Origin of the sequence: Bradyrhizobium pachyrhizi (assembly GCF_001189245.1) — a bacterium.
Taxonomy (GTDB): domain Bacteria; phylum Pseudomonadota; class Alphaproteobacteria; order Rhizobiales; family Xanthobacteraceae; genus Bradyrhizobium; species Bradyrhizobium pachyrhizi.
The window spans coordinates 68,090-123,368 of record NZ_LFIQ01000051.1 but is presented as its reverse complement, the minus strand read 5'-3'; the positions used below and the strand labels follow the sequence as shown (position 1 = coordinate 123,368).

The 55,279-nt window shown below is 61.4% G+C and carries 58 protein-coding genes and 2 pseudogenes (1 of these 60 only partly in view); 47 read left to right on the top strand and 13 right to left on the bottom strand.

What is annotated here, in order from left to right; genetic code table 11:
• The 16 genes from AKL29_RS08890 to AKL29_RS08815 all read left to right on the top strand — a co-directional run.
• Positions 1-65: the 3' portion of a phage adaptor protein gene (locus AKL29_RS08890; protein WP_050383963.1), read on the top strand. Its footprint begins 589 nt before the window's first position; the window shows 65 of its 654 coding nt (coding positions 590-654); its start codon lies beyond the left edge, outside the window; the stop codon is at positions 63-65.
• An 11-nt stretch (positions 66-76) separates the two neighbouring features.
• A complete protein-coding gene (locus AKL29_RS08885; protein WP_050383873.1) occupies positions 77-508 on the top strand; it encodes a hypothetical protein in 432 nt (143 codons plus the stop codon).
• Between the two features lie 88 nt (positions 509-596).
• Positions 597-1,328, top strand: coding sequence for a complement C1q domain-containing protein (locus tag AKL29_RS43620; protein WP_050383872.1), 732 nt, complete (start codon positions 597-599; stop codon positions 1,326-1,328).
• Between the two features lie 350 nt (positions 1,329-1,678).
• A complete protein-coding gene (locus AKL29_RS08870) occupies positions 1,679-2,317 on the top strand; it encodes a hypothetical protein (RefSeq protein ID WP_050383870.1) in 639 nt (212 codons plus the stop codon).
• Between the two features lie 91 nt (positions 2,318-2,408).
• Entirely contained in the window at positions 2,409-3,884 is a 1,476-nt protein-coding gene (locus AKL29_RS08865) for a hypothetical protein (protein ID WP_050383869.1), read from the top strand.
• Complete coding sequence (locus tag AKL29_RS08860; RefSeq protein WP_050383868.1) at positions 3,881-4,195, top strand: hypothetical protein; 315 nt, start codon at positions 3,881-3,883, stop codon at positions 4,193-4,195. The genes AKL29_RS08865 and AKL29_RS08860 overlap by 4 nt, the downstream gene beginning before the upstream one ends.
• 1,158 nt (positions 4,196-5,353) lie before the next feature.
• Entirely contained in the window at positions 5,354-5,788 is a 435-nt protein-coding gene (locus tag AKL29_RS08855; protein WP_050383962.1) for a hypothetical protein, read from the top strand.
• Positions 5,789-5,823: 35 nt separating this feature from the next.
• Positions 5,824-6,699: a hypothetical protein gene (locus AKL29_RS08850; RefSeq protein ID WP_152977482.1), complete on the top strand. Its 876-nt coding sequence runs from the start codon at positions 5,824-5,826 to the stop codon at positions 6,697-6,699.
• Between the two features lie 699 nt (positions 6,700-7,398).
• Complete coding sequence (locus tag AKL29_RS08845) at positions 7,399-8,400, top strand: tail fiber domain-containing protein (RefSeq protein WP_244481856.1); 1,002 nt, start codon at positions 7,399-7,401, stop codon at positions 8,398-8,400.
• A gap of 561 nt (positions 8,401-8,961) precedes the next feature.
• Positions 8,962-10,161 (top strand): hypothetical protein, encoded by a 1,200-nt coding sequence (locus tag AKL29_RS08840; protein ID WP_050383865.1) that lies wholly within the window; start codon positions 8,962-8,964, stop codon positions 10,159-10,161.
• Between the two features lie 82 nt (positions 10,162-10,243).
• A complete protein-coding gene (locus tag AKL29_RS08835; protein WP_050383864.1) occupies positions 10,244-10,684 on the top strand; it encodes a hypothetical protein in 441 nt (146 codons plus the stop codon).
• Positions 10,685-10,803: 119 nt separating this feature from the next.
• A complete protein-coding gene (locus AKL29_RS08830) occupies positions 10,804-11,442 on the top strand; it encodes a hypothetical protein (protein WP_050383863.1) in 639 nt (212 codons plus the stop codon).
• Between the two features lie 15 nt (positions 11,443-11,457).
• Positions 11,458-11,721, top strand: a complete 264-nt coding sequence (locus AKL29_RS08825; RefSeq protein WP_050383862.1) for a hypothetical protein — start codon at positions 11,458-11,460, stop codon at positions 11,719-11,721.
• Between the two features lie 8 nt (positions 11,722-11,729).
• On the top strand, positions 11,730-12,221 hold the full coding sequence (locus AKL29_RS08820; RefSeq protein ID WP_193395195.1) for a hypothetical protein: 492 nt from the start codon (positions 11,730-11,732) through the stop codon (positions 12,219-12,221).
• Positions 12,193-12,393, top strand: a complete 201-nt coding sequence (locus AKL29_RS40410; RefSeq protein ID WP_082190518.1) for a hypothetical protein — start codon at positions 12,193-12,195, stop codon at positions 12,391-12,393. The genes AKL29_RS08820 and AKL29_RS40410 overlap by 29 nt, the downstream gene beginning before the upstream one ends.
• Positions 12,394-12,455: 62 nt before the next feature.
• Positions 12,456-13,433, top strand: coding sequence for a phage tail protein (locus tag AKL29_RS08815; RefSeq protein ID WP_050383861.1), 978 nt, complete (start codon positions 12,456-12,458; stop codon positions 13,431-13,433).
• Here AKL29_RS08815 and AKL29_RS40405 read toward each other — a convergent pair.
• Entirely contained in the window at positions 13,412-13,957 is a 546-nt protein-coding gene (locus AKL29_RS40405) for an acyltransferase (protein ID WP_082190517.1), read from the bottom strand. The genes AKL29_RS08815 and AKL29_RS40405 overlap by 22 nt on opposite strands.
• A gap of 212 nt (positions 13,958-14,169) precedes the next feature.
• On the opposite strand from AKL29_RS40405, the gene AKL29_RS08810 reads away from it, so the two are divergent.
• The 8 genes from AKL29_RS08810 to AKL29_RS08775 all read left to right on the top strand — a co-directional run bounded on the left by AKL29_RS08810 (position 14,170) and on the right by AKL29_RS08775 (position 19,260).
• Positions 14,170-14,874: a hypothetical protein gene (locus AKL29_RS08810; RefSeq protein WP_050383860.1), complete on the top strand. Its 705-nt coding sequence runs from the start codon at positions 14,170-14,172 to the stop codon at positions 14,872-14,874.
• Complete coding sequence (locus AKL29_RS08805) at positions 14,871-15,233, top strand: hypothetical protein (protein ID WP_244481854.1); 363 nt, start codon at positions 14,871-14,873, stop codon at positions 15,231-15,233. The genes AKL29_RS08810 and AKL29_RS08805 overlap by 4 nt, the downstream gene beginning before the upstream one ends.
• A 3-nt stretch (positions 15,234-15,236) precedes the next feature.
• On the top strand, positions 15,237-15,620 hold the full coding sequence (locus AKL29_RS08800) for a hypothetical protein (RefSeq protein WP_050383859.1): 384 nt from the start codon (positions 15,237-15,239) through the stop codon (positions 15,618-15,620).
• Between the two features lie 4 nt (positions 15,621-15,624).
• Positions 15,625-15,918, top strand: coding sequence for a hypothetical protein (locus AKL29_RS08795; protein ID WP_193395194.1), 294 nt, complete (start codon positions 15,625-15,627; stop codon positions 15,916-15,918).
• Between the two features lie 82 nt (positions 15,919-16,000).
• On the top strand, positions 16,001-16,429 hold the full coding sequence (locus tag AKL29_RS08790) for a GNAT family N-acetyltransferase (protein ID WP_050383858.1): 429 nt from the start codon (positions 16,001-16,003) through the stop codon (positions 16,427-16,429).
• A gap of 407 nt (positions 16,430-16,836) precedes the next feature.
• Positions 16,837-18,012 (top strand): acyl-CoA dehydrogenase family protein, encoded by a 1,176-nt coding sequence (locus AKL29_RS08785; RefSeq protein WP_152977491.1) that lies wholly within the window; start codon positions 16,837-16,839, stop codon positions 18,010-18,012.
• 10 nt (positions 18,013-18,022) lie between these two features.
• On the top strand, positions 18,023-18,577 hold the full coding sequence (locus AKL29_RS08780) for a flavin reductase family protein (protein ID WP_050383856.1): 555 nt from the start codon (positions 18,023-18,025) through the stop codon (positions 18,575-18,577).
• The gene (locus tag AKL29_RS08775; protein ID WP_028336872.1) at positions 18,574-19,260 is read left to right on the top strand and encodes a TetR/AcrR family transcriptional regulator; all 687 of its coding nucleotides are present in this window, start codon (positions 18,574-18,576) and stop codon (positions 19,258-19,260) included. The genes AKL29_RS08780 and AKL29_RS08775 overlap by 4 nt, the downstream gene beginning before the upstream one ends.
• Before the next feature lie 5 nt (positions 19,261-19,265).
• Here the strand turns inward: AKL29_RS08775 and AKL29_RS08770 are convergent, their stop codons facing one another.
• Positions 19,266-20,141: a polysaccharide deacetylase family protein gene (locus tag AKL29_RS08770; protein ID WP_050383855.1), complete on the bottom strand. Its 876-nt coding sequence runs from the start codon at positions 20,139-20,141 to the stop codon at positions 19,266-19,268.
• A gap of 12 nt (positions 20,142-20,153) precedes the next feature.
• Entirely contained in the window at positions 20,154-21,251 is a 1,098-nt protein-coding gene (locus tag AKL29_RS08765; RefSeq protein WP_050383854.1) for an LLM class flavin-dependent oxidoreductase, read from the bottom strand.
• 169 nt (positions 21,252-21,420) lie between these two features.
• Between AKL29_RS08765 and AKL29_RS08760 the strand changes: the two genes are divergently transcribed.
• From AKL29_RS08760 to AKL29_RS08725, 8 genes are all read left to right on the top strand, one after another.
• Positions 21,421-22,302, top strand: a complete 882-nt coding sequence (locus AKL29_RS08760) for an FAD binding domain-containing protein (RefSeq protein ID WP_028336869.1) — start codon at positions 21,421-21,423, stop codon at positions 22,300-22,302.
• Positions 22,299-22,784, top strand: a complete 486-nt coding sequence (locus AKL29_RS08755; RefSeq protein ID WP_028336868.1) for a (2Fe-2S)-binding protein — start codon at positions 22,299-22,301, stop codon at positions 22,782-22,784. Before AKL29_RS08760 ends, AKL29_RS08755 begins: the two co-directional genes overlap by 4 nt.
• Entirely contained in the window at positions 22,781-25,171 is a 2,391-nt protein-coding gene (locus tag AKL29_RS08750; RefSeq protein ID WP_050383853.1) for a xanthine dehydrogenase family protein molybdopterin-binding subunit, read from the top strand. Before AKL29_RS08755 ends, AKL29_RS08750 begins: the two co-directional genes overlap by 4 nt.
• A gap of 66 nt (positions 25,172-25,237) precedes the next feature.
• On the top strand, positions 25,238-26,491 hold the full coding sequence (locus AKL29_RS08745; RefSeq protein WP_050383852.1) for an ABC transporter substrate-binding protein: 1,254 nt from the start codon (positions 25,238-25,240) through the stop codon (positions 26,489-26,491).
• 53 nt (positions 26,492-26,544) lie between these two features.
• Positions 26,545-27,429, top strand: a complete 885-nt coding sequence (locus AKL29_RS08740; RefSeq protein WP_038377831.1) for a branched-chain amino acid ABC transporter permease — start codon at positions 26,545-26,547, stop codon at positions 27,427-27,429.
• Positions 27,430-27,438: 9 nt separating this feature from the next.
• Positions 27,439-28,425 carry a branched-chain amino acid ABC transporter permease gene (locus tag AKL29_RS08735; RefSeq protein WP_050383851.1) on the top strand — a complete coding sequence of 329 codons (987 nt, stop codon included), beginning with the start codon at positions 27,439-27,441 and terminating at the stop codon, positions 28,423-28,425.
• A complete protein-coding gene (locus AKL29_RS08730; RefSeq protein ID WP_050383850.1) occupies positions 28,422-29,192 on the top strand; it encodes an ABC transporter ATP-binding protein in 771 nt (256 codons plus the stop codon). Before AKL29_RS08735 ends, AKL29_RS08730 begins: the two co-directional genes overlap by 4 nt.
• A gap of 3 nt (positions 29,193-29,195) precedes the next feature.
• The gene (locus tag AKL29_RS08725) at positions 29,196-29,900 is read left to right on the top strand and encodes an ABC transporter ATP-binding protein (RefSeq protein ID WP_050383849.1); all 705 of its coding nucleotides are present in this window, start codon (positions 29,196-29,198) and stop codon (positions 29,898-29,900) included.
• Here AKL29_RS08725 and AKL29_RS08720 read toward each other — a convergent pair.
• On the bottom strand, positions 29,875-31,146 hold the full coding sequence (locus tag AKL29_RS08720) for a zinc-dependent alcohol dehydrogenase (RefSeq protein WP_244481852.1): 1,272 nt from the start codon (positions 31,144-31,146) through the stop codon (positions 29,875-29,877). The two genes, AKL29_RS08725 and AKL29_RS08720, sit on opposite strands and share 26 nt — an antisense overlap.
• Positions 31,147-31,283: 137 nt before the next feature.
• On the opposite strand from AKL29_RS08720, the gene AKL29_RS08715 reads away from it, so the two are divergent.
• The 7 genes from AKL29_RS08715 to AKL29_RS08685 all read left to right on the top strand — a co-directional run bounded on the left by AKL29_RS08715 (position 31,284) and on the right by AKL29_RS08685 (position 37,271).
• Positions 31,284-32,291 (top strand): ABC transporter substrate-binding protein, encoded by a 1,008-nt coding sequence (locus AKL29_RS08715; protein WP_050383848.1) that lies wholly within the window; start codon positions 31,284-31,286, stop codon positions 32,289-32,291.
• Positions 32,292-32,329: 38 nt separating this feature from the next.
• Positions 32,330-33,145, top strand: a complete 816-nt coding sequence (locus AKL29_RS08710; RefSeq protein ID WP_050383847.1) for an ABC transporter permease — start codon at positions 32,330-32,332, stop codon at positions 33,143-33,145.
• Positions 33,146-33,149: 4 nt separating this feature from the next.
• The gene (locus AKL29_RS08705) at positions 33,150-33,935 is read left to right on the top strand and encodes an ABC transporter permease (protein ID WP_028336858.1); all 786 of its coding nucleotides are present in this window, start codon (positions 33,150-33,152) and stop codon (positions 33,933-33,935) included.
• On the top strand, positions 33,932-34,996 hold the full coding sequence (locus AKL29_RS08700) for an ABC transporter ATP-binding protein (RefSeq protein ID WP_028336857.1): 1,065 nt from the start codon (positions 33,932-33,934) through the stop codon (positions 34,994-34,996). Before AKL29_RS08705 ends, AKL29_RS08700 begins: the two co-directional genes overlap by 4 nt.
• 3 nt (positions 34,997-34,999) lie before the next feature.
• Positions 35,000-35,836 (top strand): phosphodiesterase, encoded by an 837-nt coding sequence (locus tag AKL29_RS08695; protein WP_050383846.1) that lies wholly within the window; start codon positions 35,000-35,002, stop codon positions 35,834-35,836.
• Positions 35,837-36,131: 295 nt separating this feature from the next.
• A complete protein-coding gene (locus AKL29_RS08690; protein WP_050383845.1) occupies positions 36,132-36,869 on the top strand; it encodes a Crp/Fnr family transcriptional regulator in 738 nt (245 codons plus the stop codon).
• Between the two features lie 132 nt (positions 36,870-37,001).
• Complete coding sequence (locus tag AKL29_RS08685) at positions 37,002-37,271, top strand: hypothetical protein (protein WP_028352146.1); 270 nt, start codon at positions 37,002-37,004, stop codon at positions 37,269-37,271.
• Positions 37,272-37,335: 64 nt separating this feature from the next.
• On the opposite strand, the gene AKL29_RS08680 is transcribed toward AKL29_RS08685, so the two are convergent.
• From AKL29_RS08680 to AKL29_RS08670, 3 genes are all read right to left on the bottom strand, one after another.
• Positions 37,336-38,430 carry an amidohydrolase family protein gene (locus AKL29_RS08680; RefSeq protein ID WP_050383844.1) on the bottom strand — a complete coding sequence of 365 codons (1,095 nt, stop codon included), beginning with the start codon at positions 38,428-38,430 and terminating at the stop codon, positions 37,336-37,338.
• 103 nt (positions 38,431-38,533) lie between these two features.
• Entirely contained in the window at positions 38,534-39,526 is a 993-nt protein-coding gene (locus AKL29_RS08675; RefSeq protein WP_050383843.1) for a Bug family tripartite tricarboxylate transporter substrate binding protein, read from the bottom strand.
• Positions 39,527-39,550: 24 nt separating this feature from the next.
• Entirely contained in the window at positions 39,551-40,369 is an 819-nt protein-coding gene (locus AKL29_RS08670; RefSeq protein ID WP_082190516.1) for a cyclase family protein, read from the bottom strand.
• 31 nt (positions 40,370-40,400) lie between these two features.
• On the opposite strand from AKL29_RS08670, the gene AKL29_RS08665 reads away from it, so the two are divergent.
• Entirely contained in the window at positions 40,401-41,207 is an 807-nt protein-coding gene (locus AKL29_RS08665; protein WP_050383841.1) for an SDR family NAD(P)-dependent oxidoreductase, read from the top strand.
• Here AKL29_RS08665 and AKL29_RS08660 read toward each other — a convergent pair.
• Entirely contained in the window at positions 41,204-41,911 is a 708-nt protein-coding gene (locus AKL29_RS08660; protein ID WP_050383840.1) for a molybdate ABC transporter substrate-binding protein, read from the bottom strand. The two genes, AKL29_RS08665 and AKL29_RS08660, sit on opposite strands and share 4 nt — an antisense overlap.
• 38 nt (positions 41,912-41,949) lie before the next feature.
• A complete protein-coding gene (locus AKL29_RS08655; RefSeq protein ID WP_410712199.1) occupies positions 41,950-42,870 on the bottom strand; it encodes a tripartite tricarboxylate transporter substrate binding protein in 921 nt (306 codons plus the stop codon).
• 205 nt (positions 42,871-43,075) lie between these two features.
• Here AKL29_RS08655 and AKL29_RS08650 point away from each other — a divergent pair, with 205 nt between their 5' ends.
• The 6 genes from AKL29_RS08650 (at position 43,076) to AKL29_RS08625 (ending at position 50,048) form a co-directional block, all read left to right on the top strand.
• Positions 43,076-44,146, top strand: coding sequence for a substrate-binding domain-containing protein (locus AKL29_RS08650; protein ID WP_050383838.1), 1,071 nt, complete (start codon positions 43,076-43,078; stop codon positions 44,144-44,146).
• 125 nt (positions 44,147-44,271) lie between these two features.
• Positions 44,272-46,371 (top strand): molybdopterin oxidoreductase family protein, encoded by a 2,100-nt coding sequence (locus AKL29_RS08645; protein ID WP_050383837.1) that lies wholly within the window; start codon positions 44,272-44,274, stop codon positions 46,369-46,371.
• 79 nt (positions 46,372-46,450) lie between these two features.
• Positions 46,451-47,230, top strand: coding sequence for an enoyl-CoA hydratase/isomerase family protein (locus AKL29_RS08640; protein ID WP_050383959.1), 780 nt, complete (start codon positions 46,451-46,453; stop codon positions 47,228-47,230).
• A gap of 619 nt (positions 47,231-47,849) precedes the next feature.
• Positions 47,850-49,190, top strand: a complete 1,341-nt coding sequence (locus AKL29_RS08635) for a metallophosphoesterase family protein (RefSeq protein ID WP_244481850.1) — start codon at positions 47,850-47,852, stop codon at positions 49,188-49,190.
• A 61-nt stretch (positions 49,191-49,251) separates the two neighbouring features.
• Positions 49,252-49,686, top strand: a complete 435-nt coding sequence (locus AKL29_RS08630) for a hypothetical protein (RefSeq protein WP_050383836.1) — start codon at positions 49,252-49,254, stop codon at positions 49,684-49,686.
• On the top strand, positions 49,683-50,048 hold the full coding sequence (locus AKL29_RS08625; protein WP_050383835.1) for a hypothetical protein: 366 nt from the start codon (positions 49,683-49,685) through the stop codon (positions 50,046-50,048). Before AKL29_RS08630 ends, AKL29_RS08625 begins: the two co-directional genes overlap by 4 nt.
• 194 nt (positions 50,049-50,242) lie before the next feature.
• Here AKL29_RS08625 and AKL29_RS40400 read toward each other — a convergent pair whose 3' ends face one another.
• Positions 50,243-51,010, bottom strand: coding sequence for a dienelactone hydrolase family protein (locus AKL29_RS40400; protein WP_082190514.1), 768 nt, complete (start codon positions 51,008-51,010; stop codon positions 50,243-50,245).
• A gap of 222 nt (positions 51,011-51,232) precedes the next feature.
• On the opposite strand from AKL29_RS40400, the pseudogene AKL29_RS08615 reads away from it, so the two are divergent.
• Positions 51,233-51,628: pseudogene (locus AKL29_RS08615) on the top strand (IS5 family transposase); the annotation flags it as partial.
• Here AKL29_RS08615 and AKL29_RS08610 read toward each other — a convergent pair.
• The 3 genes and pseudogenes from AKL29_RS08610 to AKL29_RS44550 all read right to left on the bottom strand — a co-directional run.
• Positions 51,625-52,053, bottom strand: a complete 429-nt coding sequence (locus tag AKL29_RS08610; protein ID WP_050383832.1) for a GlcG/HbpS family heme-binding protein — start codon at positions 52,051-52,053, stop codon at positions 51,625-51,627. The pseudogene AKL29_RS08615 and the gene AKL29_RS08610 sit on opposite strands and share 4 nt — an antisense overlap.
• Positions 52,046-55,024 (bottom strand): FAD-binding and (Fe-S)-binding domain-containing protein, encoded by a 2,979-nt coding sequence (locus AKL29_RS08605; RefSeq protein WP_050383831.1) that lies wholly within the window; start codon positions 55,022-55,024, stop codon positions 52,046-52,048. Before AKL29_RS08605 ends, AKL29_RS08610 begins: the two co-directional genes overlap by 8 nt.
• A 134-nt stretch (positions 55,025-55,158) precedes the next feature.
• Positions 55,159-55,279 (bottom strand): annotated as a pseudogene (locus tag AKL29_RS44550) (GntR family transcriptional regulator); the annotation flags it as partial.

Genomic DNA, 55,279 nt, shown 5'->3' with positions numbered 1-55,279 from the left:
TGGGGCTGACCTCAACTTTCAATGCCGGGCCAATGACGGTTCGCGCTTCCGGTCAGATCATCTAGGAATCACAAGCATGGCCGCCTTCAACAAGTTCAACTGTTTCGTGCAGGATGTCGCTAACGCGCTGCACGACATGAAGACCGGGACGGCACAGGTCTACAAGGTATATCTCACCAACGCGCTGCCCACCGCGACCAACGCCGTCTACAATGTGCCCGCCGATCTCCCGGCCGGAAACGGCTACCTGTCGGGGGGAGCATCGATCGGTGCGGTCGCGGGATCGCAAACCTCGGGCACGTTCAGGTTCTTTGGCTCAACGAACCCGGCATGGACGGCGGCCGGCGGATCGATCGGTCCGTTTCAATATGCCGTTCTCTACAACTCGACTTCCGCAACCAAGCCTTTGATCGGGTGGTGGGATTACGGCACAGGCCTGATGCTCACCAATGGCAATACCTTCACGGTCGCGCTCGACCAGATCAACGGCATCCTGACGATTTCCTGATATGGCAGCATTTCTCGACGCGTGCAGATTTTCTCCGGCATCCGGAGGCACCGCAGATTGGTCGGTCGCGGGGCCCGTAGGAGGATACATGGCGCCCGCGGCGGCAGGAGCCGTCAATGGGCGCATATACAAGTATCGCGCGGAGAGCGCGGACCTTTCTCAATGGGAGCTCGGCGAAGGTACCTGGAACGCCTCGACCGGCGTTCTGTCTCGAACCACGGTCCTGTTCAATTCGTCTGGAACGGCGTCGAAGATCAATTTCTCCGTATCGCCGCAAGTAGCGATCGTGGCTCTGAAAGAGGATCTGATCTCGATCGAGGAAGCTAACAATTTCGGCACGGCACAGCGCGCTCAGGCTCGGGCCAATATCCGAGCCAACCTGTCCGAAAACGGAATCTTTATCGTCGACCGAAATGGCACCGACCTGACCGGGCTAACGGCCTCAGCGTATAACAAGATCATATGGACGAATAAGCAGGTCGATAACGAATCCTGGTTCGATACCTCGACTGGGAAGTATACCCCGCAGACCGCTGGCACCTATCTCTTTGTGCTGGATTGCACGACCGCGACAGGAACTTCTCCAACAGAGAGCTGTCAGCCGTCGCTTTACAAAAACGGCACGCGCATCAAGAACGGGGCTTACACGGCAGTTTCGGGCGGTATGTCGGGCGACAGCAACAAGCTGCTTGTTTGTGCTGTCCCGATGAACGGAAGCACCGACTACGTTGAGGCATATGTCTATATGCCAAACGGCGTCACGACATTGTTCGGTGCTACGTCAGGCACGCATTTTCAAGGCTTCAGGATTGGCGCCTAATGCGCCACCCGGAACCATTGCACGCGCTATGCGTGGCTTTGATGCGCCGAGATGGCTGGCCTTGGGCAGCTAAGCCAGGACGGGATTTCAACCGTCACCCTCGCTGCAAATACAGGCTCTCACTCGATCGTTGGTCGGCAGAAAAGCTTGCGGACAGCCTGGTCGCGAGCACGCGGGCCGATGTCATCACCGGTCGGGCGGTCAGCGTCGTCGGCAGACTGGCATCGGCAGTGGGGCGCCAGCTGTCCGGGCTCGGTCCTCGGTACGGAGCTTTTTACAACATGATGAGATTCATCATCGAGGTGCTGTGCGGCGTCGTGCTTTTCCAACTAGCGGAGGCGGTTTAGCAAATGTCGCTACTCGGGTTCGATGCAATCGGCCGCCTCGCTCTGGGGCAGACGAGGGTAAGCGGATCGAATGTTCTGGTCAGTGGATCAGCATCGTACGTCCTGGAGGGAAACGGGACGATCCTCGGTCTTCGCGAAACGGCGGCTCCGGCAAGCTACGCGCTAGCCGCCAATGCCTTGGCCTTTACTTCAAAGCTGAATGTAAGCTCGAGAAGCTACAATGTGAGCGGTGCCGTCGCGCTGTTCCCTATTGGTCTCGTATTGGGCGCGACGAACTACGTCCTCGCTGGAAATTCCGTGAGGACGGCCATGACGCTCAGCGTCATCGTGGGCGGCTACGTTGTTGTCTGTAACGGAGTGGTTGGGGCGGTTGCACTGAATGCGGGAACGATCGCGTATCAGGTGACCGGCAGCGCCGCGGCGACGGGCCGAGACTACGTGAATTGGTGGCCGGCCCAACCTATCGCGAGCAGCTGGGCTGGTGAAACAGTGCCGTCTCCTGAGTGGGTGACGAGCGCGACGGTTTCGCCTGCCTGGATCACGGACGTTCCAACGGTCACGGCGTGGACGCCCCAAATTGCTCCGGCGGGTGCCTGGATTGCTGATTCCGAGCAAGAAATTCCGGAGCCGGTTGTGCACTAGCGCCGCCCCTGCACGAAGCGCCGGACGCCTGACGTCGCCGGTCACGCGATTCGCAAAGCCTGCCGTCCAATATTCTGGAGACGATTGAACGATGCCCTTGCTTGCCACTGGCGAGTATCGCCCCGATGTCAGCGACTATGAAGGTCAGGCGACGCGAAACATCCTCAACGTGATTCCACGTGGTGACGGCTACGGACCATTTCCGAGCCTGTCAGCTTACGCGGCACCGTTACCAGCCGCGTGCAGGGGAGCCTTCTACGCGCTGAAGTCCGATGGCACGGTGGTCACATTCGCAGGAACCAGCAATAAGCTTTACAAGCTCAACAACACTGATTTCACCTGGACGGATGTGTCGTCAGGAGGCGGAACATACAGCGCGCTGAGCGCCAACGCGCAGTGGCAGTTCGCGCAAACCGGAAATTTCGTCTTCGCCACGCAGGCGAACACAGCGCTGCAGATGTTTGACTTGTCGTCGGCGTCGACGTTCGGCAATGCGCTCGGCTCGCCGCCGCAGGCGGCCTATATCGGGGTCGTCGGCCGGTTCCTGGTGCTGTCCGGATTGCTCTCGAACCCTTACCGGATTCAGTGGTCGGGGCTGAACAATTTCAACGCGGCCGACAGCTGGATCAGCGGCATCAAGTCGTCCGACTTCCAGGATTTTCCCGACGGCGGCATTGTTCGCGGCGTCGCCGGCGGCGAGGCTGGCATCATCTTTCAGGATCAGGCGATCCGGCGGATGTCCTATGTTCCGGGTTCGCCGATCGTGTTCCAGATCGATCGTATTACGCAGGACAAGGGTCTTTACGCGCCGTATTCGATCATCCGGGCCGGTGAGCGCATCTTCTTCTACGCAGGCCAGGGCTTTCACAAGATCGAACCGGGCGGCGTACCGGAGCAGATCGGCCGCGAGAAGGTCGATCGCACGTTCCTGGCGGATCTCGACAAGGGCAATCTGCAGCTCTTCGTGGGCGCGGCTGATCCGCGCAGTACCCGCGTGTACTGGGCCTACAAATCGGTCTCTGGCGCCGTCGGAAATAGCTACGACAAGCTGCTCGGCTACGACTTTCTGCTTGATCGCTTCTTTCCTGTCTCGATGACCGGAGAATATCTGCTGGGTGTCTCGCAGACCGGTCTGACGCTGGAAAACCTCGACACCATCTCGTCCTCGATCGACGCGATGACATTGAGCCTCGATGCCTATGCCACGGCGGTGCAGCCTGAAATCGCGCAGTTCAGCAATGCGCATGTGCTCGGCTTCTTTCGCGGCCAGAACCTGGAAGCGACGCTGGAAAGCGCGGAGCAGGGGACCGACGAAAACCGGATCACGATACGCGGCTTCAGGCCGATTACCGACGCCTCCACGCTGTACGGCTCCGTCTCTACCCGCGATACGCCTTCAGCGACCGCAGTCCCGGGCACTGAGGTGCTCGTGAATGCCAGAACCGGACGCTGCGACATGATGCAGGACACGCGCTACTCGCGGTTCAAGGTGCGGATCCCCGCTGCAACCCAATGGACCTTCTGTGCCGGCGTCGTGCCGGATGTCATCGCGAGCGGCGCGCTATGACGGCGTACGTTCCAGGCATCGTCGAGACCGACCTGAAGAAAATCGTGCTCGCCATCCAGGGCCTCGCCGCCGGCCGCTCGAACGCGGTCGGGTCGGTAACGCTCGCGACGGGTGCGTCGACGACGATCGTCTCGACACCGAACGCCGCGACGGGTTCGACGCCGATCCTGACGCCAGCTTCGGCAAATGCCGCGACGGAGCTTGGCAATGGCACGCTCTACGTCAGCGCCGTGACGAATGGATCGTTCACGATCACACATGTCAATTCAGCGACGCCAGCACGGACGTTCCTATACGCAGTGCTTGGCTAATACCGACAACGTAGGTCGCATTAGCGCGTCGGTACGCCCCCATAGGCAATCTACCCACTCTCACCTTGAGCGATCCATCTACGCGCGACGCAGTGTCGTGCGTCATTTCAGCGAAGGATTTAATCAATGGCTCCTCCATTTAGGGTTGGCCCCGGCGCGTTTGGAAAGGGGCTCCCCTTTCCACCTTTGCCGCCCTCCGGAAATCCCAGTGATCCCAGTCAGGTTCCGCAATTCCGGATGCCGTCGTTCGAAAAAATTCTGGCGCCCAGGCCCATCACGGATGCCTCACAGTTGGCAACGATGTCGATCCTTGATGTTCTACGCTATGGAGCGCTGTTTGCTCGAGTAATGCAGCAAGCCCACACGCTTGAAGGAGCCGACGCTAATCGGAACGCTGAGCGACCAATTGATGGCGCCGGCTCGACTGTACTTCCGCGCGACTTTCCAGATGCTGATCGACGTCCAGTAGAGCCACCGTCCGGACTTCCTAGAGACCAGCCACCGTTTCGGCCGCGAGGTCCACTAGGAGGTTTGGTTGCTCTGATGCTGGGAGCGGACCATCTCCGGCGATCTATCTCCGGCGATGAGGATAGGACTCAACCGATTCCCAATATAGGACCTAGAGCGACGCCGAATCCGGAAGGACAAGGCGCGCTAAGTCGATCTGATCCCAATGTCAGGCAACTTGAGCGTGTCGACATGATGGGAGCGGGACGGAAGCAGCCTCCGAAGATCGACTCTCCGCCCTTGGCGCCGGCGGACAACCAGGATCCTGATCCGAACGCCTCCGCTGACGGTGGTGGAAATGATGCCGATTGTGCAAAGGAGTGGTCAGATGCCCGCAAGGAATGTGAGGATGCATACAATAGCGGAGCGGCAAAGAGAAACCCGTTCCTCTATGGCCAATCCAAGAAGCGTAATGCGCTGTTTTCCGCTGAAGATTGCGAAAAGACCAGAGTGCGGGCGATATGTGGAGGAACGCCCCTTGACCCGGGCCTGAGTTATGAGGAGAGGCGGAAGCGCAACAACGCAATGTTTCGCAAGAAGTCGAAAGGTAGATAACTTTCCACTCGACCGCTTCATGCAATTTCGACGAGGCGCAGTGCGTGCATTTGCCAGATGGCTTGTGCCTACTCCGTCCATAAGCGAAGTCAATCTATGTCCGCTCTCGCGTCCTCGTCGCTCGTTTGTGTCGACCCTGTGCAGGTCCACGAGATTTGGCCACATGCAAGTTTGCTGCTGAGAGAAGCATGTATCCGAACCGCTCTGAGCGCATTCGAAGACATTGAAGCGGACATCCTTTCCGGCCTTAGTCTCCTGTGGCTCGCCTGGAACGGCCGGTCGATTCAGGCGGCAGCTACCACGGTCCTGATCAATTCCGAGATCGGCAAGGTTTGCGTCATCACCGCGTGCGGCGGCACCGGCATGAAGCGCTGGCTGCCGCTGCTCGATGGGATCGAATCTTATGCGAGAGACGAAGGCTGCGCGCGCGTCAGGATCTACGGTCGTAAGGGCTGGCTGCGCGTGCTCGACGGGTATCGTGCGAAGCATATCATCATGGATAAGGAAATTGCTGTCTCGCGGGTGGGTTGACGATTGTTCACCATATGTTCTATGGTTGATGTTGTGTGATCCCTCAACTCACCGAAGTGCAGGTAAGGGTGTTTGGCTTCCGTGGAGTAAATCTAGCGTTTGCTGCATTCCTTTGGGTATTTCCGGGTGCGGAAGCTTCGCGTGCCCAAATGCCAGGGGCGGAAAGCTATTCGGACGTGCTCGCATTCTGCCGAGGGGGCAAGGTGGACTCGCCGGTGCTTCAGCCAAAGGCAACCAGCCCGTTGACGCTTCGGGACGACAAGAGGGTCCTATGTGTCCACGATTGGATATTTTCGCAGCAAGAGCTCGCAGTTGCGAGGAGCCTTCAGCAGGACGGATATGCAGTCGTCAAAGGATTTGGCGGTGAAATCTCTGCGACGATCATGCTTGCCGACATGCTTAGGAGCAAGGAAGCGGTCGTCATCGTCCACGACTACTGCTTCGCGGCTTGCGCCAACTATCTCCTTTTCGCTTCCGCAGAAGCGTTCGTACCGAGAGACGCGATTGTTGCATGGACCAATCTCAAGACTGGGTTGTTGAGCAAGGATTGTTTGCGATTCGTGGAAACGTCCGACTCCGACGCGCAACATTTTGGCACATACCCATGTGCTTCTTCTGCCGATGCCCAACACCAGGCGTTCGCCGATCGCAAGGCCGAGTTCTATCATTCAAGGGGCTTTCCGGCCGGGTTCAAGGAGCCACCTGAAAGCACGACCATCAGAAGAATCCTGAAGCGGAAATTTGACCAGACCGGAGCGCCTCCAGCAGATCTTTTTTGGACGTGGAATCCACGGTATTCCGTGCGCCTGAAGACGAGGCTGATCTATGAAGCATATCCGCGTAGTCAGGACGAGATAGACGCTACCTTGGCCCGACTCGGTCTGTCGCAGTCGGTGATCTACGATCCCTAACTAGTCCATCCCTCAAATAGCGCGATCCGCCAGGATCGAACTCCGGTTGATGAGAATGCGGGGCACGTCCATGACGCGCCCCCGCGCCTTGCCACGTCAGCATCGCATGTGGCGACAGTATCGCAAGTTTCTGTCTCGATTTGTTCATGGAGCAATTCATGACGGCGCGGTTCGGGGACGATCTCTACCGGGTGGCAAATTTCGGAATCGACGGAGCGAGTCCACAGGAGTCTTGGTCGCGCATTCGCGACAAATTTCATGACATCAACGAGCCGGTGCCGCAGAAGCCAGGATTTCCCTGGTGGATCGATCCGTGGATGCCACCGGCGCCAGCTCCTTCTCCCCGACGGCCCAGATACCCTCTTCAGCCTGAGATTCTAGACAACTCGGCAGCTTCGTCGGTGCAGATGATGCCAGACGAGCGTGCGGGTGGCCTTCTCTGATGCCTTACGATGTCGTGCAAGAAAGGGCGGCTTCGCGCGGCACAAATAATCCCGGATTTCTCGGCGTGCCCAGATGGATCGAGAGCGAAGCTGGTTTGTCGTTTGATCTCACCGTCGCCGTCGTTGCGTAGCGCGCTGCGCTGCGCGCTCACGCAGTGAACACAATCATTGATACCAGGAGAAATTGATGGGTGGACAATCTTCATCGACCCAAACGCAGCAGTCCCAGACCGCTCCATGGACGGCCGCCCAGCCGATGTTGCAGGGCATCCTCAGTCAGCTTGGTTCCCGGTTGAACAACACCGGACTCACATCAGCAGAGACCGGTGCATTGACCATCCTTCAGAGCAACGCCGCGCAGGGCAATCCCTATGCCGGTCAAATTGGTGGCTATGCCAACTCGCTGCTGGACGGCGGCGGCGCGAATGCGCAGGCCGGAAATGTGCAGGATAATCTTGGCACGTTGCAGCGGCAGCTCACGCCCTATGCTAACGGCAGCATGATCGGAAACAATCCGGCACTGACAGCGCAACTGGCACAAATCCAGAGCGATGTCGGCAACAGCATCAATTCGCAGTTCGCCGCGGCCGGCCGTGACCTCAGCGGAGCCAACCAGATGGCTTATGGGCGCGGGGTCGCTGCGGCCGAGGCGCCCGTGATCGCGGCACAGTACAACCAGGATGTCGCCAACCAGTTTAATGCGGCGAACGCGCTCTACGGAGCCGGCAACACCACTGCGAATACGCTGAGCGGTATGCAGCAGAACTATCTCACCAACCAGGGGCAGGGCGTCACGGCCTCGCAATCCGCGCTCGATGCCCGGAACTACGGCGCCAACGCAACGCTGGCCGAGGAGGCGCAGCGCCGCGGCATTCCGGTGCAAGCGTTGAGCCTGCTCGCACAGATCGGTGTGCCGATCGCGCAACTCGGCCAGCAGAGCAATGGGACGACGAACACCACCCAGCAGATGTCCGGTGCGCAGCAGTTCGGGGCGATTGCTAACGGCATCGGCAGCCTGTTCAAATTCTTGCCGTCCGACATGCGGCTGAAGGAAGACGTTGCCGCCGTTGGCGCGCTGTTCGATGGGACGCCCGTCTATGGTTTTCGTTACAAGGGAGCGCCTGCCTACCACATCGGCCTGATGGCGCAGGATGTGGAACGGACCGCGCCGCATGCCGTCCTGGACATCAATGGCTACAAGGCCGTCGACTATCACGCCGCGACGGAAACCTCTCGCAAGCTCGGCGAGGTGCGCTGATGGGATTGCTTGACGACTATTTGAGGTTTGATCCGAGGCTTTTCGATCCGGCTGGAGGATTGTATGGTCGGCTGGTCTCCCTGCAGCCGCAGTTGAGTTTCGACCAGTCCGCGCAGGGCTCGCCTTTCCCGGCAGTCCCCGGCGCCGGGAGTTCGGATCTACCGGCAAGCAACCGCGACACAACGCCGCCAGATGGACCGAGTGCAGCTGGGGTGCCTCAAACGCCGTCGAGCTGGCCGCGCGACGATGGGCAGACGCTCAACATGCGTATTGGAGATTACTGGATGCCGCAGTTCGGCCGCGCGGAACCTTCCGCGCCGGTCGCCGTCCCTACATTCGGTGATCGATTGAATGCCGGCTTTCAGAGTTGGGCTCATACCCCGCTAGGCAACCCATTCGCGGCTCTCGCCAACGGCTTGACGGGATTTAACTCCGGCCAGCGTTCGGTCGAGCAGACTGGTCGAACCGCCCCTGCGTTTCCCGACAATCAAGAGGAGCCAACACTTGGGGGGGCACCCGGTCGAAGCCCTGGCGCTTACCTGCGGAGGAGAGGTCTGAACAATGGCCGATGAACCCAGCAACGATCTTACGGGCGCTGCCCATGATTTGGCAGTGGCAGGCTACAAGCCGATGCCAGATCGCAGAGCGGACGAAGAGGAGCCGATCGGCAGCGACAATGCATCGCTTCGCGAGGCCGCAGAGAAGATCTCGGAACAGTCTGAGGACGTGGTTGTCCGGCAGTATCGGGACGCGGAGGGGAAGCCCGCTGCGGCGAATGAAGCGGTAACCTTACGGCGCGCCAGCCGTGATTATGCGGCTGCCGTGGCGGCCGAGAAACTGATCGCCGACGGCGAAGACGCCGAACGATTAGCCGAGCGGGTCGACGCACTGCGCATGGAGGCGCTCGCAAGCGACCCGGAGGCGGCCGAGTTCTACGGCTTCGACCTGCCTGAAACCGGTGTCGCGGAAGCCGGGCGAAGCAACGGCGACGTGAGGACGCAAGATGCCGAAACGGGCGCCAACTTCAACGAAGGGATCGATCCTGCTCTGGCGAGAGCGCTGGAGCATCCGCAGGTGCGTCAGGCGATCGATGAGGAGATCGCAGAAACGCACAAAGTCCGCCAGGGCTATCTTGATGCCCTTACCGGCGCCACGCAGATCGCGCAGGCGAGCTTCGTCAATCAATTTCCCGAGCTCGTCGGCGTTCCGCTCGAGAACTTGCCTGGCGTCCTCGAGCAGATGTCGCGACACGAGCCGGCCAAATTTGCGCGCGTTCAGAGCGCGATCGCGGCAACGGACCAGCTTCTTGCACAACATCAACAAGAGAGCCAACGACAGGCTGAAGCCGCGTATCACTCCTTTCGCGCTCACGCGAAATCAGAGGACGCGCTGTTTGATGCGATGTTGAAGGGAGAGCCCGTCGAAACCCAGCGCGCCGTGATGCAGGAGATCATCGCATCGGCCAAGGCGAGTGGACTCGAGGCTTCCGAGTTGACGTATTTGCTCAACACCGAGCCGCTGATGCGCAACGCCACCTTTCAGCGGATGATGTACGACGCGGGAAAATATCGCCTGATGATGAAGGCGAAGGATGCCGTCACCACCAGACCGCTTCCGCCGGTGCAGCGACCGGGCGCCGCGGCATCGCGTGGCGAGCGCGAGAACGTGGATCTTCGAGCGCTCAATGCAAGGCTTTCGAACACTGGCGATATCAAGGATGCGGTAGCGCTTTATCATGCGCGAAGAGGCGCCAGGCGGTGAAGCGCACGACCGCGGTAGGCTCGTCAACCTTGACAATGTTCGCTATATGTTCTATTCCGATTGTCGGATTTGACGGAATGCCATGCAAGGCAAATTTTCAAATTTGAGCTCGACGTTGCTGAGATGGGCAGCCTTGCTGGTCATTGCTATCTTCTGGTTGCTATTCGTGCCAGCCGCACGTGCAGGTGACTACGCAGTTGCTTATGCGCTTGATGTCGGAGGTCGCCAGGAAACCGGCATTGTCGACAAGTGCAATACTGAAGCAACTTGCAATATCGAGTTCAAGACTCAGCTGATCTCGATCAAGCTGTCTTTCTTTGAACGCGACAAGAAGGTCAAGATCGCGATTCACGGCGCGCGACCGGGTTGCTGCTTCTTCTATGGCGGCACGACGTCGGTGTCGCGTGACGCTGGTTCTCTGGTCGGCCTTACCGTTTATGAGGGGCACCAGCGCAGGGGAAACGAGTTCGTTGTGAATTTCCACATCGGTACCCTGTTCCTGAGATTCGCTCAGGCGGATTAGAGATCGCCGGCTGAGCCGCCGACATTATTCTTCCAAGCAACTGGCCGCAGGCTCCGAAGATCTGACCTTCCGAGGCATCGGGGTCACATGCATTGTAAGGGCCAATATGGAGAAACAGGATGGCGGAAATTGAGAGGAAATACCTTGCGCCGCTCAATCCGAGGACGGTGATCAACGAGGCGGATCGGCGGCGGGTCTATGACATCGTTCGTGGGCAATTGTCCGATCTTATCGTCGGCGATCAGGCTTATTATCCCGATGGCGTGCAGAAGGATAATCAAGCCCGCGCTGACGCTGTGGATGGCTACATCGATGCGATCGCGGCCTTGCGCGGTCAGATCGATGATCCGTCGGACATTCTGGGCGGACTGCTCTCAGATCTTGGGAAATATGCCGACGCGATCAAGAAGCGCATCGGCCGCGAATCGCCGATCGACCATATCGAGCTTCCTCCGGAATTGACCCCGCAAGCTCCGGACAAGGACTGGCTTTACGTGGATCCTGACCACGGTCCATTCTCTCCGCCAAGCCCACTATCGACAAGTCGAGATCCAAGGGAGATCAAAGTTTCGTTTCGGTTACCCGGCGGCAATGGCGAACTCAGGCGGCATCCGCAAGGGAGTTCCGGTTCGCCGATGCCGACGAACGGTGGAAGTGCGGATAAGGGCCTCCCGCGTTCGTTAATTGCGAGCGGATTGGTTAGTGGACAACCGATGCGACAGTGGCCGGTTGACCTCCCGATTTTCTTCCGGTCTTGAGCCTGAGGTTCGCAGATGACAGACGATCGAGATTTTCTCGGGCACGCCGAATCCATCACGGAAAAGGCCTGTGGCCAGCCCGCTACCGTTAGCGAGATCGCCGACAACTTTGCCCTTTATGGATTGAGCAAGCGCGTGGCCGCCCTGGACAGGCTCGATGCGGAGCTCGCCGGAGAGATCAATTCGGGCTCGCATAGCCTTCGGCGCCACGTGCGCCTTCAGGAACTGCGGCGCAGGATGACCGATCTCCATCATGCGTTGCGCAGGGCGAAACGCTGAAGCGGGCGATGGTCAATCCTGTGTTGGCAACGCTCGCGCAAGCTCGCTTGCGTGCCGCACCAATATTTGTTCGCTGGTGTGAGTTGCACGGCGCGGTTCCGTATCCCGCAGCGCCGGCGATCGTTGCCCGGTTCGTGGTCGACTGCGCATCCCTCGGCGTCGAGCGGCTGTGGCCGGCAGTGCAGGATATCTCGAAGCTGCATGTGTCGGCGGGTCTCGCCGACCCCACGCTCGGAGGCCCGGCTGCGGCGGCAATCGCGCATATTGCAGAAGTTGAACCGCCGAGATCCTGGCCGGACGATCGCAAGACGCGCTTCCGGTCATTGCCTTACGATGTGCAGATATTCATTGCAGCCCATGAGGCGCGTCGCGACAAGGCGTTGCGGCGCGCCCAGAACGAAGCGGCCGCGGCGCTGAAGCGATTTGAAGCGCTGCAGCGGACGTCCTGCGCACAGCCAGAAAGGACCAGAGATGAAGCCAGCCCGCACGCCACCAATTGAAAGCCATATCAGTGAACTTCGTGCCGAAATTGAAGCCATCATCGATGCACGTGCGCAGGCTGTAGCCAGGGAGAGCCCCGGCGTACCCATCGGCGTGATCCGCAACCTTCTGATCGCGCGGGCTCCTGCCTGCCCGTGCGCCCAATATCTCCAGCTCGGTCGCGCGGAATAACGAAGGGGCTACCGCTCATCGACGAGAGCTGGCCTCGCGAAAATTCATCAAGGGAAAGTACCATGACTCTCTACAAATGGTCCCGGGTTGCGGCCTCGGATGCAACCGCTGACAGCTCGATCAATTGGCAGGAGGGACAGGCGCCTTCGAGTGTCAATGACTCCGCGCGCGCGATGATGGCGGCCACAGCAAAGTATCGCGACGATATCGCCGGCGCGATTGTCACGACCGGATCCAGCACATCTTATGCGCTGTCAAGCTATCAGCAATTCGACAGCTTCACGAACATGAACGGTACGATGATTGCCTTCACGCCGCACATCACAAACGGCGGAATCACCGTCATCAACGTCGACGGGCTCGGTAACCGTCCGCTGAGAACTGCGCCCGGCGTCGAATTGCAGGCCGGAGTTATCATCCAGGGTACGCCCTATGCGGCGACTTACAGTAACTCTGATGCAGTGTGGTATCTGCACGGCTTCTTTGGCAATCCATACAACGTGCCACTTGCGGCCGGCATGGATTACTGGGCACCTACCGCCCCGAACAGCTCGTTTGTTTTTCCAGTCGGGCAGGCGATCTCGCGCACGACCTATGCGACGTTGTTTGCGCTGGTCGGAACGCTCTATGGAGTGGGCGATGGTTCGACCACGTTCAATATACCCGACAAGCGAGGACGTGCCTCTGTGGCAGCTGATGGCGGCGCTGGTCGGATCACGGGTGCCACGTTCTCCAGTTTGTCGCTCAGCGGAACGGGCGGTTCCGAGACCCAAACCCTTGTTACCGCAAACCTGCCACCCTACACCCCGACGGGTTCGGTATCAGGCGGTATAACTGGCAATGCCTTCGCGAACTTCTTCTCGACTACCACTGGCACTCAGGCAAACGTGTACAGTCCGACTACTGGCACTGCGAGCCCACTTCAGGTAACCGGGACTTTCTCCGGAACGCTGGCGGCTAACCCTCAAGGAGGCACGAGCACGCCATTTTCGAACGTTCAGCCAAGCATTGTCTGCAACTACATCATGCGGATTATTTGATCCGTTGAGGGCATGATGCTTTTGCTCACAATGCTGCCGGGCGTAACGGTGACATTTTTTCCGATCTCCACGCCGCGCAAGATGATCGCACCTGCTCCTATTTGAACGCCATCGCCGATTGTAACCGGGCGATCTGCAAGCTCAACTTGCCGGGGATGCCCGATGGTGAAGATGCTTCTAATTTGTGTGTGTCGTTCTGCGGCGCGTAGCGGGTGCGTGTGATTATCGAAAATATTCACGTTAGGGCCGACTGTGACGTCGTTCCCTATCTTAATTGACACGCCAGACCATATCCGGGCGCCAACATCAATGTAGCAGTTACTTCCTATCTCGATGTCACCACCGTGAGCAAAAACAAACAGTTCACCGCCTACAAATGAATTCTCGCCGATCCTAATGTGTGCGCTGCTTTCGCCTGCGTTGAGAATCCTGGCCCTCCAGCCTAACCTTGCCCCTGGTGCGAGCGTACAAGTAGGGCGTCCAAGAAATGCTCTCGCCAGAAAGCCTAAGTTGGCCTGAACCATTGCCTGATATCGGCCTTGAGGAAGAGCCACGTGGATTTCAGGACAACCTTCCAATACGGAAGAATACGCGGGTCCCGCGCGTAGCGTCGTGTGGTTCGATCAGTGTGCATGTCGCTGCGTTTATCATCACACCCCACTATAGACAATATTTGCAAACGATGTTGCATTGCAGCGTAGGCCGCCTCTGGGCGGCTTTTTCTTTTGGAGATGCTATGACTGACCTCGTTGCCCTAACGGCGGCGAACGCTACCCGCTGGACAAAAGCCAAGTTGACCCGGAATTTCTCCGGTACCGCCAAGAGGCTCGTCGCTCCGACTGCCAAAGGTCGGTATCAGACGGTGTCGGCCAGGACTGGCGTGCCCTGGTTCTTCATCGCGGTCGCCCATGAGCGGGAGGCTTCACAGAACTGGAACACCCAGCTTGGGCAGGGCGACCCGCTCGGAAGCGTCTCGGTCCATGTTCCGAAGGGAAAGGGGCCGTTCAAGGCCTGGGAAGACGGCGCCTTTGACGCGCTGGTCAGTTGTGCGCCCTTCGCTGCCCGAAACAGGGACTGGTCGATCGGTGGCACGCTGACCATGCTCGAGCAATATAACGGGCTCGGCTATGCAGCTCGGGGCAAACCGTCGCCCTACATCTGGTCCGGCACCGATCAGTATGTCTCGGGTAAATATGTTCGGGATGGGGTCTTCGACCCGAGCGTCGTGGATCAGCAACTCGGCTGCGCCGGCTTGTTGGCGGCGATGATGCAACTCGATCCGACCATCACCTTCACCGGGGCGAAGATTACCCCGGCAGGAACGGCGCCTTCGCCAGCGCCAAAGCCTCCTCCGGGCACTCCATCGATCCACGCTCCCGCCAAAGGCTCCCTCGGAGCCTTTTTTGTTGACCTCTTCAGATCTCTTTTCGGAAGGACATGACGATGCTCTGGCTGATCCTGACCTTGCCCGGACTGCTTTGCGCGTATTTCATTGTGCTGCGGCCGGTCTTGCACGCGATTCCAGCTCTCAAATCCTTCTACGATGAGGCCGATACGTTCTGGGGCAAGGCCTGGGCGCTGGCCGGACGATCTGTGACGGTGATCTGGGGCCTCTTCCTGACCGGTCTTGGGACCGTCTTCCAGTGGCTTGATCCGATCGCATCTGCCTTCGGCGATCCTGATCTCAAGGCCCAGATCATGGAGGCGCTGAAGAACAACCCTCGATATCTGGCCTACGCCATGATCGGAATCTCGACGATTACGATCGTCGCGCGGCTGCGGTCGGTAGGAAAGAACTGATCCATGTGGATGGCTATTCTTTCATTCCTTGGTGGTCCCGTCATCAAGGGCCTGATCGATGCGTATCAAGCCAAGCTGAAGGCTGGAAACATTGAGAGCAGGATCGCGGCCGATCTCGCTGCAAGCGAGATCGCAGCCCAGACGGCCGAGGCGCAGGCGCAGAATCAACTCAAGCTCGCCGAGATCGGTCGTCCCTGGGAGCCAGAGAAGTTGGCGTTCTATGTCACTCTTACCTTTTATGCGAAGTGCGTCGTGTGGGACAAGGTTCTCGGTCTTGGGACGACGCCGCAGCTCGCGGGAGACGTAAGCACCTGGGCTGGCATGATCATGGGCTTCTATTTTGGAAAGCGCACGTTCGAGAATGTCGCACGCATCATTCGACGGTGACCGCATGCACGAAGCTGATGTCAAAACGATCGTGATGGAAACGTTGATTGAGCAAGATAGGGTACGGCGAAGCGATATCGACGCGGTGGTGGTCAAGACTATTGCGACTGTTTTGACTTCATTCGGCTTTGAAGAGGGGGACCGACGCGAGCTGCGCGCCGATTTTCAGCACCTCCGGCGCTGGCGACGAAGTGTCGAGCAGGCACAAAACTATACATTCAAGGCGGTGATCACTATGCTTGCCACGGGTTTTCTCGGAGCCGTTTGGTTGGGCATCAAGGCCACGCTCGGAAAATGACTCGCGGAGCGCGGAGCGGATTGATGTCCTTGGACATAGATCTGGGCGCCTTGGCGGACAACAGAATCATTGAGGCGCAGAAATGTATCGGATACGCGAGGTCGAAGCCCTGGACGAAGCGGTGGCGGACTCGCTCGCCGAGCTTCATCAGCTGATATTCTCCGACGGGACCCGTGTACCGGACTTCGAGCAAGGATATTGGTGGATTGCGTTCCGTGGCGCGAAGCCAATCGCATTCGCGGGTGTCGTTCCTTCAACCCATGTTACAAATGCTGGATATCTGTGCCGCGTTGGCGTCGTGATGCCGCACTGCGGCCACGGCCTGCAGCTGCGGCTTACTCGCGCGTTGGAAGCACGAGCGCGCCGTGCCGGCTGGAAGGCGATCGTTTCTGATACCACCGACAACATCTTCTCGGCCAATAATTTTATCCGGCAGGGGTATCGGCTCTTCGAACCTGGCTCGCCCTGGGCATGGCAGCACACGCTGTATTGGCGGAAAGAGCTCGTCTAGATCCTGCGACGTGGTTCGGGTCGTTGCGAACAATCGATGACGTGGAGCGCCCGGTGGCTTCGGTCACCGGGCTTTTTTGCGTTTCTGGCCATGGGTAACCCCCTTTGGCAAGCCGCGGTCGTAGCCGGCATCGAATCTTGGGCGTGGGGATGCTAGAATGGGCATGTGCAGTGCGAACGAAGCATCGCTGGAAGCGTTTCCTAAAATGGGCGCCCGGCGGCAGTCGTGGGATCCTGAGCCTTGAATTGAGGGAATGCAGGCTTGCGCGTCTTGATCTCTGGTGATCGATCGATAAACTGAGTTGACGGCTCGATCGCACGCGCAAATCTCTTGGAGATCGAACGAAGGAAGAGACCATGGTTGAGGTTGGCCGCGGGCTCGATACGAAGGCACAGTCAGGCTCGGATATGGATCGTTATTCGATCATGGTCGCACGAGCCAGGGCGCTAGTTCCGGCTTTGCGCGAACGGGCATCGCGGACCGAAGAGCTGCGCAGATTGCCGTCGGAGACCGAGCGGGATCTACTTGACAGCGGCCTTTTCCGGATACTGCAGCCCAAGCGCGTCGGAGGCAGCGAGCTCGACTATGTTGCGCTGGTCGACTGCGCCGATGCCCTCGGGCAGGGGGATGCCTCGGTCTCCTGGAATTTTGCCAACCTTGCAAGTCACCACTGGATGCTGGCTATGTTCGCGCCCGAAGCGCAGAGCGCGGTGTGGGAAGAGGATCCGGATGCGTTGATCGCGTCTTCCTTTGTCTTCCCGGCGGGTCGCGCGAGGAAGGCCGGCGGCGGATATGTTCTGAGTGGTCATTGGCCGTTTTCGTCCGGGGTGGAATCCTGCGGATGGAACATGCTCGCGAGCGTGGTCGCCTCGGATGATGAGGCCGATGGTGTCGAGTATCGGCTATTCCTGTTGAACAGGCGAGACTACAGCATCGACGACACTTGGAATGCGGCTGGCTTGCGCGGAACGGGATCGAACGACGTGCGGGTCACCGACGCATTCGTTGCCGAGCATATGACCGTTGCCGTCAGCGATCTTGCGGGAGGTGCGACGCCGGGCAGTATCGTCAATCCAAATGCGCTCTACATGCTTCCGGTCTTTTCGTTGTTTCCCTATGTGTTGTCCGGGGTTGGTTTGGGAAATGCGCAGGCTTGCCTTGATGACTATGTCGAGATCGCGCGACACCGCGCTTCGACATATAACCGGGCCAAGATCGGGGACCTGCAAAGCACACAGATCAAGATTGCCGAGGCGTCGGCGAAGATAGATGCCGCGCGGCTGATCATGCGCACGAACTGCGTTGAGGCACTTGCGGAGGTCCGGCGTGGCGATATCCCGGGCATTGCAGCGAAGACGAAGCTTCGGCGCGACGGTGCGTTCGCGGTCAATTTGTGCACCGAGGCGGTGTCTCTTCTATTTGCGGCGGGCGGCGCACGCAGCCTGTTCACCTCGGGAGCGTTGCAGCGCCAATTCCGCGACGCGCATGCGGTGAATTCGCATCTCGCGTTCAATTTCGACGCGGCGGGCACCAATTACGGGCGGGTGGCTCTGGGGCTGCCGTCTGAAAACCTGACGCTTTGAGGTTAGCCGGATGTCCGACTCACCCAAACATCCGCTGGATCCCGCCAGTGAGCTCGCAAGCGATAGTTCGGCGATCGACCCCCGTGATTTCCGCAATGCGCTCGGTACGTTCGCAACAGGTGTGACGATAGTCACCGCGATGTCGGCTGAAGGACGGCCCTATGGAATTACTTGCAATTCCTTTGCATCGGTGTCGCTCAACCCGCCACTGGTGTTGTGGAGCTTGGGCATGTTTTCGCAGGGACTGCCGATCTTCCAGAATGCCAGCCATTTTACGGTCAACGTTCTAGACGCGTCGCAACAGGCGCTGGCGATGCAGTTTGCCAGATCGTCGGGGGACAAGTTCGCGGGTGTGAGCTGGACGCCGGGTCTCGGGAATGCTCCCGTGCTTGCTGATGTGGTCGCGAATTTCCAATGCCGTGCCGCCAACCGCTACTATGGCGGGGATCACGTCATTTTCCTAGGCGCGGTGGAAGCCTACGCCTATAACCGGAACAGTCCGCTGTTGTTCGCGCGCGGAGGTTTTGGCCGGTTTTTGGCTGACGGTGGTGGCAAGACATCATGAATCGAAAGACGCCCGTCAAGCGTGTTCGTGCCAAGCAGAGGCGACTATCAGCTGTCGATCGTCGCAGTGAATTCGTTACCAAGGCAACCGAGCTATTTGCGGAGGAGGGATTTGGCGGCGGCACGCGCGCCCTTGCTCACAAGCTCGGCGTGACGCAGCCGCTGCTTTACCGCTATTTTCCGAGCAAGGACGATCTCATCAAGGAGGTCTACCGCAAGGTATATCTCGAACCACTTGAAATAGGCTGGGAGAAGGTGCTCTCGGATCGGTCACGTCCGCTCCGCGTGCGGCTCCAGGAGTTTTACGAAATCTATACCGACGCGATCTTCAACCGAAGATGGCTCCGAATCTATCTCTACTCCGGCCTGAAGGGCCTCGATATCAATCGCTGGTATGTTGGCATGGTCAAGGACAAGATCCTGACGCGCATTCTCCGGGAATGCCGCCACGACGCCGGCCTCGCGACACAGGGCAGGCCCAGCGCAGAAGAACTCGAGCTGGCCTGGGTGTTTCACGGCGGCATTTTCTATTATGGCGTACGCAAGTACATCTACGAAGCGCCTGTCCTCGAGGACAAGGCGCAGATGATCAGTGACGCGCTGGATATCTTCCTCGCAGGATTTGAGAGAATGGCGGAGAGCGCGACCGATCGTCGACGGGCGCCGATCAAGGTCGCCGGCTGAGCGCGCTACATTGTCGCCATCTGACCCCGATACCAATCCCCGATCTCGCTTGCCGTCATGAGGGCGACGCCGTCATGGCCGATGACGTAATCGAGCAGGGCCTCCAGGTACTTGATACGGTGCGGCACGCCCGTGATGTAGGGATGCACCGAGATGGCCATGATCCGCGCATTCTCTGCGCCCTCAAGGTACAGCCGATCGAATTGGTCAGTGCAGCGCGTCAGGAACTGTTCCGACGGAAGGTGTTGCAGCGCGTGAATGACGATGTCGTTGGTCTCGACCGAATAGGGAATCGTCGTCACGGTGCCGTGCGGCGTGGCGATGTCCTGAGGGAGATCGTCGATCACCCAATCGGCCACGTATTCGATCCCGTTGAGGCGCAGGAGATCGAGCGTGTCTTCGGTTTCGGTCAGGCCCGGGCTTTCCCATGATCGCGGCGGCTTGCCACTAAATCCAGCAATCGTGTCGACCGCGCGCTTGATTGCATCCGCCTGGTTCTCGACCTTGTGCATCGGGCCCTGAACAAACCCGTGTCCCATGAATTCGAAGCCCGCCTCGCGCGCCGCCGACGCCACACGCGGATAGCTGTTGCAGACGTTGGCGTTCGCAGCCAGCGTCACCGGTATCTTTCGATCGGTCAGAGCTTTGAACTGCCGCCAGAAGCCGGTGCGCATGCCGTATTCATGCCACGACCAGTTCGGCACGTCGGGCAGCAGGGGCTGGCCCATCGGTGGGCTCAGCACGGTGCGTGGCATTGCATTCTCGATGCGCCATTCCTCGACATTGAGGATAACCCACACGGCGAGCTTCTTGCCGTCGGGCAGTGTCAGTTTCGGTCGGTCGACCTGCGCCTGGTACGGAATGCGATCAGTAAAGGCCATGTCGAACCTCCTTCACGTCGATGATCCGGCGGCGGTGGCATTGATCCGCGGCAGGACCTTCTCGGCCATCAGGATCATCGATTGACGGCCAAGCTCCCGATCTTTCCAGTCCTTGCCGGCATAAAGCAGGGTTCCGAAGGTGCCAATCTCTTCCTGGAACGCCAGCAACTGGTCAGCCACACTTTCGGGCGTGCCGTAGATGATCAATTTGTCGCAGATCGATTCCAGTGTGACCTCAGCGTCAGGTTGATCCCGTCGTGTCTTGAACAACTCGAGCCGGCCACTGCGCTTCAGCTTCGTGAACAACTGGTGATAATAGTACACGTACGGACTGTCGGGCGACGTGGTATACGCCTTCGCGGTTGCTGCATCTTTTGCCACGAACACGCTCTTGGCGACGCGCCAATTGGCGGGCTCGGGTGCCCGGTTCACGCGCGCACAACCCTCAACATATTTCGGCCAGTGGCTCTTCACCCAGGCCGGCATCAGGAAGTTTGCCGAGATCGGATCCCAGCCGCGCGCCGCCGCCTCCGTGACGCCTTTTGAGAATGGCGCCACCGCGGTTACCACGATTGGCGGGTGAGGAGCCTGCAAAGGGCGAGCGACGATTCCCTGGCCAATGTCCTCGATCAGGGTCCGTTTGACCGAGACATTCCAATATTTGCCCTGCAAATCATAGGGCGGTTTGCCAGCCCAGATATCAAGAACCTGATTGATGGCTTCGAGGAACATGGCATTGCGGTCGGCATCGAGATTGCCAAAAACCTCCGCGTCGGACAGCAATCCACCCGGGCTGATTCCAAGGATGAAACGGCCATCAAGCATGTGATCAAGCATGGCGACAGACGCTGCGATGGCTGCCGGATGCGTGTTTGGCATGTTGATGGTGCCGGTTCCAAGCTTGATGTGCTTGGTTGCGGCTGCGAGCCAGGCAATGAAGGCGATGCTGGAGGTGATGTTCTCGGCCTTGTCGGTGACGTGCTCGCCGACATACGCCTCGGTGAAGCCGAGCTCGTCCGCGAGCAGAAAGGCCTCGCGATCCTCCCGGAGCGATTGCCGCCAATCCTTGTCGAGAGGATGGATCGGCATCGTAAAAAAACCGAGCTTCATGATCCGCCTCCCCGCGATTTGAACTTTAGTTGGCAAGGAACCTGCGGCCTTCCCGAGGCGAAGACAAGCCCCGCCGCACAAATAATCACTCGATAAACAAGCTTGACCTTTGAAGAGGGCGGCCCTCTAATCGGGCAAACCAAAATTGGGCCCGGGAGGCCACGCCCACATGAAAGCTGCGGCTTTCGCCTACGCCCGCGCGACCAGCGTCGTGAACGCGCTGGAGTTGCTCGCCATGCACGGCGACAAGGCGAAGGTTCTGTCGGGTGGTCAGAGCCTGATGCCGGCGATGAACCTGCGGCTCCTGTCTCCGGACATTCTGGTCGATATCGGCGGCCTCGCCGAGTTGCGCGGCATCACCGTGAGGGGAGACCTGCTGGTCATCGGCGCGCTGACCCGGCACGTCGATCTGCTCAGATCGCCGGAGGTTGCACTGCACGCGCGGCTGTTGCGCGATGCCGTTGCCCACGTTGCCCATCCCGCAATTCGCAATCGCGGAACGATCGGCGGTAGCCTCGCTCACGCCGATCCTGCGTCGGAGCTGCCGGCCTGTGTTGTGGCGCTTGACGCCACGATCGTTGTTCGGGGCTCGGCCGGCGAGCGCCGGATTACTGCGACGGAGTTTTTCAGGGGAATTTACGAAACGGCGCTGTTGCCGGACGAGTTGCTTGTCGCGGTCGAGGTGCCGGTCGCAGGCCAAGCCTCGACATTTTTCTTTCAGGAATATGCCCGGCGGCATGGCGACTACGCTGTCGTTGGTCTCGCCGCCCGTGCCGTTGTTGCAGCCGGCAGGTTCTCAGCTCTTCGGCTCGGCTTCTTTGCTGTTGGCGACCGGCCATTGCTCGCGGCGGCCGCCGGCAAACTGATCGATGCCACGGTAACGCCCGCCTTGCTCGCAGAGGCGGCGGCCGCATTGGCCGATGAACTCGATCCACAGGAGGACCAGCAGGCGACCGCGGCCATGCGTCGACACCTCGCGACGGTCTTGCTCCGGCGCTGCGTGGCGGCATTGCTCGCACGGCCAGAACTGGAAACGGGAGTCGGTAAGTGAACGCTCCGGTACCGGTCTCGCTTCTGGTCAACGGCGAACCCATCGACGCCTTCGTCTTGCCGCGGCTCAATCTTGCTGATTTCCTCCGGGAAAATCTCAAGCTGACCGGAACCCACATTGGGTGCGAGCACGGCGTTTGCGGCGCCTGCACGGTCCGGATCGATGGCGAGATCGTTCGCTCCTGTCTGGTGCTGACGGTCCAGGCGCAGGGCGCGTCAGTTGAGACAATCGAGGGGCTGTCTGACAGCGGTGAAATAGCCGATCTTCAGGCGGCATTTCGCGAGCGCAATGCATTGCAGTGTGGCTATTGCACGCCTGGGATGCTGATCACGGCGCAGGACCTGCTGAAGCACGTGTCGGTGCCTGATCGTCGAGCAATCCGTGAGCATCTTTCCGGCAACTATTGCCGCTGCACAGGCTATCAGGCCATCGTGGATGCGGTTGAGGCGACAGCCATGACGCGCGCGGAGCGGGGCGCATGACGGTGACGCGGGCGCCAGCAGACGCGCTTTCGGTGCTTGATCGCCCGAATTCCTACATCGGCAAGACCGTACCGCGGCCGAACCTCGACAGGTTGCTGCAGGGGCGGGGCCAATATGTCAGTGATCTCGAATTGCCGCGGATGGCGCATGTGGTTTTTCTACGGTCGCCACATGCCCACGCCAAAATCGCAGCGATCGACGCCGACGCGGCAAGGCGCATGCCCGGTGTCGTTTCCATCGTCACGGGTCGTGAACTTGAAGCGGTCATCACGCCGTGGGTTGGGGTGCTCTCGCACCTGAAGGGACTGAAGTCTGCGCCACAACACGCGATCGCGGTCGACCGCGTGTGCTGGCAGGGCGAGGCCGTTGCAGCGATTGTGGCGACCAGCCGTGCTGCAGCCGAAGATGCCATGGAGCATATTTCGGTCGACTACGAGGAGCTTGAGGCAGTCACGGACATGCGTGCTGCGCTCGATCCGGCAGCTCTCGTCATTCATGCTGCGCTCGGCGACAATCTTGCCTTTGAGCGGACGCTCGACGCCGGCGACGTCGATCATGCATTGTCGGGGTCCGAACTCGTCGAGGCCGACTTTGTATTCGGGCGCCACACCGGCGTGACACTTGAGTCGCGGGCCGTCGTTGCCGATTGGAATGCGGCCGAGGCACGGCTCACGATCTATCAGGGCACGCAGGCGCCCCATATGGTGCAGAACATCGCGGCGCTGCATCTTGGGTTAAGGGAAGCGCAGGTCCGAGTGGTCTGCAAGGATGTCGGCGGCTCGTTCGGCATCAAGGTCCATATCTACGCCGACGAAATGGCGACCTACGCGCTGTCTAAGCTGTTGCGTCGGCCAGTCAAGTTCGTGGCGGACCGCGTCGAGAGTTTCAACACGGACATCCACGCCCGCGATCATCGATGCAGGGGGCGGATCGGCGTCAGGCCGGACGGCACCATCACAGCCTTCGAGATCGACGACCTGACGGGGATCGGCCCGTATTCGATGTATCCGCGCACCAGCGCCATCGAGGCAAATCAGGTGGTCAATCTGGTCGGTGGGCCCTATGCCACGGCGAACTATCGGGCGCGGGCGCGCGTCGTTTTCCAGAACAAGAACGTGATGTGCCAGTACCGGGCGGTTGGACACCCGATCGCCTGTTCGGTCACCGAAGGTCTGGTCGATCTGGCGGCAGCGAAGATCGGCATGGACCCCGTCGAAATCCGGCGGCGCAATCTGATCGCCGACGATGCCTATCCGTGTGCATCACCCTCGGGCATGAAGTTCGAGCAGCTGTCGCATCACGCCTCGTTGACCAAGCTGCTTCAGATGATGGATTACGACGCGCTGCGCGCTGAGCAAGCGGCCTTGCGCGCCAGAAACGTCCATCGGGGCATCGGAATCGCGAGCTTCATCGAGGTGACCAATCCCAGCGCTGCCTTTTATGGCGTGGGCGGCGCGAAAATTTCATCGCAGGATGGCGTTGCGGTCCGGCTCGACGCGCAAGGGTCGGTGATCTGCCAGACCAGCATCACGGAACAGGGGCAAGGGTCGGAATCGCTGACGGCCCAGATCGTCGGCAGCGTGCTTGGCGTTTCGATGGAACGCGTTCGCGTCATCCTGGGCGACACCGACCACACGCCCTATGGCGGTGGCACCTGGGCCTCGCGCGGCGCCGGCATCGGCGGCGAAGCTGCATTGCAGGCGGCCAAGGCCCTGCGCCAGAATATCCTGAACGTCGCCGCGGCCATCCTGCAATCGACGCCGGCCGAGCTCGATATCGTCGACAACGGTATCGTCAACGCCGCCGACGGCGCGCCGCGCATCGAACTGAACGAGCTTGCGCGGATCGTCTATTTTCGACCGGACACCCTGCCGCCCGGTATCCAGCCCGAATTGATGGCGACCCGGCATTTCGTTCCGCGCCAATATCCCTTTGCATTCACCAACGGCGTTCAGGCCTCATGGCTCGAGGTCGATACCGAGACCGGGTTCGTTAAGCTGCTGAAGCATTGGGTTGTCGAAGACTGCGGCACCATCATCAACCCGCAACTGGTCGACGAGCAGATCCGGGGCGGGGTCGTGCAGGGGCTCGGCGCGGCGCTGTTCGAGAAGTGCATCTACGACGAACGCGGTCAGCTGACCAATGCCAATATGGCGGACTATCTGGTCCCGATGTCCGGCGAGATGCCCGATATCGAGGTCGGCCACGTGGTGTCTCCGACGCAGGAATCGGAGCTGGGAGCCAAAGGGGCTGGGGAGGCGGGGACAGCCGGCGCGGCAGCTGCGGTTGCCAACGCGGTCAATGACGCGCTCCGGCCGCTTGACGCAACAATTACCGAGATTCCGCTCACGCCTCAGGTTATCCTGTCCGCCCTGGGACGGATCTGAGTGGAGACGTCCGGGCAACGATAATACGATAAGCAAAACGCAGACAGTTCTTGGGGAGGAATAGTCATGACGAAGAAGGTGACCAAAGCTGGATCGATATCACGGCGTCGTCTGCTGACGACGGCAAGCGCCGGCGCCGTTCTCGCCGTCTCGCCTTTTCGCATCAATCTGCTTCAGGCCCAGGAAGCGCCCATCAAGATCGGCTTCCCGGTTCCTTTGACCGGTCCATACGGCGCCGAGGCCCAGGACCAGGTGCGGGCGGGTCAGCTTGCTGTCGCCCAGTTCAATGATGCCGGCGGTCTCAACGGCCGCAAGGCCGAGCTCGTCGTGCGTGACGACAAGCTGAATCCCGGTGAGGCGGCGACGCGGACCCTGGAATTGGTCGAGAAGGAGAAGGTGAATTTCGTTGTCGGCAGTCTGTCCGCGGCGGTTCAGCTCGCGATCAACAACGTCACCAAGGAACGCGGGGTCATCTTCAATTCGATCAGCCAGTCCGACGCCATCAACGAGGCGGCAGATTTCAGCAAATACACGTTCCACGAAGCGCTGAACCCGCACATGACGTCAGGGGCGGTCGGTCGCTACGCCTTCACCAAATTCGGCAAGAAGGTGGCGTTTCTCACGGCGGACTATGCTTACGGTCACGAGATGGTTCGCGGCTTTCTCGAGGTCGGCAAGGAGTTCAACATCGAGAATCTTGGTGACATCCGTCATCCGCTTGGAACGACTGATTTCTCGACCCTGCTGCCGCGTCTCCAGGCGCTGAAGCCCGATATTCTATGCATCAGCAATTTCGGCCGGGACCAGCAAATCGCACTGAAACAGGCAACTGACTTCGGCATCAAGAAATCGATCCAGATCATCGCGCCGCTGCTGTCGCATGCCAGTCGCGTTGCGGCGGGCCCCCAGGCATTCGAAGGCGTTGTCGGCGGCTGCTCGTTCTTCTGGGGCATCGAGGACAAGTTCGCCTCGACCAAGGCGTTCAACGACGCGTTCCGCAAGATGTACGACGGCAAGTTGCCTACCGACTACGGTGCGCTCGGCTATGGCGGTGTTCGGACGGTGCTCGAGGCGGTCAGGGGCGCGGGCAGCGTGGAGACCGACAAGGTCGTCGCGGCATTGGAGGCTCTGAAGTACGACTACTACAAGGGGCCGCAATACTATCGCAAATGCGATCACCAGTCGGTGCAATCGGTGCTCGTGATCAAGTCGAAGTCCAAGGACATGAAGAACGAGTCAGATGTGTTCGAGGTTCTATCGACCGAAGAGCCTAACGAGAAGAACCTGCGTACCTGCGACGCGCTTGGTCACAAGAGCTGAGCCATGCGCCGACGCGCACCGCGGGGCGGTGCGCGTCGTGCTGAGGGGGACAAATGGCGGGCCTGAGCTTTGACCTGATTGCACTGCAACTATTCGCCGGGCTGGCGCTCGGCGCCATCTACGTGCTGTTTGCGATCGGCCTCTCGCTGATCTTCGGGATGTTGACCGTCGTCAACTTCGCCCATGGCGCGTTCTACATGGTCGGCGCCTATGTCGGGCTGTACCTCATTTCGATCGGCGGCAATTTCTGGCTCTGCTTGCTGGCGGTGCCGCTTCTGATCGGGCTGTTCGGCCTTGCCGTCGAGCGCGTGCTGATCCGGCCGCTTTACGGCCGCGGCATCGATTATCCGCTGCTGCTGACCTTCGGGTTGAGTTATGTCATGGTCGAGTGCGTGCGCATTGCCTTCGGCAAGACCGGTTATCCCTTCGACACGCCCGAGCTTCTGCAAGGGGCCGTCAACATCGGTGTCGGATATTTTCCACTCTACCGCCTGTTCGTGATCGGTGCGACGGCCGTCGTCTTGTTGGCGCTCTGGCTGTTTCTGGAGAAGACCAGCTTCGGACTCATTATCCGCGCCGGCGCGCGCGATCCGCAAATCGTCCGCGTCCTTGGGGTCGACGTTTCCAGGGTCTGGTTGATCGTGTTCGGGATAGGCACCGCGATTGCTGGCTTTGCCGGGCTGTTGGCTGCCCCGCTTCAAGGCGTCATTCCCGAGATGGGCGGCACGATTCTCGCCGAGGCTTTCGTGGTTACGGTCGTAGGAGGCATGGGCTCGATCGGTGGCGCCGTACTGGCGGGCCTCCTCGTTGGTGTGGTGGTCAGCATGACGTCGCTGTTTGCGCCCGAGATGGCCAAGGTTTCGATCTTTGCGCTGATGGCGATCGTCCTGATCGTTCGTCCCCAAGGCTTCTTCGGCCGCGCCGGATTGATGAGCTGAGAGCCAAGGATGACCGGAGCCACCGAATCCATCAAACAGCCTCGTGCCACGACGGGCAGTTGGTACGAATTCGCAACGCGGCATCGCGCCAGCATTGTGGCCGCGGTGATCCTGATTTTCCCGTTGGTGATGCCGTTCACGGCCCTCGCGGTGAACATCCTGATCTATGGATTGTACGCCGTCGGCTTCAACCTCGTGTTTGGTTATCTCGGTCTGCTGTCATTTGGTCACGCGGCGCTGTTTGGAACCGGTGCCTACCTCTGTGGCATCGCCATCGTGCATTTTGGCTGTCCATGGTATGCGGCCATCGCGGCCGGGATCGCCGGCGGCCTGTTGATGGCATCGTTGATTGGCGTGCTCGCGATCAGGACCCGCGGCATCTACTTCGCGATGGTGACGATGGCGCTGTCGCAATGTGTCTACTACCTGTTCTATCAGGCGGTTGACCTGACCGGTGGCGAAAACGGCCTCCGCGGCATCAACGTCCGCACCATCGATCTGTTCGGCTTGCGGCTCGACTTCATCAATCCGATGATCCGTTACTATGTCATCGCGGCTTTTGTGATTGCCGCGTTTTTCGTGATGTCGCGCATTCTTGCCTCGCCATTTGGCGCCGTCATTGAGGCCGTGCGGGAGAATGAGATGCGCGCCCGCGCGTCAGGCTATGACGTCACCAAGACCCGATTGCTGACCTTCGTTTTGTCTGGCGGCTTCTGCGGTCTCGCGGGAGCCTTGCAGGCGCTGCATCTGTCGATCGTTCCGATCGAGATCCTGCACTACGAGACGTCGGGCCTAGTCGTGATGATCGCATTGCTGGGCGGTATGGGAACGTTCTTCGGGCCGATGATCGGCGCCGCCGTCTTCCTGATCCTGGAGAATGTGGTCTCCGTGTGGACGGTTCACTGGCAACTGATCGTTGGCGCCATTTTCATTGCATGCGTGCTGTTCTTCCCCGCCGGCATCTGGGGCACGCTGATCGCGCGAGGCAGGCGATGAGCGCCGCGGAAGGCCAAACCAAGGAAATCATTCTGCGCACCAGGGGCGTCGGCAAGACGTTCGGGAAGTTTGTCGCGCTGAACGATATCTCGGCGGAGTTTTCCCGAGGAGCGATCACCTCCATTATTGGTCCGAACGGGGCCGGCAAGAGCACCTATTTCAATTTGCTGTGCGGCGCGTTTGCGCCCACCAAAGGCAGCGTTGAATTCGAGGGCAAAGATGTCACCGGCCTGCCGCAGCACCGCTTTGCGCATATGGGCATCGCAAAGTCCTTTCAGATCACCAGCGTGTTTCCGCAGCTCACGACCCGTGAAAACATCCGCGTCGGTCTGCAGGCGCTGGTGTCGAGATACGACATCTGGCGTCCCCGCGCGCGCCTGACCGAGCTGGTCGAGCGGGCGGACGAGCTGCTTGCCCTGGTCGGATTGTGGGAATCTCGCGAACGTGCCGCCAAGACGCTGGCCCATGGCGAGCAGCGCGCGCTGGAAATCGGCATGGCGCTTGCCAGCCAACCCCGGTTGCTGTTGCTGGACGAACCGACGGCCGGCATGAGTCCGGAGGAAACCCGGACCATGATGGATCTGATCGTGAAGCTCGCAAAAGAGCGTACGGTCATTCTCGTCGAGCACAAGATGAAGCTGGTGCTCGGGATCAGCGATCGCATCCTCGTGCTGCATCACGGAGAACTTCTCGCCGAAGGAACGCCGCAGGAGGTCCGGCAGAACGAGGCGGTGAAGCGGGTCTATCTCGGCCAGCGGGAGCATTGACTAATGCTGCAGATCGGCAAGCTCAATGCCTGGTACGGCGCAAGTCACGCGCTGCAGGACATAACGCTCGAAGTGACCAAAGGCGAGATAGTCTGCCTCATCGGTCGCAATGGAGCCGGCAAGACGACGACGCTGAAATCGATCATGGGGTTGATGGGACGAACGCGCGGCTCGGTCACCTTCAAGGGCAAGGAGCTGCTGAGCCGGCCGGCGCATGTGCGCTTCGCGCTGGGACTTGCCTATGTTCCCGAAGAGCGGCGGATTGTGCAGGGATTGTCGGTCCGGGAAAACTTGCGGCTCGGGCTGGTGGCGTCGCCGGCGAAGAAGCGGGAAGCCGAGCGGATCGACGAGATCGCGGTGATATTCCCACGGCTGGCCGAGCGGATGGACCAGGAGGCGGTCACGATGTCCGGCGGCGAGCAGCAGATGCTGGCGATCGCGCGGGCGATGATCGCAAAGCCCGACCTGATCATGCTGGATGAGCCGTCGGAGGGCATCATGCCGGTCCTGGTCGACGAGATGTTCGAGCTGTTCCGCAACATGAAGGCGCAGGGAACGACGGTGCTGCTGGTTGAGCAGAATGTCGAGCTCGCGCTCGGCATCGCCGATCGTGCCTACGTCCTTGATCAGGGGGCGGTGGTGCACCAGGCGTCGGCGCAGGCCCTGCTGGCCGACGACGAGATCAAGGAACGATATTGTTCGGTGTGAGCGGGCTGTCCGGTCTCCCGCCGGCGCGAACGGACCTTACTCCGCAGCGGCGCGCGATCGCGTCGGCCTTGCTTGTGGTGACGACGACCTTGATCGCGTCATCCACGCGATCCCGTGCATATCTGAGCGCCGTCGGCAGGTCTTCCAGCGGAAACGTATGCGTGTGGATCCTTGTCGCGTCGAACCGCTTCGCCGCCATCAATTCCATGGCGCGGCGCGTGGCGCTGCGGCCCTCGCCGCGGATCCCGTAAGCGTAGATGTTGTTTCGCACGAGATGCGCGATGTCCAGCGTCGCAGCTTCGTGCGGGAAGGCGGCCAGACAAATCTTGCCGCCACGATTGGTCATGTGAATGGCCTGGTTGAGTGTCGCTTCGGTGCCGGCGCATTCGACGACATAGTCCGCGCCGATCCCCCCTGTTAGTTGCTTCACGACCGCAACGGCGTCTTCGTCGTTGATGTTGATGACGCGGTCGGCCCCCAGTTCCTGGCCGATCGCCAGCCGCTTGTTGCGCGTGCCGGTCAGAATCACCGGACTTGCGCCAAGCGCCTTGGCCACAGCAACTGCGAGAAGTCCGATCGGCCCCGGGCCGATCACCACGACGCTCTCGCCGGCCACCAATCCTCCCAATTCCGTCAAGCCGTACATCGACGTGCCCGCGGTCACCACGAGCGTCGCCTCCGCGTCGCTCATGCTATCCGGTACGCGCGCCAGCGTATTGATGTGGTTGACTGCGTACTCCGCGAAACCGCCGTCGGTCGTGAAGCCGTTGGCGCGGTGGCCCTTCTCCGGCCTTCCATAGTTGAGACAGGAGGTGTACATGCCCTGGCGGCAGCGTTTGCATTGACCACAGCCGGCGTGGATTTCGACGCTGACCCGCTCACCGATCCTGAATTCGTCAACGTCCGGTCCGAGTGCAGCGACCGAGCCCATATACTCGTGGCCTGGCGTGAAGTTCTTGTTGAAGGGCAGACCGCCCTGAATGCTTGCCGGCGACCCGGCATGGATAATTTCGAGATCGGTGGCGCAGATCGCAACCGCGTCGATGCGCACCAGCACCTCGGCGCGCGAGGGGACCGGCGTCGGCTTTTCGCAAAGCAGGAGCTGGCCGGGCTCACCAAGGACCCAGGCCTGCATCAGGCCGGGAACGGGAAGATCGGGCGATGTGCTGACGCCGGGCGGCCGGTACATGGGCGCTTTCTCTTTTGGTTGACAGCATAGCGCGAAACGACTGGCTGCCGCGAGCACCCGATGGTCGGCATCGGAGCCGTTGCATTTGCTGCACGGCAGCAAGCGCGTCGCAAAACATTCATACGCGGCCTATACTTGGTCCCCCGGTTGATGTTGAAATCCTCATTGCATCCTCTCCCAGACCGGAGCCTCCCATGAAGACCGTCCGCCTTGTCCTTGCGTTGCTGGCGCTGATGCTGATCGCGCCGTGGCAATCAGCCAGGGCGGCCGACGTTATCTGCTACAATTGTCCGCCGGAATGGGCGGATTGGGCGTCGATGCTGAAGGCGATCAAGGCGGATCTCAAGTACGATATCCCGCACGACAACAAGAATTCCGGCCAGGCGCTGGCCCAGATCCTGGCCGAGAAGAGCAATCCGGTCGGTGATATCGGCTATTTCGGCGTGACCTTCGGCATGAAGGCCAAGGCCCAGGATGCGCTCGAGCCCTACAAGCCGGCGCATTGGGATCAGGTCCCCGCCGGCCTCAAGGACCCCGAAGGCTACTGGACCACGATCCACTCCGGCACGCTCGGCCTGTTCGTGAACAAGGATGCGCTTGGCGGCAAGCCGGTGCCGGCCTGCTGGAAGGACCTCCTGAAGCCCGACTACAAGGGGATGGTCGGCTATCTCGATCCGTCGTCGGCGGCGGTCGGCTATGTCGGCGCGGTCGCCGTCAATCTGGCGCTCGGAGGCTCGCCAGGCAACTTCGATCCGGCGATCAGCTTCTTCAAGGAGCTGCGCAAGAACGATCCTATCGTACCCAAGCAGACATCGTATGCCCGCGTCGTCTCCGGTGAGATGCCGATCCTGTTCGACTACGACTTCAATGCCTATCGCGCAAAGTACTCGGAGAAGGGCAACTTCGAGTTTGTGATTCCCTGCGAGGGATCGGTGGTGTTTCCCTATGTCGTTGGTCTCGTGAAGAACGCGCCCGACAAGGAGAAGGCCAAGAAGGTGATGGACTATCTCTTGTCCGACAAAGGGCAGGCGATCTGGACCAATGCCTATCTGCGTCCGGCCCGCCCGATCGAGCTGCCGGCTTCCGTGAAGGTGAAATTCCTCCCCGACAGCGACTATGCCCGCGCCAAGAGCGTCGACTGGGGCGAGATGGAAAACGTGCAAAAAGCCTTCGTCGACCGCTATCTCGCCGAGGTTCGCTGAGGCAATATGGTGCCCTTCGCCGGGGCACCATTCTTCTGATGTCGCAAAAATCCTTCGTTTGGTTCTGCCTGCTGCCGCTCGCGGTCGTGACCACGGCATTCTTCCTGCTGCCGATGGCACGGCTGGTGGTTGCGGGTGCCGAAGGTCCGCACGGGCTCGCCGGATATCTCGCCATCCTGACCGAAGCTCGTTATCGCGCGACGCTGATCAATACCGTGTTGCTGGCCGCGGCAACGACGGTCGTCACGCTGATCGTGGCGACGATTGCCGGAATGTTTCTGCAGCGGCACCGCTTTCCAGGGCGGGCCGTGCTGATCGCGATGCTGACCTTTCCGCTGGCGTTTCCCGGCGTGGTGGTCGGCTTCATGATCATTCTGCTGGCGGGGCGGCAGGGGCTGATCGGCGATCTGTCGAACCGGATCTTCGGCGAGAAGTTCGTCTTCGCCTATTCGATCTACGGGCTGTTCCTCGGATATCTCTACTTCTCGATCCCGCGCGTGATCCTGACCATCATGGCGGCCGTGCAAAAGCTCGATGTCGGTCTGGAAGAAGCCGCGCGTTCGCTCGGCGCCAGCCCCTGGGCGGTCCAGCGTGACGTCGTGCTGCCGGCGCTGGCGCCGGCCTTCGTTGCGTCCGGCGCGATCGCATTTGCGACCGCGATGGGGGCCTTCGGGACTGCGTTTACGCTGGCGACGAATATCGACGTGCTGCCGATGCTGATCTATACCGAGTTCACGCTGGCCGCCAATTTCGCGACCTCGGCCGCGCTGTCGGTGGGACTTGGTCTGATCACCTGGCTCATCCTCGCGCTCGCCCGCTCGTTCAGCGGCAGCGCGGTCGCGGCGGCCGGGTGAACGCATGCGCGATCGCTTGATCTTCACCGGCCAGTTCATCTTCACGCTGCTCGTTGCCGCCTTCCTGGTGGTCCCCGCAGGGCTGTCGATCTCCGCCGGCGTCACCGTGAACTACTTCCGGGGCATCCAGTCCGGCGTGACCCTGCAATGGGTCGCGCAGGTCTGGGAGCTCTATGCCGGTACCATCCTGCTCTCCTTCGTGATCGCATTCGCGACCCTTGCCGTCACGCTGCTTGCCGGCGTTCCCGCAGCCTATGCGTTGCATGCGCGGGGAGGCCGGCTTGCGCGCATCGTCGAGGAGATCATCACGTTGCCTTTGGCGATCCCCGGGCTTGCGATTGCGCTCGCACTGCTGCTCGCCTACGGCAGCTTCGGCGACTTTCGCCGCTCCTGGCTGTTCATCCTGGTCGGGCACGTGATCTTCACCATGCCGTTCATGGTGCGGTCGGTGATGGCGGTGTTCGCGACCGTGGACATCAAGACGCTGGATGAGGGGGCGGCTTCGCTGGGGGCGTCGCCATGGCGACGCTTCCGCGACGTCATCGTGCCGAACGCACTGCCGGGAATTCTTGCCGGCGCATTGATGGTGGTCACGCTGTCGCTCGGTGAATTCAACCTGACCTGGATGCTGCATACGCCGTTGACGAAGACACTACCGATCGGGCTCGCCGACAGCTACGCCTCGATGCGGCTCGAGGTGGCGTCGGCCTATACGTTGATCTTCTTCGTGATGATCATTCCGCTGCTGGTCGCGATGCAGCTGCTGGCCGACAGGGATCACAAGCGATGAGCACGGCCGGGCATGGCGCAGCGGTGCGGATCGAGGCGTGCGGCAAGACCTTTGCCGACGGCACGCGCGCGCTCGATCCCGCAACCCTCGACATTGCGCGTGGCGAGACGCTGGTGCTGCTTGGGCCGTCCGGCTGCGGCAAGACCACGATGCTGCGCATCATCGCAGGCCTCGAGCTGCCGGATGTCGGCGGCAAGGTCCTGTTCGACGGCAAGGACATGACCTCGGTCCCGATCGAGCGGCGCAATGTCGGGATGGTGTTCCAGTCCTACGCCCTGTTCCCCAACATGACGGTGGCGGACAATATCGCCTACGGGTTGAAGATCCGCGGTGTTGCCAGAGGCGAGCGTGCCGCGCGCGTCGCCGAGCTGGTTGCTCTGACGAACATCACGGGATTGGAGAATCGCCGCATCGACCAGCTTTCGGGCGGCCAGCGTCAGCGCGTCGCACTGGCGCGCGCCGTCGCGATCCGGCCCGGCATCTTGCTGCTCGACGAGCCCTTGACCGCGCTCGACGCCGCGCTGCGGGACCGGCTGCGCAGCGAGCTCAACCGGCTGTTGCGCGCGCTTGGGATCACGACGATCTATGTTACCCATGATCAGGCCGAAGCCATGGAATTGGGCGACCGGATTGTCGTGATGCGGAAAGGCGCAATCGCCCAGATCGGCACGCCGCGCGAGGTCTACTTCGCGCCGAAGGACCGGTTTGTGGCGGAGTTCATCGGAGCGGCGAACATTGTGGAGGCTCCGGTCGAGAACGGCGTGTTGATCCTGCCCGGCGGGCGGCTGCCGATCGAGTGTGGCGCGACGACCGCGAACGCGACCGTTATGATCCGCCCCGAAACCATTCGCGTGACGGAGGCGGGCGAGGGGATACTCTCGGGAATCGTCGATTCCGTCAGCTTCATCGGCGACCGGCAGCGGCTCGTCGTGAGTGATGCATCGAGCAAGCCGCTCAATGTCGACGCTCCCAACACGATTCAAGCCAGGATCGGCGATCGCATCGGGCTTTCGATTGCGCCCGACGCTGTCCGTCTGCTTCCCTCCGAACCACGAGATTGATCGATGCCGTCGAAACCGGTTCTCATCGCCCAGATTTCCGACCTCCACATCAAGCCGCCGGGAGCGTTGGCCTATGGTCGGGTCGATACCGCAAAGGCGCTTGAACGCTGCGTGGCGGCGATCAATGGATTCGAGCCGGCGCCCGATTTCGTCGTTATCTCGGGCGACCTTGTCGATACGCCGTCGGTCGAGGAATACGACCATCTCAAGCGACTGCTCGCGCCGCTGCGCGTTCCGTTTGCCGGAATTCCCGGCAATCACGACTCGCGTGCGTGGATGCGTGCCGCGTTTCCTGCCGCACCCTATGTTCACGCCACAGGCCCGCTCGACCAGAAGATCGAGGTGAATGGCCTCGATCTGCTGCTGCTTGATTCAAGCGTTGCCGGGAAGCCTCATGGCATGCTCGAACCGTCGACGCTGCAATGGCTGGACGCGACACTTGCGGCAGCAGACCGGCCCGCGCTGCTTTTCCTGCATCACCCGCCGTTCAAGGGCGGCATCTGGCACATGGACCGCCAGGACCTTTTCAATGCCGCAGAGCTGGCAGCAATCGTCAGGCGTCACCCGCGGGTGCGTTTGATCGGCTGCGGGCACGTCCATCGTGCCATGCTGACCAGCTTCGCCGGGATTCCCGTGACATTGTGCCCCGCGCCGAACCATGCAGTGGACCTGGACCTCGGACAGCTCCGCGAACCATCGTTCAAGGTGGAACCGCCGGCATTTCACCTGCACACGTGGTTTCCCGGGCCGGATTTTGGACAGTTGGTCACGCACCAGGTCCCGATCGGTCAGTTTGACGGGCCGCATCCGTTCTTTGGGCCAGACGGCAAGCTGCTGTGAGCTGGCCGCGTTGACCCCTCGCACAGACGGGATCTTGTCAGGCGAGATTGTCGCGGATGGGCCGGGCATGTCAGATCAAGGGCAGCCCGCAGCCCGCAATTGAGCGTTGCATCGACGCAGATTTATTCCAAATTGTACCTTGGTGCCTTCCATCCCAACTGCGCCGGCTCGGACCTTTGTTGCTGTAGGGCCCCGGGGGGGCTATACTTCTGTCTACTTTCATTGATCGATGGCTTTGTCGGCGTCCGCTGTGCTGGCGGGCCGATTGAACGCAACACAATCAGTCTGGATCACGATGACCGGTGCGTCGCCCATAGAACGAACTTCCGGCGCGCTGTTGTTTTCGAACAACAAGCTGTCGGTGTTGCGCAAGCATCCCTATTTCGCCGATCTCGAGCCCGAGGCATTCGATCAGCTCTGCCGCTACGCCAAGCACACCACGCTGAAGCGGGGTACGACGATCTTTTCCAAGGGTGATCCGGGCACTAGCCTGATTGCGGTGATCTCGGGCACGGTCAAGATCAGCATCTCGTCGCCGGATGGTCGCAACGCGATTTTGAACCTGATCGAGGCCGGCGAGATCTTCGGTGAGATCGCGCTGCTCGACGGCTTGTCGCGGACGGCCGATGCCACCGCCAACACCAATTGCGAGCTGTTCGTCATTGACCGGCGCGAGTTCATTCCGTTCGTGCGCAGCCAGCCGACGCTTGCGATGAAGTTCATCGAGCTGCTTTGCGAAAGACTGCGCCGGACCAGCGATCAGGTCGAGCAGGTCATCCTGCAGAACCTGCCCGGCCGTCTGGCCAGCGCGCTGCTGCGCCTGAGCGACAAGCACAAGCCGCAGGGGCGCACCATCTCGATCACCCAGCAGGAGATCAGCGAGATGGTCGGGATGACGCGCGAGAGCATCAACAAGCAGCTTCGCGCGTGGGCGATACGCGGTTGGGTCAGGCTCGAGCATGGCGCGATCGTCGTGTTGAAGCCCGAGACCCTCCAGGAGCTGGTCGACGCCGGGGCGAACGACGGCGAGTAGTCGCGTCGGCCGCCCGGTCGGTCGCGCATTTCACGAAGCGGTGAGCTGAACAAGGCCTGTGAAGCCATTCACATCGGCCTTGCGTGCGCTGCGGTAAGTGACGCGTCAGGGGAGCACAATATGGAGGAATCCATGCAGAGCTCTTTCGACAAGCGGCGGCAGGACCCACAGCACAATTACCAGAGCTTCAGCATCAAGCTTGTCGCGTTGCCGCTGCTCGTCGTCGTTGCCTTGATCGGGATGCTGGTCAGTCATCCGGCGGCAGTCAGATGGATATCGGACGCGGCGCAAGCGGAGTTCGTCGGAACCGACACCGTCTACACCGATCCGATACCCAATATCGCGCAGGTGGCACCAACGGTCCGGCCGGGCAGCGAGATCCGGACGGTGAAGGCCTACTGATCGTTGATGCCGTCGTCGCGCGGCAAGGCGCGACGACAGCCGCTTGTCCAGCAGCAAGCCGTCCTCACGCGGCTACTCCAAGCAGCTTTGCTGCGGTCCGCCCGAGAATATTGGCCTTGTCATCGTCGCTTAGCGACGACGAGGCGAAGATGTGGTCGACCGGTGCCAGTTGCCATGGATAGGGATAGTCGCTTCCCAGCACGATCTGGCCGGCGCCAACCTGGGCGGCGAGGTGCCTGATCGCCTCAGGCGTGAAGATCAGAGAGTCGAAGTAAATCTGTTTGAGGTACTCCGCCGGCGTTCTCTGGAGCTTGATCTCCGGATTGCATCCCTTGGGTCCAACCAGACAGGCATGGTCCGAGCGGTCGGCGTACGAGCCGAGATAACCGCCGCCATGTGCAGCGATGATTTTCAGTCCCGGGAAGCGGTCGAGCGTGCCCTCGAAGATCAAATGGGAGAGTGCGATCGTCGTCTCGAGCGGATTGCCGATCGTGTTGCCAAGCCACCCATTGCCGGAGAGCCGCTTGTTGAGCTCGGGCACGCCCTGCGGATGGATGAACAGGGGAACGCTGAGTTCCTCGGCCTTGGCCCATACCGGATGAAACTTCGGATTCGAGAATTCGGCGCCGTCGACGACACCGCCGATCGCCGCGCCCTTCAGCCCCTGCTTCTTCACCGCCGTCTCCAGCTCCTGCACCGCAAGGTCCGGTGCCTGCAGCGTCAGCGAGGCGAAAGCTGCGAACCGGTCAGGCTTCGAGGCACAGAGTTCGGCGAGCTTTTCATTCTGGATTTTCACGATCTGCGCAGCAAGGTCGCGATCGCGGTCGTACCAGAACGGATTGATCGAAAGCACCTCCATGTCGACGGCCTGCGCATCCATCGCAGCCAGCCGTTTGTCGATCTCGACGAAGGCTTCCGCGGCGCCGTTGACCGGCGGCAGTTGATATTTTCCGGCGTCCGCGCCGAGCAGCGCGCCCGCCTCGCGGAAATGGCAATGCGCGTGGATGTCGATCGTCTTGACACGTTTGCCGTTGACCGTGACCGGCAACTGTTGGCGCGATTGCTGTGCATTTGCGTTGTGGACGTGCCCGCAGCCGCAGAACACGATGCCTGCCGCCGCCGTTGCTCCCGCTTTCAGGAAATCCCGCCTTGTGGTCATGACGATCGCCTCCCTGGTTGTTTTGTTATGGATGGGGAGCCTAGGGATGCTGGCTAGTGCTCGCAAGATCACACGCTGTGCGTGTCGCGCAATGTTGATCTGCTCAGACCGGCTTGATCCCCGCCTTTGCGATGATGTTGCGCCATTTCGGCACTTCGTCTGCAATACGCCCGCGCATGCCATCGGGCCCGTTTGCAAGCACCTCGAAGCCGTCGTTGCGCAGCTGTTCCGCGATCTTCGGTGTCTTTAGAATCTCGATCGATTTCGCCGACAGCAACGCGACAACGGAGGAGGGCGTATTCGCAGGCGCGAGAAAGCCCTGAAAGGTGTCGGACACGAAATCCCTGTAGCCGAGCTCGATCATGGTCGGCACATCAGGCAAATCGAACCATCGATGGGTTCCGGTGAGGGCCAATGCTTTCAACGCCCCTGACTCGATGTGCGGATGGGCAGGCGGAAGCGCCGCAAAAGCGACCTGGGTCGTTCCGCTCAGGATTGCCTGGATGGCAGGGCCGGCGCCCGAGAACGGCACGTGTGTCATCTGGATCTGACCCATGATCTTGAACAGCTCGCCGGCGAGATGTGGCGTCGTCCCGAGGCCTGGGCTGGCATAGTTCAGTTCGTCCGGGTGGGCCTTTGCGCGTGCGATCAGCTCGGCGACTGAATTGATCCCGAGCTTCGGATTGACCAGGATCACGTTCGGTGATGTGCCAAGCTCGGCGATCGGCGCGAAGTCCCTGACCGGATCGTACGGGACTTTTGCGTAGAGGCCGGGATTGACGACATAGGCGCTCGACGTGATCAGAAGCGTATAGCCGTCGGGCTCGGCATGTGCCGCAATGCCGATCCCGATATTGCCACCTCCACTGGGGCGGTTCTCAACTACGATGGTGCCGCCGAGCGCTTCGCCAAGATGGGTGCCGAGGATGCGGGCCATGATGTCGGTCGGTCCGCCCGGCGCAAACGGCACGATGACCTTGATCGGGCGTTCCGGGTAGCCCGCGGCCTTGGCCTGCCCGGCGAGGCCAGCGATCGCAAGCGCGCTGCATCCTTTCAGGATCGAACGACGCGAGGGACCGGCTGATCTACCTGTCATCGGGTATGCCCCCGCATCGCGATTCTAAAGGTCGAATACCGCTACGGCGCGGATCGGCGACGCCGTCCCGTCGCGCCATTTCATCGGCAGACCGATGAAGGTGAACTGCCCCTGGCCGAGCAGGGTTTCCAGATTGCACAGGCTTTCGATGTGGGTGATGTTGAGATCGAGGCAGGCTTTGTGAACGAGCAGGTTCTCGTCGCCATCGGGACCGGGGCGCATCGAGTCGATGCCGAAATGAACGATGCCTTGTTGCGCCAGCCATTCGGTGGCCGCGACATTCACGCCGGGATTGTCGGTCGCGTATTCCTTGCGCGGAAACGTCCGGGCATGGTGGCCGGTGCAGAGCAGGACGGTGCCGCCCATCGGAATTGGCCGTCCGGCCTTCGTCACGGCAGTCTCGAGGTCGGAAGGGGTGATCTCGGCACGCGGCGCAATGTGGCGAAGGTCGAGACAGATGCCCGGTACAATGCACTTTTCCAGCGGATATTCATTGATCGGTATGCCGCTCGGGCCGAAATGCCGGGGCGCATCGATGTGGGTTCCACCGTGGTCGGGCATCGAGATGAACATCGATGCCAGGCCATAGACGTTTCGAGATTCCGCAAGGGCTTCCTCGTGGTTCTTCCACTTCCCGTGCATGATGGGCGGATGGCCGGGATAGCTCGGCGTGCGGTGATAGAGCTCTCGGCTCAGGTCGACGATCCTCACGACGGGTGCCCTTTCTTGACGGAGCTGGCGCAGGCGCGCTTCTGCCCACAATGCTGACGTGTTTGCCGCGCTTGTGCAAGATGGCGCTTGCCCTCGGTGTCGAACCCGAAGCAAATCGGGAAAGTGCTGCATTCCCGCATGCGTCGCCGAACGGAGGATTCACGTGACCGACTATCGCAAGCTATTCGATCTCACCGGCAAGACCGCCGTCGTGCTGGGAGCGGCCTCAGGAATCGGCAAATCCTCGGCCGAAGCGCTGGCGTCGCTCGGCGCGCGCGTGCTCTGCGCCGATCGAGCACAGGAAGGCGCGGAGGCAACGGCCGCTGCGGTCCGGCAGCAGGGCGGATCGGCAACGTCAGCCAGTTGCGATGCGGCCGATCGTGCCGACGTCGAGGCATTGGCGGGAAAAGCGCTGGCGGAATTCCAGCGCATCGACATCGCGGTGACGACGCCGGGGCTGAATATCCGCAAGACCATCCTCGACTACACCGAGGAGGATCTCGACCGCGTCATCAACCTCAACGTCAAGGGCACGGTCTGGTTCTTCCAGGCGTTCGGCCGGATCATGGTCAAGCAACAGGGCGGCAGCCTGATTGCATGTTCCTCGGTGCGTGCCGTCACCATCGAGCCGGGGCTTGCAGTCTATGGATCGACCAAGGCGGCGATCGGCCTTCTGGTCAAGGGTTTCGCGTCCGAGGTCGGGCGATCCGGCGTTCGCGTCAATGCGATCGCGCCGAGCATCGCGGAGACCGCATTGACCGGCCCGTTCAAGCAGCGGCCCGATATCTACAACCTCTATGCCGGCCATACCGTGTTCAATCGATGGAGCAGCGCCGACGAGGTCGCGACCGCCGTCGCCTACCTTGCATCGGACGCGGCGAGCTATGTCAGCGGCAGCACGCTGTTCGTCGATGGCGGCTGGACCGCGGTCGACGGACCGCCGACCGGTCTCACGCAATTGGCGCGCTAGGTTGCGTCGGAAACAAAGCCAGCCTGGCTGCGTAGCGCAGACGTTTCCGGCGACGTCAGCAGTGCGATCAGGCGTTGTGCCTGCGATGCCGATGATGCATGCGTTGGGATCGCAGCCGTATACATTGTCGCGAGCCCGCATCCCGGGGGCAAAGTGCCCGACAGCACGACACCCCTGGTGCTGATGATCTCGGTCGATTGCGTGCAACCGATCGGCCGCCGGTCTCTGGACTCCGCCAGATGTCGCATGGCCGTCGCACCGTTCGGAAAGATCTTCAGGCGATCGGCGACGACATCAGCGATGTCGAGCTGCGCGAGCACCTTGGCGACATGAATTCCTGCGGTCGATGCCTTGGTATCCGGCACGAAGATCGCGTCCGCGGCGAGCAATGCCGCGCGCAGGCTAGCCGCGTCGTCGGCGCTGACCGACGGATCGCCGGCCCGAACGGCAAGGGCGGTTTCAACGCGGCCGAGGTCCGTGATCGAGCTGCGCAAAACCAGCCCTTCGCCGGCAAGCTTCGCGATCAGAGCGGCGGTCAGGATGACGATGTCGGTCGGTACGCCGGCGCGCAATCTGTCGGCCATGGCGCCGACCGCGCCAAAATCGCCGGCAATGCCGAGGCTGGTTTCGGCTTCAAACGCGGGCGCAAGGCTGCGCACCAGGCCCTGCGCCGCCCCGCCGCTCAGGATGTTCAACGTCTTCATGCGCACTGTTCCTTCGTTCGCGGTCTGCCGCTGCGTGCTTACTGGGCCTTGTCCAGCCTTTTGACTGCGTCTGCCCACTTCACGATATCGGCGCGCAGGAATGCGCCGAACGCCTCCGGCGTCATGGTCATCGGCACCGCGCCCTGCTCGGCCCAGAGCTTCTCGACCTCGGGCCGCCTGATCGCCGCATTCACCGCCGCGTTGAGCTTGTCGACGATCGGCTTCGGCGTGCCCGCCGGGGCCATCAGGCCGAGCCAGATCGTCGCCTCGTAGCCGGACACGCCCGCCTCGATCACCGTCGGAACGTTGGGCAGCACCGTCGAACGAGTCTTGCCGGTCGTTGCGAGCGCTCGCACCTGTTTTTCGGCGACATTCGGCGCCATCGCGGGAACGGCATCGATCATCATCTGGACCTGGCCGCCGATGACGCCGCCGCGGGCTTCGCCGCTATTGCGGTAGGGCACGTGCACGACGTCGATCCCGGCCATGGCTTTGAACAGCTCGCCCGCCATGTGGTACGGCGTGCCCTGACCAGACGACGCATAGTTCAGCTTTCCGGGCTGGGCCTTTGCCAGGGCGATGAATTCCGGCAAGGTCTTTGCCTGTACGGCGGGGTGGACCACGATCACGAGATCCGAAGTGTTCAACGACGCGATCGGCGTCAGGTCGCGCATCAGCTCATATTTGCGCTGCGGTACCAGCGATTCGTTCGCGGTCTGGGTGTTCGACATCATCAGGAGGGTGTAGCCGTCGGCCGGTGCCTTTGCGGCCTCGAGCGTGCCGATCACGCCACCGGCGCCGGTGCGGTTCTCCACCACGAAGGGCTGGCCGAGGCTTTCCTGCAGGATGCCGCCGATCCGTCGCGCGACGACGTCGGCCGGACCGCCGGGACCGAAGGGAACGATGATCCTGACCGGCCGTGCAGGATAGTCTTCGGCGTCAGCATATGAGCCTGACATGGACTCGGTCAGCAACGCCGCGACAAACACCAAGGCGTATCGCAGGCTCGCCATTGACTGAATCCCCCAACTTTAGTCTTGTTTCTTGATCAGAAGTCTAGCTGCAACCTGAAGCATCTGTCGACGACAGACTCCGTTTTCGCGCATCGGAATAAGAGCGGGAGGACGGTGTACTCAAACTTCGCCATCGCGTGCGGGGAATCATATGAGGAAACATCCTGGGCTATCGCGCCGCGACATGCTGAAGGGCTCGGGCGCCGTGCTCGCTGGGGCCGCCCTTTCAACGCGCGTGATGGCTGCTGCGCCACCAGCCGAACCGGTGACGCCGACGCTGATCGAGGCGGCGAAGAAAGAGGGACAGGTCGTCTACTACACCTCGACCGATCTGCCGGTTGCCGAGAAGCTGGCGAGGGCATTTGAAGCGAAATACCCCGATATCAGCGTGCGCGTCGAACGCACCGGCGCGGAGCGTGTGTTCCAGCGGGTCGGCCAGGAATATTCCAGCAACATTCATGCCGTCGACGTCGTCAATTCCTCCGACGCCGCACATTTCATCGTGTGGAAGCGCGACGGCATTCTCGCGCCCTATGTTCCGGAGGAGGTCGCAAAATACTACCCCGAGGAGCATCGCGACGCGGACGGGCAATTCGCAAGCTTCCGGGTCTGGTTGTCGATCATTGCCTACAACACCAATCTCGTGAAGGCCGAGGAGGCGCCCAGGAGCTTTGCCGATCTGCTGGATCCGAAATGGAAGGGCAAGATCGTCAAGGCGCATCCCGGCTATAGCGGCACCATCATGACCGCGACCTATCAGATGCAGCGCGATCTCGGCTGGATCTTTTTCGAGCAGCTTGCCAAGCAGAACATCATGCAGGTGCAGTCCTCGACGGATCCACCCAAGAAGCTCGATCTCGGCGAGCGTGCTGTCATGGCCGACGGCAACGAATACAACATCTTCCAGATGAAGGAGGCCGGCCGCCCGGTCGAGCCGGTCTACGCCACCGAGGGGTCACCGATCATCGTCGGCCCCAACGGGATCTTCAAGGACTGTCCGCATCCGAATGCCGCCAGGCTGTTCCAGTCCTTCGCGCTCGGGCGTGAGGGCCAGCAGCTCAATGTCGAGATCGGCGGCCTCAGATCGGTGCACGCGCAGGCTAAGGAGAAGGCTGGACGCAGGCCGCTAAGGGACATCAAGACGATGAAGGACGATCCGGTGGCAGTCGAGCGGGAAGGGGAATCGATCAAATCGCGATACACGCGTATCTTCCGCGTCTGATGGGACGGCTCAGGCCAACAGCTGACCGTCCGGGCGCCTGCCGCATGGCACGTGCCCGGATTTCGCGCCGGCTGGGTCAATAATGCCCCTCGGCGGGGGAGATATTTGATGTTACCAATTTGGCCATGAACCAGCATGCCAAGGTCGACATCCGCCATTCCACCTGTCCGCACGACTGCCCCTCGGCATGTGCGCTCGACGTCGAGGTGATCGAGGGACGCTCGATCGGCAGGGTGCGCGGCTCAAAGCAGCAGACCTATACGGCCGGCGTGGTCTGCGCCAAGGTCGCGCGTTATGCCGAGCGGATTCACCATGCCGAACGGCTGATGTATCCGCTGCGCCGGACCGGCCCGAAGGGCTCCGGCCAGTTCGCGCGGATCTCCTGGGACGAGGCGCTGGACGAGATCGCGGCGCGCTTCGACGCGGCCGAGCGGGAGTTCGGCGCCGAGTCGGTCTGGCCCTATTACTACGCCGGCACCATGGGGCTGGTGATGCGCGACGGCCTCAACCGGCTGTCGCATGTGAAGAAGTATTCGCGCTTCTACGGCACGATCTGCGCAACCATCGCGCGCATCGGCTTTGCCGCCGGGACCGGCAAGATCGCCGGCGTCGATCCCCGCGAGATGGCCGTCTCCGACCTGGTCGTGATCTGGGGCACCAATCCGGTGAACACTCAGGTCAATGTGATGACGCATGCATCCCGCGCGCGCAAGGAGCGCGGCGCGAAGATCGCGGCGGTCGACGTCTACAACAACGAGACCATGAAGCAGGCCGACATCAAGATCCTGCTGCGGCCGGGCACTGATGGCGCGTTCGCCTGCGCTGTGATGCATGTGCTGTTCCGCGAGGGATTTGCCGATCGCGATTATCTTGCGCGCTATACTGACTGCCCGGACGAGCTGGAGGCGCATCTGAAGACCCGCACGCCGGAATGGGCCTCGGTGATCTCGGGCGTTCCGGTCGAGGAGATCGAGGCATTTGCGCGGCTGGTCGGACAGACCAAGCGCTCGTTCTTCCGCCTCGGCTACGGCTTCACCCGCAGCCGCAACGGCGCCGCCCAGATGCACGCGGCATCGTGCATTCCCGCGGTGACCGGCGCCTGGCAATATGAGGGCGGCGGCGCGTTCTTCAACAATGCCGGAATCTGGCGTTTCGACGAGTCGATCATCGAAGGCCACGACGCGATCGATCCCTCGACGCGGGTGCTCGATCAGTCCAAGATCGGCCGCATCCTGACCGGCGATGCCGAGGCGCTGCGCGGCGGCGGGCCGGTCAAGGCGATGCTGATCCAGAACACCAACCCAATGACGGTGGCGCCCGAGCAGGCGCTGGTGCGCCAGGGCTTTGCCCGCGAGGATCTGTTCGTCGCGGTGCACGAGCAGTTCATGACCGAGACGGCGCAGATGGCCGATATCGTGCTGCCGGCGACGATGTTCATGGAGCACGACGACCTCTATTACGGCGGCGGTCATCAGCACATCTCGGTCGGCCCGAAGCTGATCGATCCGCCCGGCGAGTGCCGTTCCAATCACGAGGTGATGCAGGGGCTCGGCCGCCGGCTCAACGCCGTGCATCCCGGCTTCGACATGACGCCGCGCCAGCTGATCGATGCGACGCTGAAGAAGAGCGGGCACGGCGACATCGACACGCTCGAAGCCGAGCTGTGGCGCGACCTGCAGCCGGATTTCCGCACCTCGCATTATCTCGACGGCTTTGCCCATGCCGACAAGAAGTTCCACTTCAAGGTCGATTGGGGCAAGGTGCCGGTCGGCACCGGCGGGCTGATGGGCGCATGGGACAAGATGCCTTCGCTGCCCGACCACTGGACCATCATCGAGGAGGCGGACGCGCAGCATCCGTTCCGTCTTGCGACCTCGCCGTCCCGCAGCTTCCTCAACACCAGTTTCAACGAAACGCCGTCGTCGCAGGCCCGCGAGGGCGCGCCGACCGTGATGATCCATCCCGACGACGCAGCCAGCCTGTCGATCGCCGACGGCGACGCGGTGACGCTCGGCAACATGCGCGGCGAGACCACGCTGACCGCAAAACTGTTCGACGGCGTTCGCCGCGGCGTGCTGATCGCCGAGTCGATCCATCCGAACAAATCCCATATCGGGGGGCGCGGCATCAACATGCTGACCGGGGCGGAGGCCGTCGCACCGCTCGGCGGCGCCGCGTTCCACGACAACAAGGTCTGGATCCGGAAGGCATCGGCCGCCGCATAAATCCTGCTTGCAGTCGGCGCCGATCCTGCCGCAAATGTGCGCTGACAACAGCGCACAGGCAAGAAAACAGGCAGGAAACATGACCGACAACAGCGTTCTTCTCGAAAAGCGCGGGCAGGCGTTCTGGATCACCATCAACCGCCCGGACAAGCGCAACGCGCTCAATGCCGGTGTGATCGCGGGCATCGCCAAGGGCTATCGCGAGGCGCATGACGACAAGGACGTGCGCGTCATCGTGCTGACCGGTGCGGGCGACAAGGCGTTCTGCGCCGGCGCCGATCTGCAGAACAGCGGCGCGGCGTTCTCGATGGATTTCTCGCGCCCCAATGTCGACTATGCCGACCTGCTGCGGCTGTCGCAGAACGCAACCAAGCCCGCGATCGCGCGGGTCGGCGGCGTCTGCATGGCCGGCGGCATGGGGCTGTTGTGCATGACCGACATGGCGGTCGCCGGCGATGGCGTGATCTTCGGCCTGCCTGAGGTGAAGGTCGGAGTGTTCCCGATGCAGGTGCTGAGCCTGCTGCAATCGATTGCGCCGCCGCGCCTGGTCAACGAATGGGCGCTGACCGGTGAGCCGTTCGACGCCAGGGCCGCGCAGGCTGCGGGTCTGCTCAACTATGTGGTGCCGGCGGCCGAGCTCGACGCCAAGGTCGATTGGCTGATCGGGCGCATCGTCGACAAGTCGCCGACGGCGATCCGTCGCGGCAAATACGCGATGCGGGCGATCGCCTCGATGTCGTTCGATGAAAGCATCGCCTACACCGAAAGCCAGATCGCGCTGCTCGCGATGACCGAGGATGCCAAGGAAGGCCTGAAGGCCTTCGGCGAAAAGCGCAAGCCGACCTGGACCGGACGCTGAGACATCGCTGTGCCGCTTCACCTCGCGCTGCCTGCGGCCGCCGCAGGCGCGCACTGGCAAAATATCGAAAACAACCCCATGCAAAGGGGCCGACGCCTGCCGGCGTTCGACAAGGCAACTTGACACGTCGGGCAAATCAGGAATACATTTCTAATATTCCGAAATTGTGCTCCCGGCCCGCCTCGCTCGCGGAGACGCCGGAACGCGTCGTGAGATGCGCTCCGGGCGAAGTGGAAACTGGTTTGCGTAAAGAAAATGCGCGAAAACGGGAATCTAGACCCTCGTTCCGATTCCATCGGAACGGAGGGGACGCTAGGCCGTGTACCCATAAGCCCTGCGGCGTGGCGCGACGAACGCGATGTCCGCTTTGCCACTATAGCGGCCGTGGTAGTGCGGCAGCGCAATATGTCGCGATGGGCCAAACGCAGACTCGTGCGCCGCCGCAATGGGTCGTTATTCGATCGACTGGTTAGAACAACCACCCTTCTCACTGATTGCAAAAAAAAACGTTGGAATGCCGACGGCTGGTGACTGCGTTGATCTATGTCAAGCTTACCTGCGGTTGTTTGCGCACCCTGTGCGGCGGTCCATTCCCTCTCCTCGATCAGGGGTGATTATCATGCAATTCTCCCGGCGTAACGCACTCAGTCGGCGCCTCGTACTTGGTGCATTCACAACGCTGCCAGTGCTCTCCGTGCCGCTTGCTCCCAATGCGCAGGCGCAAACAACGACCGCGCAAGCACCGTCTACCGAAGGGGCCGGGTTTTCGTTCGCAGCGGTCGGGGACACCCGCCCGATGATGTACCTCCCGCTGAAGGAAGGGCAGCCGGACCTCAGCAAGTTCTTCGTCGAGATGTTCGGGTTGGTCATGCCGGAAAAGGTCGCCGAGGCCGTCGTAGCGAAGGATGTGAAGATGATCTTCGATCCGGTCACCAAGGACCTTATCAAGGTAGTCATGCCGTTCGCATCTAAGACGGAAGTGATGACCCTGACGCTAGATAAAGGCTGGGTCACTGAGGCATCCGTAGAAGACTTGAAACTGCTTCCTGGAGTGCATCGGACGATGTTCCGGCTTCAGGGCGGCGAATGGGTGACCCGTGAAATCGTGAAGGACGTTCAATCAGGTCGCGCCAAATTCGTGGTCAATAGTGGTGACGCCGTCTGGTGGGGCAATCAGGGCTTGACCGTCACTGACAGCCCATACTGGAAGCGCGTGAACGATACGATGTTGAAGAAGCTACCCCCGCCGGATGACGAGCTGCGCGCAGCCGGTCTGGATGGACGTTTTTTCATGAGTGTAGGCAATCATGAGGTGTGGGCCGACCCAAAGATTGAGGGCGTTCTTTCGGCTGTCCCGTATCTGAAAAAATTCGGCGTCACGCCGGAAAACCTCATCTACAAATTCGACTTCAAGGGCACCCGCTTCATCTATCTCTGGAGTGGCAAGTACGACTACCGTTCGCCGTCGCTGTGGGACGCTGATCGGCCAAAATATGCCGAGCAGATGACCCAGCTTCAAAAGTGGATGGACGAGGCGAAGGCCAACGGTATTCGGAAGGTGTTTATCGTCTTCCATTATCCCGTGTTTGCGCGGTCGGGCTTAGGCCCGATCCCGGCTCCCGATAACCCACACAAGGCGATTGCGTCGTATGCCAAGGACATGGAGGTGGTCGTATTGAACGGGCACGTCCACACCACGGAAATCTACGACGTAGATGGGGTAAAGTATCTGATGTTGGGCGGTGGAGGCGCAGAACAAGACCCAATCCTGCCGGGGCGAACCAGCATCAAGGTGCCCGCTGACTATCCGCAGGACCTCTACTGGAAGGGCCAGCCTCCGCAAGAGGAATACAATTACGTCCTGGTGGACGTTGAACCCGGCCAGAAGACGAAATTCACCCTCAATCGCTTCCGTCCGTGGTCGGCGGAGCCATTCAGGACTGAGGAACTCTTCAAGTGAGCAGGATGCCGGTTTTTACGGGAGCGAGGTCCTGGCGACAGCTATTCTGATCATTCACGGCTTGGTCGCGGTCGCACTGCTTGGCGCGATAACACACCAGACTTTAGCGGCATGGGGATCGGCGGACGCGCGACCCGGCTCTTTCTTTGGCCGCTTTCGCTCCATACCGTCGGCCTCGTTCGCCAATGCCGTGGTAGTCCTGTATGCCATTTCCACCCTGCTGGGTGGGATCATTTACCTTTTTTTCCGTGTAGATGTCAGGCCCGAATTGGAGCGTGCGGGTCACTGGTATGTCCTCGGCTTCTTCGACATCAAGGAACATTTCGCCGCTATCGGATTGGCGTTGTTGCCCGCCTACTGGGTTTGCTGGCGACGGCCGGTTGCCGATGAGCCTACCCAAATGCGCGTCGCGCTCACCTCGATACTTGCCTTCATCGTTTGGTGGGGCTTTCTGTCCGGTCACGTCGCCAACAACATCATGGGTTTTGGCTCATGACATCTTCAGCCCCGTTCCGCCGCTTTGCATTTGCATTCGGGACCACGTTCGCCGTCCTCTACGTGGTCGCACTCGCAAAGGACCTTGCTCTTTTCACCGTTTTTCCGTCGCTTGGCATCGTGCTCGCGGGCACGCATCATTCGCGAGACGTTGCTGACCCTGCGATGGGATTTCTGGCTCCCGCGACGTACTGGTACGGGTGGGCCGCGACCGCCGCGCTCGGGGCACTGATGGTCGGCCTTGTTGCTGCTTCGCTGCCCGGAGGTTCGGCGCGATACGTTTGGTCGGGATGGGTGTGGCTAATTCCTACACTCTCGATGATCGCGTGCGTCTATCTCACTCTGCCTTGGTTTCGGCTCTGACTTGAGTGCGACTTCTGCAATGGGTCAAAAGGCGACATCCAGCGGCGTCGCCCGAATGTCAGCAAAGGGCCACGAGCAGACGTAGCCACTTCAGAGGCTCGGTCTTGAGCCAGGAACGGAGAGGTCGATCGAGCGCGAGTGCGGCGCAACCGGCCCTATTGCTGCGCCACATTCGTGGTGAGGTCCTGCAAGGGTCAGGTGCCAAGATGGCGCAGCAAAAAAGCTGACATGCGGTGGACCGCATCGAGATAGCGAACGGAGCTCTCGAAGATGTCGTTGTGTCGGCCCCCCTCGTAGTACGCGGTCTCCACTACCTTTCCAGATGCGCGCGCTGCCTGCTCGAAATCACGCGCCATCCTTATGTTGGTAAACTCGGTCCCGCCGTCCGCGACGCTGTCCGCTGTGCCGTGCAATATTAAGAGAGGCGTGTTCAAGTCGGAAACGAGCGCTGTCAGCTGGCTTGGGTACCTTGCCGAGTTAAGGACGGCGGCTCGCACGCCACCTGCTCGAAGAGTGTAGTTCAGGGCAGCGCCGCCACCTCGTGAGTGCCCAAAGAGCCCAATCTGATCCGGGCATGCATCCGGCAGAGTACGTAGCGCTTGCATCAGCGCATCCACTGTTCGCATGGCCTGCGGACTCAGTGGATCGGGAGCTGGAGGCATCTCCGGGCATGCGATCGGGGTTATGAACCGCACCCCGTTGCCGATGCCTTCTCGAAACCAACCGGCTGCCACAGCGAGCAGACCGGTGCGGGCGAGATCCCGAGCCAAACGCACATATTCGTGCGCGAAGCCATGGCTACCATGCAACAGAAGAAGTGAAGGAAATGGGCCTGCGCCATCAGGTCGAGCCACCGCTGCCGACGTGATGCCCAGTCCCGGAGCATCTATCGAGATCCACGAGACCGCGAGTGTTTCAGCCCCGGACGGCGCGTTAGCAATCGATACTGTCAGGTTCGCCATTAGCCCAAATCTTAACTGGATGCATCATTGAAGCGTCCAAACAGCAAACGCGCAAGGTGTCGTCGCTCGACGAGTAAGGCATTGTGGTCAGGAAGGTCGTCGAGGGCCTCACCGAAGATGCGAGGTCGGCTTCGGGTCATTTTCGACGGATCCAACGGGGTTGTCGGCAAGTTAATGTCCGCTTCTACGCTATGAGCGCCGAACCGGGGCCCGGGCAGAAGCATTGCCGCGGTAGTCGATAGCAATGGTCTGCCGGTACGACTGGCGCTGAGCCCCGGTGAGGCCCACGACGTTCGACTTGCCTGAAAACTGCTGTCTCGTCTGAAAGTCGGCTCAATGCTGCTTGCCGACCGTGGCTATGACGCGGACTGGATCAGAGAGCTTGCCGTGAAGAAGGGCGCGTGGGCCAACATCCCGCCGAAAAGCAATCGCAGCGATCCGATCTGCTTCAGCCCATATCTCTACCGCGCTCGGAACCAGGTCGAGCGGTTCTTCAACAGGATCAAACAATGTCGTCGGGTGGCGACGCGCCACGACAGGCTCGCCGCCAACTACCTTGCCTTCGTTCAGCTCGCGTCAATCAGGCTATGGCCGCGCCTTAATGAGTCCGCGTCCTAGCCCGCGTTGGCCTTGAGGCCGGCGGCTTCGATGCCGGCCACGGCGCAGATCTCGTCATTGTCCGAGGTGTCGCCGCTGACGCCGACGGCGCCGAGCAGGGTGGCACCGTCCATGATCAGGACGCCGCCGGGGACCGGCACCATCCGGCCCTGCGCCAGCGTGTTCACGGCGTCAACGAAATAGGCCTGCTCCTGCGCGCGCTGAAACAGCGCCCGCGATCCCATCCCGAGCGCCAGCGCGCCATAGGCCTTGCCATGGGCGATCTCGGCCCGCATCAGGCTGGTGCCGTCCTGTGCCGCCGTCACCTTCACCGCGCCGCGCGCGTCGAGGATGGTAACGACCAGCGGCTTGAACTTCTTCTCGACCCCCTTGGCCAGCGCGGCATCCAGAATCTTGCGGGCAGTTTCGAGAGTGAGCTCAGCCATGGGCCTCTTCCTTTGTCGGTAACAATCTGTCGGAATTCGATTTCGCACGTTTCAGGCTCATCGCCAATACGCTGGCGACATGCAGCGGCGTGCGCCCGCTGCCGTCCTTGATCTGGTGCCGGCATGAGGTCCCGTCGGCCACGATCAGCGTGTCCTGATCGGCGCCTCTGACAGCCGGCAGCAGCGACAGCTCGGCCATCTCGATCGAGGCCTGATAGGTGTCGGCACCATAGCCGAACGCCCCAGCCATGCCGCAGCAGCTCGACTCGATGGTCTTGACGTCGAGGCCGGGCACCAGGCGCAGCACCTTCTCCACCGGCTTGAACGCACCGAAGGATTTTTGGTGGCAATGACCATGCACCACGGCCTTGCCGGGGACGGCGCCGAGCGGCAACGCCAGTCGTCCGGCTTCCGCTTCGCGCGCCAGAAATTCCTCGAACAGCAGCGCGTGCGCGCTGACGGTCTTGGCGGCCTCATCCGAGCGCAGCGACAGCAGCTCGTCGCGCAACGTGAGAAGGCAGCTTGGCTCGAGACCGATGATCGGCACGCCGCGGGCCGCGAACGGGACGTAGGTCGCAACCAGCCGGTCGAGTTCGGCGCGGGCCTGCTCAACCAGTCCGGCCGACAGGAACGTTCGCCCGCAGCACGGCGGCCGTCCGCCGTCCGATGGCCTCGGCAGATGCACGCGATAGCCGCCGGCGACAAGCACCTCGATCGCGGCGTCGAGATTCTCGCGCTCGTAGCCGCGGTTGAACGTATCGGCGAACAGCACCACTTCGCGGCCATCCGCCGGACCCAGCACCGTGGCGTCGGGCCGGAACGTGTCGCTGCGAAATTCCGGCAATGCGCGCTTGGCGCTGATCCCTGCGAGTTTCTCGAACAGCGCGCGCAGCAGCGGGCTCCGGTTACGCCAGTTCGCGATCGGGGCAAAGCGCGAGGCGAGATCGACATAGCGCGGCAGATAGCCGACCAGGCGGTCGCGCAGCGACAGGCCGTGCGTCGCCGCGCGCGCGGCCAGCACCTCGATCTTCATCTTGGCCATGTCGACGCCGGTCGGGCATTCATGGCGGCACGCCTTGCAGGAGACGCAGAGCTTCAGCGTCTCCATCATCTCGTCGGAGGCGAGCGCGTCCGCACCCAACTGGCCAGAGATCGCGAGCCGCAGCGTATTGGCGCGGCCGCGGGTGACGTCCTTCTCGTTGCGCGTGGCACGATAGGACGGGCACATCACGCCGCCTTCGAGCTTCCGGCAGGCGCCGTTGTTGTTGCACATCTCGACGGCGCCCTGGAAGCCGCCGCCGGCGCCGGGATAGGCCGACCAGTCGAGCACGGTCTTCAATTCGCCGACGCGATAATCCGGCGAAAAACGAAACAGCGAACGGTCGTCCATCCTGGGCGGATCGACGATCTTGCCCGGGTTGAGCGTGTTGCCGGGGTCGAAGCGCTGCTTGACCTCGCGGAAATCGGCCACGATGCGCTGCCCGAACATCGCTTCGTGGAATTCCGAGCGCACCAGGCCGTCGCCGTGCTCGCCGGAATGCGAGCCCTTGTATTCGCGCACCGTCGCGAAGGCTTCCTCGGCAATGGCGCGCATTGCCTTGACGTCCTTCTCGAGCTTGAGATTGAGCACCGGGCGCACATGCAGGCAGCCTTCGGAGGCATGCGCATACATCGTGCCGCGGGTGCCGTGCCTCGCGAACACGGCATTGAGCCGCTCGGTGTAGTCGGCGAGATGCGGCAGCGGCACCGCGCAATCCTCGACGAACGAGACCGGCTTGCCCTCCTGCTTCATCGACATCATGACGTTGAGGCCGGCGGCGCGGAAATCGGCGATGCCGGTTTGCAGCGTGGGCTCGACGATCTCGACCACGCCGCCCCATTTGCGCTGCGGCTTATCCCAACCGAAGCCGAGGTCGGCCATCAGTTCGCCGAGCTGCTTGAGACGGGCGAGGTTGTCGGCCTGGTCCTCTTCGGCGAACTCGACCACCAGGATGGCGTCCGGATCGCCGCGCACCGCAGCCGAGATGATCGGCTGGAACATCGCGATCTCGCGACCCAGTGCGATCATGGTGCGGTCGACCAACTCCACGGCAATGGGCCGCAGCTTGACCAGATGCTGGGCCGCGTCCATCGCCTCGTAGAAGCTGCCGAAATGGCAGACGCCGAGCGCCTTGTTGCGGATCACAGGCCACAGCTTGAGCTCGACCTGCGTCGTGAAGGCGAGAGTGCCCTCCGAGCCGACCAAGAGATGCGCCAGATTGTTCGGCGCGTTGCGTGGCACCAGCGCGTCGAGATTATAGCCGCCGACGCGGCGCTGCACCTTGGGGAATTTGTCGGCGATCTCGAGCGCCTCGCGCTCGCCGAGATCGAGCATGTCGCGAAACAGCTTCAGTCCGCTGTCGGACGAATTGACCCGCGTCAGGTCGCGCGGCACCTCGCCGAAATGCAGCAGCGTGCCGTCGGCGAGCGCGGCATCCATCGACAGCGTGTTGTCGCGCATCGTGCCGTAGCGCAGCGATCGGCCGCCGCAGGAATTGTTGCCGGCCATGCCGCCGATCGTGGCGCGCGATGCGGTCGAGACGTCGACCGGAAACCACAGCCCGTGCTTCCTGAGCTGGCGGTTGAGGTCGTCGAGCACGATGCCGGGCTCGACCACGCAGGTCCGATTCTCGACGTCGAGCGAGAGGATCCGGTTCAGATGCTTGGACAGGTCGACCACGATGCCGTCATTGACGGTCTGGCCGCATTGCGAGGTGCCGCCGCCGCGCGGGGTGACGATCCGCCCGGCGTCGCGGACGATCGCGAGCGTCCGCAGCGCCTCGTCGACGGTTCGCGGCACCACCACGCCGGCCGGCATGATCTGGTAGAACGAGGCGTCGGTCGCGTAGCGGCCGCGGTTGAAGGCGTCGAAAAACACGTCGCCGGCCAGTTCGGACCGCAGGCGCTGTTCGAGCGAGGTGGCGTTCTTCATCCCAGATCCGATGTGATCCATGACGCAACAAAGGGTTGCGCATGGATTATGCATTCTCTCGACGTGAGAATTACATTATGAATTCATAATGGGCAAGGATGGCTGCCCTCCAGCCATCCTTGTGCCGGCCCCTTTTAGTCGTTCCGGGGCGTCGTCTCCAGGCCGCTGTCCGGCCCCTCCGCGAGGTGATCGATGGCGGCGGCCCGCTTGTTGCGCAGGTGCTGGAACAGGATGTCGCTGAGCTCGCTTGCCGCG

Coding starts and splice junctions, on each gene's coding strand:
- AKL29_RS08805 (WP_244481854.1), top strand. CDS start 14,871: ATGACGATGCTCTGGCTGATCCTGACCTTGCCCGGACTGCTTTGCGCG.
- AKL29_RS08790 (WP_050383858.1), top strand. CDS start 16,001: ATGTATCGGATACGCGAGGTCGAAGCCCTGGACGAAGCGGTGGCGGAC.
- AKL29_RS08810 (WP_050383860.1), top strand. CDS start 14,170: ATGACTGACCTCGTTGCCCTAACGGCGGCGAACGCTACCCGCTGGACA.
- AKL29_RS08680 (WP_050383844.1), bottom strand. CDS start 38,430: ATGACCACAAGGCGGGATTTCCTGAAAGCGGGAGCAACGGCGGCGGCA.
- AKL29_RS08865 (WP_050383869.1), top strand. CDS start 2,409: ATGCCCTTGCTTGCCACTGGCGAGTATCGCCCCGATGTCAGCGACTAT.
- AKL29_RS08730 (WP_050383850.1), top strand. CDS start 28,422: ATGAGCGCCGCGGAAGGCCAAACCAAGGAAATCATTCTGCGCACCAGG.
- AKL29_RS08675 (WP_050383843.1), bottom strand. CDS start 39,526: ATGACAGGTAGATCAGCCGGTCCCTCGCGTCGTTCGATCCTGAAAGGA.
- AKL29_RS40405 (WP_082190517.1), bottom strand. CDS start 13,957: ATGGTTCAGGCCAACTTAGGCTTTCTGGCGAGAGCATTTCTTGGACGC.
- AKL29_RS40410 (WP_082190518.1), top strand. CDS start 12,193: ATGAAGCCAGCCCGCACGCCACCAATTGAAAGCCATATCAGTGAACTT.
- AKL29_RS08820 (WP_193395195.1), top strand. CDS start 11,730: ATGGTCAATCCTGTGTTGGCAACGCTCGCGCAAGCTCGCTTGCGTGCC.
- AKL29_RS08825 (WP_050383862.1), top strand. CDS start 11,458: ATGACAGACGATCGAGATTTTCTCGGGCACGCCGAATCCATCACGGAA.
- AKL29_RS08765 (WP_050383854.1), bottom strand. CDS start 21,251: ATGAAGCTCGGTTTTTTTACGATGCCGATCCATCCTCTCGACAAGGAT.
- AKL29_RS08835 (WP_050383864.1), top strand. CDS start 10,244: ATGCAAGGCAAATTTTCAAATTTGAGCTCGACGTTGCTGAGATGGGCA.
- AKL29_RS08715 (WP_050383848.1), top strand. CDS start 31,284: ATGAAGACCGTCCGCCTTGTCCTTGCGTTGCTGGCGCTGATGCTGATC.
- AKL29_RS08740 (WP_038377831.1), top strand. CDS start 26,545: ATGGCGGGCCTGAGCTTTGACCTGATTGCACTGCAACTATTCGCCGGG.
- AKL29_RS08760 (WP_028336869.1), top strand. CDS start 21,421: ATGAAAGCTGCGGCTTTCGCCTACGCCCGCGCGACCAGCGTCGTGAAC.
- AKL29_RS08785 (WP_152977491.1), top strand. CDS start 16,837: ATGGATCGTTATTCGATCATGGTCGCACGAGCCAGGGCGCTAGTTCCG.
- AKL29_RS08735 (WP_050383851.1), top strand. CDS start 27,439: ATGACCGGAGCCACCGAATCCATCAAACAGCCTCGTGCCACGACGGGC.
- AKL29_RS08655 (WP_410712199.1), bottom strand. CDS start 42,870: ATGTCAGGCTCATATGCTGACGCCGAAGACTATCCTGCACGGCCGGTC.
- AKL29_RS08870 (WP_050383870.1), top strand. CDS start 1,679: ATGTCGCTACTCGGGTTCGATGCAATCGGCCGCCTCGCTCTGGGGCAG.
- AKL29_RS08775 (WP_028336872.1), top strand. CDS start 18,574: ATGAATCGAAAGACGCCCGTCAAGCGTGTTCGTGCCAAGCAGAGGCGA.
- AKL29_RS08750 (WP_050383853.1), top strand. CDS start 22,781: ATGACGGTGACGCGGGCGCCAGCAGACGCGCTTTCGGTGCTTGATCGC.
- AKL29_RS08625 (WP_050383835.1), top strand. CDS start 49,683: ATGACATCTTCAGCCCCGTTCCGCCGCTTTGCATTTGCATTCGGGACC.
- AKL29_RS08745 (WP_050383852.1), top strand. CDS start 25,238: ATGACGAAGAAGGTGACCAAAGCTGGATCGATATCACGGCGTCGTCTG.
- AKL29_RS08840 (WP_050383865.1), top strand. CDS start 8,962: ATGGCCGATGAACCCAGCAACGATCTTACGGGCGCTGCCCATGATTTG.
- AKL29_RS08710 (WP_050383847.1), top strand. CDS start 32,330: ATGTCGCAAAAATCCTTCGTTTGGTTCTGCCTGCTGCCGCTCGCGGTC.
- AKL29_RS08885 (WP_050383873.1), top strand. CDS start 77: ATGGCCGCCTTCAACAAGTTCAACTGTTTCGTGCAGGATGTCGCTAAC.
- AKL29_RS08815 (WP_050383861.1), top strand. CDS start 12,456: ATGACTCTCTACAAATGGTCCCGGGTTGCGGCCTCGGATGCAACCGCT.
- AKL29_RS40400 (WP_082190514.1), bottom strand. CDS start 51,010: ATGGCGAACCTGACAGTATCGATTGCTAACGCGCCGTCCGGGGCTGAA.
- AKL29_RS08690 (WP_050383845.1), top strand. CDS start 36,132: ATGACCGGTGCGTCGCCCATAGAACGAACTTCCGGCGCGCTGTTGTTT.
- AKL29_RS08635 (WP_244481850.1), top strand. CDS start 47,850: ATGCAATTCTCCCGGCGTAACGCACTCAGTCGGCGCCTCGTACTTGGT.
- AKL29_RS08795 (WP_193395194.1), top strand. CDS start 15,625: ATGCACGAAGCTGATGTCAAAACGATCGTGATGGAAACGTTGATTGAG.
- AKL29_RS43620 (WP_050383872.1), top strand. CDS start 597: ATGGCGCCCGCGGCGGCAGGAGCCGTCAATGGGCGCATATACAAGTAT.
- AKL29_RS08640 (WP_050383959.1), top strand. CDS start 46,451: ATGACCGACAACAGCGTTCTTCTCGAAAAGCGCGGGCAGGCGTTCTGG.
- AKL29_RS08660 (WP_050383840.1), bottom strand. CDS start 41,911: ATGAAGACGTTGAACATCCTGAGCGGCGGGGCGGCGCAGGGCCTGGTG.
- AKL29_RS08780 (WP_050383856.1), top strand. CDS start 18,023: ATGTCCGACTCACCCAAACATCCGCTGGATCCCGCCAGTGAGCTCGCA.
- AKL29_RS08860 (WP_050383868.1), top strand. CDS start 3,881: ATGACGGCGTACGTTCCAGGCATCGTCGAGACCGACCTGAAGAAAATC.
- AKL29_RS08650 (WP_050383838.1), top strand. CDS start 43,076: ATGAGGAAACATCCTGGGCTATCGCGCCGCGACATGCTGAAGGGCTCG.
- AKL29_RS08845 (WP_244481856.1), top strand. CDS start 7,399: ATGTTGCAGGGCATCCTCAGTCAGCTTGGTTCCCGGTTGAACAACACC.
- AKL29_RS08645 (WP_050383837.1), top strand. CDS start 44,272: ATGAACCAGCATGCCAAGGTCGACATCCGCCATTCCACCTGTCCGCAC.
- AKL29_RS08700 (WP_028336857.1), top strand. CDS start 33,932: ATGAGCACGGCCGGGCATGGCGCAGCGGTGCGGATCGAGGCGTGCGGC.
- AKL29_RS08705 (WP_028336858.1), top strand. CDS start 33,150: ATGCGCGATCGCTTGATCTTCACCGGCCAGTTCATCTTCACGCTGCTC.
- AKL29_RS08855 (WP_050383962.1), top strand. CDS start 5,354: ATGTCCGCTCTCGCGTCCTCGTCGCTCGTTTGTGTCGACCCTGTGCAG.
- AKL29_RS08770 (WP_050383855.1), bottom strand. CDS start 20,141: ATGGCCTTTACTGATCGCATTCCGTACCAGGCGCAGGTCGACCGACCG.
- AKL29_RS08670 (WP_082190516.1), bottom strand. CDS start 40,369: ATGCAGCACTTTCCCGATTTGCTTCGGGTTCGACACCGAGGGCAAGCG.
- AKL29_RS08605 (WP_050383831.1), bottom strand. CDS start 55,024: ATGAAGAACGCCACCTCGCTCGAACAGCGCCTGCGGTCCGAACTGGCC.
- AKL29_RS08695 (WP_050383846.1), top strand. CDS start 35,000: ATGCCGTCGAAACCGGTTCTCATCGCCCAGATTTCCGACCTCCACATC.
- AKL29_RS08800 (WP_050383859.1), top strand. CDS start 15,237: ATGTGGATGGCTATTCTTTCATTCCTTGGTGGTCCCGTCATCAAGGGC.
- AKL29_RS08725 (WP_050383849.1), top strand. CDS start 29,196: ATGCTGCAGATCGGCAAGCTCAATGCCTGGTACGGCGCAAGTCACGCG.
- AKL29_RS08685 (WP_028352146.1), top strand. CDS start 37,002: ATGCAGAGCTCTTTCGACAAGCGGCGGCAGGACCCACAGCACAATTAC.
- AKL29_RS08830 (WP_050383863.1), top strand. CDS start 10,804: ATGGCGGAAATTGAGAGGAAATACCTTGCGCCGCTCAATCCGAGGACG.
- AKL29_RS08610 (WP_050383832.1), bottom strand. CDS start 52,053: ATGGCTGAGCTCACTCTCGAAACTGCCCGCAAGATTCTGGATGCCGCG.